Genomic DNA, 54,815 nt, shown 5'->3' with positions numbered 1-54,815 from the left:
GACGGCGGCCTTGCCGTCGAGCGCCAGAAACTCCGGCGTCTCGCAGTCTTCGATGTGCTCCAGCAGCCAATCCTGCATCTGGCGGAACTGAGTCAGGGTACGCGTGATCATGTCCCTCTGTTGCCGAGATCCGAGGACAAACTGTGGCGGGCCCCGCTGCAGGGCGCGGCCGCGGCGCCAAAGCCGCGGCTATCCCCAGCTTTCATGCGGCCGGAGCCGTCTCGTATCCGACCGCTTGCGCTTGCCTCGCCCGGTCGCCCGCCATGGCGGCGATCCGGGGAAATCGCAGTTGCGTTCGCATTCGCTTCGCGCTAACAATTCCGCCGATGAAAAACGCACGCAACATCGCGATCTGGTGGTGGGCCCGCTGAAGCGGCCTCGACCAGTCATGCGCGATTGACAGGACAAGCCGCCCGAAATTCTCGAGGCGGCTTTTTCATTTCGTGCCGCCTGCGGATCGGGCCGAACAGGAGAGCAGTGAATGGTAACCAAGCTTCTGGACGATGGTGCCGAAAGCTACGAGACGCGCGGCGGCATCGTCGTGACGCGGCGACGGCGGCCCGCCGATTATGCCAGCGCCATTTCGGCCTATGTCGACAAGCTCGACGAACGTCGCGGCGCGGTGTTCTCCTCGAACTACGAATATCCCGGCCGCTATACCCGGTGGGATACGGCGATCGTCGATCCGCCGCTCGCCATCACCTCGTTCGGGCGCGATGTCTGGATCGAGGCCCATAACGGCCGTGGCGAGGCGCTGCTGGCCATGATCGCACCGCGGCTCGCGACCGTGCCGGAACTGACGTTCGGCGCCTCCTCCCCGCGCCGGCTCGACCTCAGGGTCAATCAGCCGGACCGCATCTTCACCGAGGAGGAGCGCTCCAAGGCCCCGACCGTCTTTACCGTGCTGCGCGCGGTGACGGATCTGTTCCACTCGCCGGAGGACGCCAACCTCGGCTTCTACGGCGCGTTCGGCTACGATCTTGCCTTCCAGTTCGACGCGATCGACCTCAAGCTTGAGCGGCCGGACGACCAGCGTGACATGGTGCTCTTTCTGCCGGACGAGATCCTCGTCGTCGACCACTATGCCGCCAAGGCCTGGATCGACCGCTATGACTTTGCCATGGACGGGGTCTCGACGGAGGGCCGGGACGAGGCGATCGCAGCGGAGCCGTTCCGCACCAGCGATCTGGTTCCGGCTCACGGCGACCACCGCCCCGGCGAATATGCCGAGCTGGTGGTCAAGGCGAAGGAGAGTTTCCGGCGCGGCGACCTGTTCGAGGTGGTGCCGGGGCAGAAGTTCTACGAGCGCTGCGAGAGCAAGCCGTCACAGATCTCCCGGCGGCTGAAGGCCATCAATCCCTCGCCCTATTCCTTCTTCATCAATCTCGGCAACCAGGAATATCTGGTCGGCGCCTCGCCCGAGATGTTCGTGCGCGTTTCCGGCCGCCGCATCGAGACTTGCCCGATCTCTGGCACGATCAAGCGCGGCGACGACCCGATCGCCGACAGCGAGCAGATCCTGAAGCTGCTGAACTCGAAGAAGGACGAGTCGGAACTGACGATGTGCTCGGACGTCGACCGGAACGACAAGTCACGGGTCTGCGAGCCGGGCTCTGTCAAGGTCATCGGCCGCCGCCAGATCGAGATGTATTCCCGCCTGATCCACACGGTCGACCACATCGAGGGCCGCCTGCGCGACGACATGGACGCGTTCGACGGCTTCCTCAGCCACGCCTGGGCGGTGACGGTGACCGGCGCGCCGAAGCTGTGGGCGATGCGTTTCATCGAGGCGCACGAGAAGAGCCCGCGGGCCTGGTACGGCGGGGCGATCGGCATGGTCGGCTTCAACGGTGACATGAACACCGGGCTGACGCTGCGCACCATCCGCATCAAGGACGGGATCGCCGAGGTGCGGGCAGGGGCCACCTTGCTGAACGATTCCAACCCGCAGGAAGAAGAAGCCGAGACCGAATTGAAGGCATCCGCCATGATCGCAGCCATCCGTGACGCCAAGGCCGGCAACGCGGCCAAGTCCCAGCGCGACGTCGCTTCCGTCGGCGCCGGCGTGAAGATTCTCCTCGTCGATCACGAGGACAGCTTCGTTCATACGCTGGCGAACTACTTCCGACAGACGGGCGCTGACGTGACGACCGTGCGGACGCCGGTGGCCGAGGAACTGTTCGACCGGCTGAAGCCGGACCTGGTCGTGCTGTCGCCGGGCCCCGGCACTCCGAAGGATTTCGACTGCAAGGCCACCATCAAGAAGGCACGCGCCCGCGACCTGCCAATCTTCGGCGTCTGCCTCGGCCTGCAGGCGCTGGCCGAAGCCTATGGCGGCGACCTGCGCCAGCTGGCAATCCCGATGCACGGCAAGCCGTCGCGCATCCGCGTGCTGGAGCCCGGCATTGTCTTCTCCGGCCTCGGCAAGGAGGTGACGGTCGGGCGCTATCATTCGATCTTCGCCGATCCGTCGACATTACCGCCTGACTTCATCATCACGGCGGAGAGCGACGACGGAACCATCATGGGCATCGAGCACGCCAGAGAGCCGGTCGCCGCTGTGCAGTTCCACCCCGAGTCGATCATGACGCTGGGCGGCGACGCGGGGATGCGGATGATCGAGAACGTCGTGGCGCATCTGGTGCGCAAGGCCAAGACCAAGGCCGCCTGACGGCGCTTTGACATCGCGGCCAAACTGGTCGATAGAGTGTCGCAAATCAACCGCCTGCGCGAAACCCGCGCGGGCGGTTTGCGTTGAAGGGCGCGGAACTTGCAATTCATTTGCATCCGCATCGGAGCTGAGTATGGCCCCTGGCAATTCCACGGTGAGGCGACTGGCGGTGATCGGCATTCCGATGGCGTTCTTCGTCATGGGGCTGAAGCTGCTGGCGTGGTGGCTGACCGGCTCGGTGGCGCTCCTGTCGGACGCGCTGGAATCGATCGTCAACGTCATCGCCGCAATCCTGGCCTGGGGGGCGATCCGCTATGCCGCGCGCCCGGCCGACGAGACGCACCCGTTCGGCCACCACAAGGCCGAGTATTTCTCCGCCGTCGTCGAAGGCGTGCTGATCGTGGTCGCCGCACTGCTGATCCTGCAGGAGGCGCTGCCCGAACTGCGAGCGCCAAAGACGCTCGACCAGCCGGGCTTGGGGCTTGCGATCAACCTGCTGGCGGCGCTCGTCAATGGCGGCTGGGCGGCGTTGCTGATCCGCGCCGGCCGGCGCCACCGGTCTCCTGCGCTGACGGCCGACGGGCACCACATCCTTGCCGATGTTGTCACCTCGGCGGGCGTGCTCGTCGGGCTGGTCCTGGCGCTTGCAACCGGTCTTGCCGTTCTCGACCCGATCATGGCGATCCTCGTCGCCCTGCACATCGTCTACCAGGGGTGGAAGATCATTTCCCATTCCGTCAGCGGCCTGATGGACCATGCGGTGGATCCGGACGAGGAGGCGGCGATCAAGAACGCCATCGCTACCCATGCGACGGGATCGCTGGGCGTCCACGATCTGAAGACGCGCCGCGCCGGCCCGGCCACGTTCATCGACTTCCATCTGGTGGTTCCGGCGCGTATGGCAGTGGGCGATGCCCATGAGATCTGCGACCGGCTGGAAGACGCGATCGAGGCGGTGCAGCCCGGCGCGCGGATCGCCATCCATGTGGAGCCGGAGACAGAGAAGGCCCATGGCATCAGGGTGAAGGTGGAAAGGACAAAAAGATGACCAAGACTGACGTTTCAAGCCTGTCGCAACTCGGCCGGAACGTGGAGGCGCCGACAAGTCCGGAAGAAGCGGTGCTGGAGAAGGTGCCGAGCAGCCACCAGGGAAGCGACTTCGTCGTCCGTTTCACCGCACCGGAGTTCACCTCGCTGTGCCCGATGACCGGACAGCCTGATTTCGCCCATATCGTCATCGACTACATCCCCGACGGCTGGCTGGTCGAATCGAAGTCGCTGAAGCTCTATCTGCACTCGTTCCGAAATCACGGGGCCTTCCACGAAGACTGCACGCTCGATATCGCCAAGCGGCTGGTTGACCTGTTGGCGCCGAAATGGCTGCGGATCGGGGCCTACTGGTACCCGCGCGGGGGCATTCCGATCGACGTGTTCTGGCAGACCGGCGCGCCGCCGGAAGGCGTGTGGTTGCCGGACCAGGGCGTTGCCTCCTACCGCGGTCGCGGCTAAGGGGTCGACGCGGCAGTGGCTGGCCGAGGCCTGGACGGGCCTTGGCCGGTGGCACGCGTTTTCCCGTTTTCCGCTTCCCATTTCCCGGCAAGCCGGGTTGGCCGCCTCGAACACAGGGGCTCCGCGGTCAAGCCGCCCTTTGGACGTGCCTCTGACCGCGGCTTCGTCAGTGCGACAAGGTCGCGCTAGGCGTGCGAATGCGGATGGCGATAGTCCCAGACTGCCCAGGCCGACAGCGCGGCCGTGCAGATGCCGAGGATCACGTGGGTCCACATCGCGCCCGCATTGGTCATGAAGCCGAGAAGCCAGGGCGATGCGATCAGCCACAGGCCGACAACCAGGTTCACCCACTCTTCCCATTCCGCGAACATCGAAAGCGTCATGATCGCAAAGGCGCCCAGCACGATGGCGGCGATCCATGCGTTCCAGCTCGGCGTCGCTTCGGCGGCGTAGCCGATCACCCAGGGCGAAACAAACAGACATACCGCCAGGACCAGCGTGACAATGTCCTGACTTCTCCGACCGGACATGAAATTCATCATCGCAACCTCCATGAGGCACCAGGTCGTGCACCTGCACAACCTAATATTAGCTTATACTAATATTTATTTCCTTCAAGATTCATGACGTTAACCGGCATTCACGGGTGCGTGTGCCCGGCTTGCGCGCCGAACCGAAGCGCTCGGGGAGGGCGTCCACGGCCACGTTTACCCTGTCTGGCGGTGGCGTGGCGGCACTCTATCGCCGGGCGGGTGTTTTGTTGCATTGTCTTGGCCAGTGAGTCGCATTATCTGACTGCGGCAAGAACCTTTTGGACAACAGGCGGAGAGTTGCCGATGAACGATGAAGACGACGACAAGAAGACCGAGCTTCCGCTTGGCAAGGAGACCGAAGCGAACCTGTTCAAGTCGCGTTCGATCTTCATCTATGGCGGCATCACGCAGGAACTGGCGCAGAAGGTCTGCTCGCAACTCGTGGCGCTTGCCGCCGCCAGCGACGACGACATCCGCATCTACGTCAATTCGCCGGGCGGCCACGTCGAGTCGGGCGACAGCATCCATGACATGATCAAGTTCATCAAGCCGAAGGTTTGGATGATCGGCACCGGCTGGGTCGCCTCCGCCGGGGCACTGATCTATGTGGCCGCGCCCAAGGAGCGGCGCCTGTGCCTGCCGAACACCCGCTTCCTGCTGCACCAACCGTCTGGCGGCACGCGCGGCATGGCCTCCGACATCGAGATCCAGGCGCGTGAGATCATCAAGATGAACGAACGCCTGAACAAGATCTTCTCCGAAGCCACCGGCCAACCGGTCGAGCGGATCGCCAAGGACACCGACCGGGATTACTGGCTGTCCGCCAAGGACGCCCTCGAATACGGCCTCGTGTCGCGCATCGTTACCTCGCAGGCGGACATCTGATCCGTCCGGCCCGTCAAGGGCCCCCTTTCGCGCGAGAGGGGGCCCTCAGTCGGAGAAGCCAAACCGGGCCGGTCCCACCGGCCGCATCCCTGTCTGCCGCGCATAGACGCAGTAGTCGTAATTGGTGTTGGTTGGTCCGCCGTACCGCGCGAAGCAATAGTTTCGCGCTTCCAGCGTCTTCGGATCGATCGCCGCGGACTGGCAGCCTGCAAGTGCGGCAAGCAGTGCCAGGACAAGATACCTCATGGCCCCATTCCTCCTGCGGCGCGCGGGAGTGCCGCCACCGGCCAAGACTAGCGGCAGAAGGCGTTCCGCACAAATCATCCGGCCGTCGGCTTGCGCGACGAAGCCTTCGCGGCTATAAGCCGGGCCATGTTGAAGATACGAAGCAGCATCGTCGAACGGATTTCGCGCCGCCAGGATACGGCGCGCGAGCGTTCGCGTCGCTTCACCTCGCTCCTTCTGCTCGGCCTTACACGCGGTTGCCGGGTCCTTTGAGGAGCGCCCGGCGGCCGAAAAGCCTGCCGGCGCAAGTGCTCCTCGCATCACCCATATCGTAATTTCGACCCGTGCCCCGAAGGGCAGCTTTCACCGTCGCCAAGCGCGCATCGTTCCGCTATGACGCTGGTTCAGGAAGCCGGGATGACGAAGAGACAGGCAGATGACCGATAGGATCCAAACCCCCAAGCATCAAGGCATGCCGACCGCGTCGGTGAAGTACCAACCCTATCCGCCGATCAACATTTCGGACCGTACCTGGCCGCACAAGACGATCACCGAGGCGCCGACCTGGTGTTCGGTCGACCTGCGCGACGGCAACCAGTCTCTCGTCAACCCGATGGGCCATGACCGCAAGGCCCGGATGTTCCAGCTCTTGCTGGACATGGGCTTCAAGGAGATCGAGATCGGCTTTCCGTCCGCCTCGCAGACGGACTTCGACTTTGCCCGCTGGTGCGTGGAAGAAGGCAACGTCCCCGACGACGTCTCGCTGCAGGTGCTGGTGCAGTGCCGGCCGGAACTGATCACCCGCACCTTCGAGGCCCTGGAGAGCGCCCGGCGCCCCATCATCCACTTCTACAACTCGACCAGCGAACTGCAGCGGCGCGTCGTGTTCGGCAAGGACGTCGCCGGCATCAAGCAGATCGCGACCGATGCGGCCAAGATGATCACCGACATGGCCGCCAAGGCCGGCGGTGAATACCGTTTCGAATATTCGCCGGAAAGCTTCACCGGCACCGAGCTCGAAGTGGCGCTCGAGATCTGCAATGCCGTGACCGAGATCGTGCGCCCGACCGCCGACAACAAGCTGATCCTCAACCTGCCTTCGACCGTCGAGATGGCGACGCCGAATGTCTACGCCGACCAGATCGAGTGGATGTGCCGCAACCTCGACAACCGCGAAAACCTGATCATCTCGTTGCACCCGCACAATGACCGTGGCACCGGGATTGCCGCGACCGAACTGGCGCTGATGGCCGGGGCGGACCGGGTGGAGGGCACCTTGTTCGGCAACGGCGAGCGCACCGGCAATGTCGACGTGGTCACGCTGGCGCTCAACATGTACACCCAAGGCGTCGATCCGCGGCTGGACTGCTCCGACATCGAGCGGATCAAGGCGGTGTACGAGTATTCCAACGAAATGGTCATTCCGGAGCGCCATCCCTATGTCGGCGAACTGGTCTACACCGCCTTCTCCGGCTCGCACCAGGACGCCATCAACAAGGGCATGAGGGCGCTGAAGACCGCCAACAAGCCGCAGTGGGAAGTGCCGTACCTGCCGATCGATCCGCAGGACGTCGGACGCACCTACGAGGCGATCATCCGCATCAACTCGCAGTCCGGGAAGGGCGGCATCGCCTATATCCTGCAGCAGGACCACGGCATCAACCTGCCGCGCAACCTGCAGGTCGAGTTCCGCGAGGAGATCCAGCGCATCACCGACGAGGAAGGGGTCGAGCTGCCCTCGAAGCGTATCTACGAGCATTTCCTGGAGCGCTATGTCACGCAGCCGGACGCTCGGCTGCGCTTTGTCGATCACCAGACCTATCCCGACACCAGCCGCAAGAGCGTGCGCATCGTCGCAGCCGATATCGTCGACGGCGGCGAGGCGAAACGGATCGAGGGTGAGGGCACCGGTCCGATCGACGGGTTCATCCACGCGCTGTCGGTCCATACCGGGATCGAGATGTCGGTGGTCGACTATTCCGAGCATTCGCTGCAGCAGGGCTCGAACGCGCAGGCCATCGCCTATGTCGAGATCGCCTATCCGGGCGGAAAGCTGTTCGGCGTCGGCATGAACGCCAACATCGTGACGGCCTCGCTCGAAGCCATCGTATCTGCGGCCAACCGCGTGCTCGCGCAAGCCGGCCGCTGAGGGCGCCAGGACGGAACCGAAGGGCCGCCCCCGGACGACCGGGGCGGCCCTTTTGCGTTGCAGTTCAGATCGTCTGCGCCACCGTCGTCGCGATCGCCTCGAGCGCCGGGTCGGCGGAGGCGCCGACGACGACATAGTTCGCCGCGCCCTCCCGCCAGGAGATCAGCCCGAGATCGTTGCGGATCGTGTCGGTGAGGTCGGTTCGCTCCGGGATCGGGTCGCTCTTCTGGAAATAGACGGCGAGAACCTCGCCGTCCTCGTTCCTGTAGAGGAGTTGACCGGTCGGGCGACCGCCGGCGACGAGCAGCCGGGCGCCCTCGAAGGTCAGCCTGCTGCCGCCAAGATCGGGCAGCCTGAAGGAGACGCCGACGGCCGAGCTCAGCCATTCGGTGATGTACTGGTCCTCGGCGGCCGGAACCTCGGCGAGGTGGCGCGTCTGCCGCGAGTGGACGCGGTGATAGACGGAAATGTCATCGAGCCAGTTGCGACCCTCGCCCGCCTGCAGCGGAGCCACGACCGGTGCCTGCAGCGCGCCGAGCAGGTACCCGGCGCAACCGCCTGTCACAAGAAGTGCGAGCGCCGCCGCGGCAAACCGTGTCCGCTTGCGGCGAGGTGCGGCTTCGGAAACGGGGGGCACGAGCTTCGGGCGCCTGACGTCGCGCGCCGCGTCGGCCGAGGCCTGCTTGATGCTTCTGACGAGATCGAGCGGAACCGGCTCGTGCAGCATGTCCTCGAACGCCCTGCGCCCGAGGTCGCTGCCAAGCTTCAGCCGATTGAAGAGCGTGCGCGCCTTTTCGTCGCGCGCCAGCATTCTGTCTATCTCCGTGATTTCCGCATGCGGCAGCTGTCCGTCCAGGTAGGCCGACAAGCGTACTTCAAGCGGAAGACCTTGCGTGCTTTCCAAAGCTCAGGTCCTCCTTTCCGTTGGTTCCGAGATCATGGCGGCAAGCCGTATGCGCGCCGTCGAGAGCCTGCTCATGACGGTCCCGATGGGGATCCCGAGAATGTCTGCCGCCTCCCGGTAGCTGTGGCCTTCCACATTGACGAGCAGAAACACGCTCGAAAGGCCTTCCGGCATAGTCATGATCAATTTGTGCAATTGTTTGGCGTAAACCGCCTTGTCGGCCGAAGCCTCGACGTGAAGGTAGTCCTGCTCGGCGAAATCGACCGTTCCCGAACCCGTGCGGACCTTGCGCTTCCTGATCTCGTCCACCCAGAGATTGCGCGTCATGGCGTAGACCCAGCTTTCCAGCCGTCCTTCCCCGTTCCACAGATGACTCCGGGTAATGGCGCGTTCGCAGGCTTCCTGAACGAGATCGTCGGCATCGCTGGCATTTCGGGTCAAGGTCATGGCAAAACGGCGCAGTTTCGGCAACAGCCCTACCAGTTCACGCCGAAATTCGCTCGATTCAGCCGTGGGACGCATTGCACTTCCATGGAACGTTCGAGATCGGGCCAATATTCACGACCATGCAGACCACTGCATTGATATGAAGCATTTGCCGGCCGCTCCGCAAGCGCACCTGTGGTCAGAACCGGACACTTCTTTGTTGTCGGGGAAGCGGGAAGGAGGTCGGCCGCGGTTGCGCGGCCGGCGCGGGCGTGCGGATCAATAGGTGCCGCGCTGGCCGCCGAGCGACTGCAGCAAAGACCTGTAGGCCCAGTTGTCCTCGCCGCCACGATCGCGGATCTCGACCAGTTGCACGCGGGCGCCCTGGACGTCGCCCTGCTCCAGAAGGGCCTGGCCCATGTAGGACCGGGCGAGGACATAGTTCGCGTCGGCCTGCAAAGCCATCCGGTAATACTCCATCGCCCGGTCTACCTTGCCGAGCTTTCGGTAGGTGAACCCGTAATAGGTCAGGATGCGCGGGTCGTGCTGGTTCTCGGCGGTTTTCAGGGCCTTCAGAGCATGGCCGTACTGGCCGGCATAGGCAAATTCGCGGGCGGCCTCATAGAGGATGTCGTCCAGTCTCAGGTCGGACTTCTTCTGCGATCCGTCCTTCTTCTTCGTCGCCCTGATCTCGTCCGGCGTCAGGCACATCTTGCGCTCTGGGCTCCAGATCTTGCCGTTCATGCAGGTTGTCGTCGTGGGGCTCGAATCCGGCGCAGAGCCACCGCCGCTGTCGGCGGCGAGCACGGCGCCAGCCGGCACGAGGCCGATCGTCAGGACGGCCGCGAGGATGGTGCGGGCGGGAGGCTGGCGAGACATCTTTGATCCTTCCACGGGTTGTCACCGCTTGCAGAGGACAGTGCATTGCCGAAGGGGCCGATTGCGGCCGGCGGCGAAAGCATACGGGAGATTAGACGCGGCCGGAAGGTTCTTTATTCCCGGCCTCGAATCGCGTCGTTTCGGCAAGCACCATCTCCTCGCCGCGCTCGTCCACGGCAAAGCGCTCGCGCATGAGATGCCATCGTCCCGGTTCGCCGGAAATCGTGAAGAGATTGTAGGCCGCCGGCGGCTTGTGGCCGCCCGGACCCTGGGAGGCAGAGGCAATGCCGATCACGGGCACGCGGCCCGCGGGACCACGCAGCCAGCTGACCGTGTTTAGGTGGGTGTGGCCGTGCAGCACGAGCTCGGCGCCGCCCGACGAAATGGTCGCGGCAAAGCGCCGGATGCCGATCATGCGCTTGTGAAACGACGTCGCGCCGTGGATCGGCGGATGGTGGATCATCACCACGCGAAAGAGCCCCGCCTCGCCGGCGGCGCGCAGCATCTTGACGGTCGCCCGCGCCTGGCGCTCGTCGAAAAAGCCGCTCGCGGCAAACGGCGGCGTGGCCACCGCGGTCGAACAGCCAATCAGGGCGATGTTGTTGCGCCGGCGCATGTAGGGGAACGTCGGGCAGCCGGACGGCCACTCCACCGGTGCATCATCGCCGCGCATGTAGGGGGACCAGGCCTGCGTCGAACGTTCGATGGCCCCCGGCACATAGGCATCGTGGTTTCCGGGCACCACGGAGATGTTCTCGGGCTTGCCCATCTCTGCCAGCCAGTTGGCAACCGCCTCGATCTCGATGTTCGTGGCCAGGTTGACGAGGTCTCCGGTGATGGCCAGGTGATCGGGATCGCGCCGTTCCAGGTCGTCCATCAGCAGGTCCAGCGTGCCGGGAAAGAGATGGCGGCGGCGATTGCGATGCCAGTTGATGAAGCCGGTGATCCGCTTCGACGCCAGCTCGGCGAACGACAATGCGGGCAGGGGGCCGAGATGGACGTCGGAAATATGGGCCAGACGGAACATGACCTTCCTTAGACCGACTCTGGGGCGGAAGGAAATGGGCCGCCCGCCGGATTTGCCGCCGCGGGCCGGCGTCGGTCGCATTGGCCGTGGACAACCCCGCCGGGCCTTGCGATGCGCCTTGATTCCGCTGATCGCTGGCGCAAAGCCTTAGGCCCTGAGCCGCAAACCAGTCGAGACGAGAGGACGCATGGGCAGCGACGGACCGCGGCAGAGCCGCAGCATCTGGGCTCGCCTGGTGACGCGCGTGGTGCACGGCTACTTCGCCTATGCCCGCGGCATGACGCTCGGCGTGCGGGCCGCGTGCTTCGATGCCGAGGGGCGCGTGTTCTTGGTCAGGCACAGCTATGTGGCCGGCTGGCACCTGCCCGGCGGAGGCGTCGAACGGCGCGAGACGGTGCTGCAGGCGCTGCAAAAGGAGATGCGTGAGGAGGGGAACCTGATTGTCGGCGATCCGCCCCGGCTGTTCCACGTCTATTTCAACCGGCGAACCAGCAAGCGCGACCACGTGCTGTTCTACGTCTGCGGCAACGTGCGCCAGAGCGCGCCGAAACAACGCGACCGGGAAATCCTCGAAGCCGGCTTCTTTCCCCTGGACGCGCTGCCGGAAGGAGTGACGCCGGCCACGTTGCGCCGGCTCGACGAGGTCGCGGGGCGCTCGCCGCCGGCCGACTACTGGTGACGCTCGGCGTCAGGCCGCCAGCAGGCGTTCGCGTCCGTGCGGTTCGGCGAAGTCCAGTTCCGGGCCTGCGGGAACGATGCCGGTCGGGTTGATCGTCCGATGGCTGCGGTAGTAGTGCTCCTTGATGTGGCGCATGTCGACGGTCGCGGCAACGCCCGGCACCTGGTAGAGTTCGCGCAGGTATCCCGACAGGTTCGGATAGTCGGCAATACGGCGGATGTTGCACTTGAAGTGGCCGACATAGACGGCGTCGAACCGGATCAGCGTCGTGAACAACCGCCAGTCCGCCTCGGTGATCGCCCCACCGATAAGATAGCGCTGGCGCGAAAGGCGCGCCTCAAGTTCGTCGAGCGTGGCAAACAGGCGCACGACGCTCTCCTCGTAGGCGGGCTGGGTGGTCGCGAAGCCGGCCTTGTAGACGCCATTGTTGACGGTGTCGTAGATCTTGTCGTTGAGCGCGTCGATCGCGCCGCGCAACTGCGCCGGATAGAAGTCGTCGCCCGAGCCGGTGATGCCGTCGAAAGCCGAATTGAACATGCGAATGATTTCGGACGATTCGTTCGACACCAGCCGGTTCAGCTTCTTGTCCCACAGAACGGGGACGGTGACGCGACCGGTATAGTGCGGATCGGCCTTGAGGTAGAGCTGCCAGAGCGTGTCGACGCCGAACAGGTGGTCGACGGTGCCGCCGTCCTTTCCTTTGAATTCCCAGCCGTTCGACAGCATCAACGGGTCGACGACCGAAACGGAAATCAGGTCCTCCAGCTTCTTCAGCCGGCGGAAGATCAGCGTGCGGTGGGCCCACGGGCAGGCCAGCGAGACATAGAGGTGGTAGCGGCCTTCCTCGGCCTTGAAACCGCCTTCGCCGGTCGGACCGGGCGCGCCATCGGCGGTGATCCAGTTCCGAAACTGCGAGGCTGCCCGCCTGAAGCGTCCTTCGGTGGCCTTGGTGTCGTACCAGACGTCATGCCAGACGCCATCCACAAGCTTTCCCATGCCGGTCTCCTTCGGCTTTCGCAGACTTTCGTTGCGTGACAAATAACTGAACGGACCTTGCCGCATCAGCCCCTAAATAATGAACAGTGCGTTTTTGGCTTTGACGGACCGCGTTTTTCTGCTATCCGCGCTGGTCAGATTTGTCATGCCGTCAGGGCGTGACCGGAAAATCGGATCGAACGATGTTTTTTGCTGGAAACCCGCGACGACGCTGATGCTCACGACGCCTCTTTCGAGGCGAAGCCATCTCTCATTGTCTCGCAAGCGGTTTCTGTATCCATGCACAAGCACGATCTCGTCTACCTGACCGAAGACGCGTCCCACGACGCAGCCATCGAGCACATCAACGAAGAGGCTTTTGGCCCCGGACGGCACGTCCGCGCCGCCGCCCGGATCCGGGAACAGGGGCCGCACGACCTGTCGCTCTCCTTCATCTGCGCCGACGACGGCGAGACGATCGCCTCGGTGCGGATGACGCCGGTCACGGCCGGGTCGGTGAAGGGGCATCTGCTGGGGCCGCTCGCCGTGCGGCCGTCGCACAAGAACCGCGGCATCGGCCGGGAACTGGTGCGGATCGCCGTCGAGGCGGCGAGGCGGAACGGCTCCGAGGCCGTGGTCCTGATCGGCGACCCCCCCTATTACGGACCGCTGGGTTTCGAGCCGGTGGCCTACAACGCGCTGACCTTTCCCGGCCCGGTCGACCCGAGGCGGGTTCTGGTCGTGCCGTTCGCCGCCGACACCCATGCGCGGCTGCCGGGCGCCATCGGCTGGCGGCCGTACGAGGAGGCGGCGGTGGAGAGGCCCGCGCTTGCGGTTGCCAGCTAGCGCCAGACGCTGTGGGCAGCGGGTCTAGCGGCCCTCGCGATACCACATCGCCGAAAGCGCCAGCAGCAGCAGGCCGACGCCGGCGAAGCCGGCAAACAGCGGTACACTGTCGATGCCCTTGAGGACGGTCTCGTTCGTCATGCGCAGCGCGAGCCGCTGCGGATCGGAGCCGCGGACGGCACCGGACACCGGCAGCAGCGAGGGAAGGTCGAGATCGCCGCCGGCATCGGCAATCCGCCGCGAAACGCCCCTGGTCTTGTCCGCAAGCGGCTTCAGCGTCTCAGTCGTCGAGATCGTCGCCTTGAACTCGGGTGCATCGACAGCACCGACATGCGCCAGTGCGGTCAGCCCATCGTTCTCGATGTCGTAGAGGCCGGTTTCGGTCGCCTTGACTTCCGCGCGGTAGAGGCCCGGGCCTTCTTCCTTCAGTTCGACCGCGTTCGTCTCGCCGGAGGGTGTCTTCACCATCGCCACGCCGGGCGCGCCCTTGATGGTCTGGCGGGTGATCTCCAGCGTCCGGCCGAAGGCGCGCGCCGTCAGCGCCTCTTCCTCCAGCGCCGGTTCCTGCATCAGCCAGTGGGCGGTGCGGCGATAGAGCGAGACATGCGGGCCGCCGCCCTCCAGACCGCGCGCCCAGAGCCAGCCGTGATCCGACAGCAGCATGGCGACGCGTCCCTCGCCATGCCGGTTCAGCACCAGCAACGGGTTGCCGTCGGCGCCTTCCATGACGACGTTGCCCTGCGGAGGGGCGACGTCGACGGTGCGGAACCAGCGGCCCCACTGCGGCGGCTCCTCGAGCGCTCCCTCAAGGCCGCGCGTGACCGGGTGCTTCTTGCCCTCTTCCGACAGCCGCGGGTGATAGCCCTTCTCGTTGACCATGCCGGTCGGCGCGGCCGGCAGCACGGAGGCCAGCGGCGTGTAGGCGATGGAGTCGCTGCCGGCGTGCTCGGGGCCGGCGGCAATCAGCAGCGCGCCGCCGTTTTCGACGTACTGGGCGATGTTGTCGTAGTAGAGGATCGGCAGGACGCCGCGGTGCTGGTAGCGGTCGAAGATGATCAGGTCGAACTCGTTGATCTTGTCGACGAACAGTTCGCGAGTCGGGAAGGCGATCAGCGAAAGTTCGTTGATCGGCGTGCCGTCCTGCTTTTCCGGCGGCCGCAGGATGGTGAAATGTACCAGGTCGATTGCCGTGTCCGACTTCAGGAGATTGCGCCAGGCGCGCTCGCCGGCGTGCGGTTCGCCGGAAACAAGCAGCACGCGCAGGTTCTCGCGTATGCCGTCGATGATATGGACGGCGCGGTTGTTGGCGGTCGTGATCTCGCCGGGAACCGGCTCGACGGAGAATTCCAGGACGTTGTTGCCGCCGCGCGGCACGGTGAAGCGGAACGGCGTCTCGGTGCCGGGCGCAGCCATTTCCGTGGCGATCTCGTTGCCGTTCAGGCGGACCGTCACCCGCGCCGTCGTGCCGGGGCTCTGGCCGTCGTCGGAGACCCGGAATTTCAGCTCCTGTGGTTCGCCGACGATGCCGAAGCGCGGGGCGTTGAGCACCTCGATGCGGCGGTCGAACTCGTCCTCGCTGCCGGTGATCAGGCCGTGGACCGGCGCATCGAAGCTGGTGAACGCCTCGGGGGGCGGGATGTCGTGCACCTGTCCGTCGGTGAGCAGGATGGCGCCGCCGACCCGCGACGGCGGCACGTCGGCAAGGGCGGCCGCAAGAGCGTCGAACAGCCGGGTGGAGGGCGTATCGGAATCGGGATCGTCACCCGCTTCGACGATGCGCGGCTCGATGCGGGGATAGCGGGCGAGCCGCGCCTGCAGTTCCGCCAGCGCCTCGTCGGTCATCGCGGTGCGGTCGGCGTTCTGCTGGCTCTGGCTGCGGTCGACCACGACGGCGACCACGGTTGGCAGCGCCTCGCGCTCCTCGTTCATGATCACCGGGTTGGCGAGCGCCAGCAGCAGCAGCGCCAGCGCGGCGGCGCGCAGCGGCGCCCCGCGGACGCCTCGCCAGAGGCCGAGGCCCGCCAGCAGCGCGGCAGCGGCGGCCAGAACGGCGATCAGGGGCCAGGCAACGAGCGGGGAGAAGGCGATGCTCATGTCACTGCCCCAGCCGCTCGAGCAGGGCAGGCACATGCACCTGATCCGCCTTGTAGTTGCCGGTGAGCATGTACATCATGATGTTGACGCCGGCGCGGAAGGCATGCTCGCGCTGCACCTCGTCGGGCGGGACCGTCGGCAGCAGCGGCAGGCCGTTGTTGTCGATCGCCCAGGCGCCGGCGAGGTCGTTGCCGGTGATCATGATCGGCGTCACGCCGTCGCCGGCGCGCGCGGGCCGGCTCGGATCTTCCCGGGCGTCGAGCTCGGCCTGGACCCACAACGGGCTTCCGGCATAGCGGCCCGGGAAGTTCGACAGCAGGTAGAAGGCCTTTGTCAGCACATGGTCGGCCGGCACCGGCTCCAGCGGCGGGATGTCCAGATTGGCGAGGATGGCGCGCAGCCTCTGCGTGTTCTGGCTCGTCTGGCTGTTGCCCTCGATCGAGGAAAACTCGTCGCGCGTGTCGAACAGGACGGTGCCGCCGTTGCGCATGTAGGCATCGATGCGGCTGATCGCCGCCGTCGTCGGCATCTCCGCCGTTGCGCTGACCGGCCAGTAGAGCAGGGGATAGACCGCCAGTTCGTCTGTCGCGATGTCGACCCCGACCGGATCGCCGGGCTCGAGCGTGGTCCGGTAGGTCAGGAACTCGGTGAGCCCGGCCAGCCCTCGCTCGGAAACACGGTCGATCTCGCTCTCGCCGGTGACGACATAGGCCAGGTGGGTGGTGTCCAGCCGGGCGAGCAGGTCGTCGTCGCCGGGGGCGGCATCGTCGGCCAGCGCCGTGCCGGATGAAATGGCCAGCCATCCCATCGACAGGGCAAGCGCCAGTGCCACGGCCGCCGCCGCGCGCACCTGTGCCCGCCGCGTCCACGCCGCGAAGGCGCCGTTCATCCACAAAACGATCAGGCAGTCGGCGAGGAGCAGCAGCGCAGCGACCAGAAACAGCGCGGGCTTGAGCGACTGGGCGACATTGCCGATCAGGCTTTCGCGCGCGACCGCCAGGTCGGCGGTCACGGTGAGCGGCGCCAGTGCCTGGCCGGCAGGGAACAGGTTGTGGGCGACGAAACCGTCCTGGGAGCCATAGGTTCCCGGCGGATGGTCCGCGGTCGCCACGACCCGTCCGGCGTCGGCCGGGTCGAGCGGCTTTGCCTCGCCGGTATCGGTAGTGAGCGTGCCGACGGCCGTCAGCAGGCGGAACGGCGGCAGCCGCTGGCCCCGCGCCTCTCCCGTCGCGGCCACGCCGCCGCCGCGCGAGAGCTGCACGCTGCGGCGCAGCATCTCGACGAAATCGCCGGAGAGGGGCAGGTTGGACCAGCCCGTCTCGGCGCTGACGTGGAACAGGACGATGCGTCCCGCGCCGACCCTGCCGGTCGTCACGAGCGGCGTGCCGTCGGCGAGGCTGGCCCAGGTCCGCTCGGGCAGGTCCGGCGTCGGCTCCGCCAGTACCTGGCGCTTGACGAGAACGTCGTCGGCCCTTGGCATGCCGGCGAACGGGCTTGTCGGCGGATAGTCGGCAAGCGGCTGCGGCTCGGACCAGGACAGCGCGCCGTCGAGCGCGCGTTCGCCCTTGCGCAGCATCACTGGCACAAGCGGGTCGTCGGCCGGCGCCGCGGCGAGGCGCGGCCCGGCGAAGCGGATCAGCATGCCGCCGGCCTCCAGCCATTCCTGCATCGGCGCATAGGTTTCCTCCGGCAGTCGGCCGATGTCGGCCATGATCAGGACGGAGGGACGCTGTTCCAGAAGCTCCGGGATGGCGGTGGCGAGATCGGCGACGCCGGGGCGCACCAGGTCGGAATAGGGTGCCAGCGCCTTTTCGATATAGTGCAGCGGCGACAGCAGCGGCTGGCTCGGATTGTTCGTCTCGCCGCTCAGCAGGGCCACGCGTCGGCGACGGAAACCGTCATCGAGGAGATAGGTGCCGCCGGCTGTCGCAACGCCGTCGATGGAGATCTGGGCGAAATCGTTGCGCAGCTCGAAGGGGGCGGCGATGTTGCCGGTGGCGGTGGACTCGCCGGCCCGGAAGGTGAGCGATCCGCCGCCGATCGGCCGTCCGCGGGCGTCGTGCGCGGCCAGCGACAAGGTCCGCGCCGGGCCGGCGGAAAGGCGGGTCGCGGTTACCGACATCGCTTCAGCGTCATTTTTCGCATCGATCAGGGCAACCGCACCCCGCCCGTCACCTTCGACGAGCCGAAGGTCGGCAGGCTGCAATGCCGCCAGCGTGGCAAGCGTTCCATCGTCCTCGTCGGCGGCGATCCCGTCCGACAGGAAGGCGAGGGTGCCCGGGGAGGTGCCGGAAAGCGCGGTCTTGAGGGCTGCAAGGGCTGTGCTGCGGCTGGCGGGCAGGGGACGTGCCTGGGCGGCGGCCAGTTTGGTGCGCGCAGTCGCCGCATCCGTGGGCACAGCGTCATGCAGGCGGTCGCCGGTGAAGACGAGCGAGACAGGGACATTGCGCGCCTCGGCGTCGTCGATGAGCGCGCTCGCCGTCTCGACGCGCCGTGCCCAGTCGGCGGCCGTGGCCCAGCTGTTGTCGATCACCAGCGCCAACGGACCGGAGGCGGCCACCGTGTTTTCCCGCGGATTGAGCACCGGTTCGGCAATGGCAAGGATGACCGCCGCCGCCATCAGCATGCGCAGCAGCGTCAGCCACCAGGGGCTGCGCGCTGGTGTTTCCTCGCGCTTCAGGATCGAGGCGAGGATGCGGAACGGCGGGAAGGCCTCGACCACCGGCTTGGGCGGGGTCAGCCGCAGCAGCCACCAGATCGCCGGCAGTAAGACGAGGGCGGCCAGCACGGCTGGATAGGCGAAGGCGAAGGCGCTCATCGGCGCTCTCCTGCCGCCCGCATCGCCGGCAGGCCGGAGAGATACATGTGCGCGGCGACCAGCGCCTCCGAGGCCAGTCGGTCGGTGCGATGGCTGATGAAGCTCCAGCCGAGATGGCGCAGGTTGTCGGAAAGCGCGGCCCGGCGGGCCCCGTAGGCGCCGGCATAGTCGTCCCTCAGCGTCTCGGCCCGGCCGGCCGTCAGCTTTTCTCCGGATTCGGGGTCGGTGAACTCGGTACGGCCGGCATAGGGAAAGAGTTCTTCTGCCGGGTCGGCGATCTCGATCACGTGGCCGCGCAGGCCGCGCCGCGCCAGCGGTCCGAGCCGCTCCATCACCGCCTCCGGGGCGTCGAGGAAGTCGCCAACCAGCACGAGGTCGCTCGATCCGCGGATCATGTCGGTCGGCGGCAGGCCATCGGCCAGGGCGCTGTGCGACAGCGCCGTTGCCAGCCGTTCGGCGGCGTTGCGGGCGGCGATCGGCTCCATGACGCCGGGGCAGCCGATCCGCTCGCCCGACCGAGCGAGCAGTTCGGCCAACGCCAGCATGATCACCAGCGCTCGACTTTCCTTCGACACGGTGCCGAGACTGGACTTGAACATCATCGACGGCGACAGGTCTGCCCACAGCCAGATCGTGTGCGCGGCCTCCCACTCCCGGTCGCGCACATAGGTATGGTCGTCACGGGCCGAGCGCCGCCAGTCGATGCGGGAGAGGCTTTCGCCGCCCACATAGGGCCGGAACTGCCAGAAATCCTCGCCGATGCCGCGCTTGCGCCGGCCGTGCCAGCCGGCAATCACGGTATTGGCCAGCCGGCGGGCCTCCACCAGGCAGTCGGGCAGCAATGCCGCGCGCGCCTGCGCCCGCGACAGGACCTCGGCGGTCGGGGTGGGGCGGACGATTTGGCCAATTGCGGGCATGGCAGGCTCCCGGTCAGCCTCGGGCCTGCTTGACGAGCGACGCGATGACGTCCCGCACCGATATGCCTTCGGCACGGGCGGCGAAAGTCAGCGCCATCCGGTGCTGCAGCACCGGCTCGGCGAGCGCCAGGACATCGTCGACGGACGGCGCGAGGCGGCCCTCGTAGAGGGCGCGGGCGCGGGCGCAGAGCATCAGCGCCTGGCCGGCGCGGGGGCCGGGACCCCAGGCAACCTGCTTGTCGGTCTCGGCGTTGCCGTGGCCGGGGCGGGCGGAGCGGACGAGGTCGAGGATGGCGTCGAGCACGGTTTCGCCGATCGGCATCTGGCGGATCAGTGTCTGGATTTCCAGCAGGCGCGAACCGGCGATCGCCTGGCTGGCCTGCGCTTCGGCAATACCGGTCGTCTCGAGCAGAATGCGCCGCTCGGCGGCGATGTCGGGGTAGTGCACGTCGACCTGCAGCAGGAAGCGGTCGAGCTGCGCCTCGGGAAGCGGGTAGGTGCCTTCCTGTTCCAGCGGGTTCTGCGTCGCCAGCACGTGGAAGGGGCGCGGCAGGTCGTTGGCACGGCCGGCAATGGTGACGTGATATTCCTGCATCGCCTGCAGCAGGGCCGACTGCGTGCGCGGCGAGGCGCGGTTGATCTCGTCGGCCATCAGCAGCTGGGTGAAGATCGGGCCGGGCACGAAGCGGAACGAGCGCTTGCCGTTTTCGTCCTGGTCCATCACTTCCGAGCCGAGAATATCGGACGGCATCAGGTCCGGCGTGAACTGGATGCGGCTGGAGGCGAGGCCGAGCACGGTGCCGAGCGTCGCCACGAGCTTGGTCTTGGCCAACCCCGGAACGCCGACAAGCAGGGCGTGGCCGCCGGAGAGGATGGCGAGCATGGTCTGCTCGACCACGCTTTCCTGTCCGAAGATGACCTTGCCGACTTCCTCGCGCACCCGCGCGATGTCGACGAGCGCCCGCTCGGCGGCGGCGACCACGGCCTTTTCGTCAAGGCCAGTTTCGGGGGATGTCGCAACGCCCATGATCGTCTCCAGATGTTCGCCACGCTTGCCATCGAATCGAGGCCGGCCGACCTGCCGTGGGCCGAATATTGAGCTTATCGGCTCGCCTGCTGCTGACAAGCCGTCACGAAATGACTATCTCGTGACATACGAATGAGATAGGGGCCAACCGGGACGGAACAATGGCGAATGGCGAAATTCGGGGGACGGGCGACGCGGCCGGGCTCGCGGCGCTGATCGCACGGGCCGCCGCCGACAAGGGCGACCAGACTCGGGGCCTGCCGCCGGTGGAGAGGTGGAACCCGCCCGATTGCGGCGATATCGACATGGAAATCCGGGCCGACGGCACTTGGTTCTACCTCGGCACGCCGATCGGCCGGGCGCCGCTCGTGCGGCTGTTCTCCACGGTTTTGCGACGGGACGAGGACGGCAAGACCTATCTCGTCACACCTGTGGAAAAGGTCGGCATCCGGGTGGTCGACGCCCCGTTCGTCGCCGTCGAGATGGACGCCCGCGGCACGGGCGAGGCGCAGACATTGACCTTCCGCACCAATGTCGGCGACGTGGTCGAGGCGGGGCCGGAGCATCCCCTGCGTTTCGTCATCCATGGCGGCAACCATGAGCTGAAGCCCTACCTGCACGTGCGCGGACGGCTGGAGGCGCTGGTGGCGCGGGCGGTGATGTACGACATCGTCGCTCTCGGCGAGACGGTCGAGATCGAGGGCAGGGCGATGTTTTGCGTCCGCTCCGGCGGCGCTGTCTTTCCGATCATGCCGAAGGCGGAACTGGACGCGCTGTCACGATGAGTTCCGCCCTCTACAGCGCCGACGAGTTCCGCCGCCGCGCAATGGCGCAGGCGCTGACGGTGCATCCCGAAAGCTGGCGCGAGAACGGGGACGCCAAGCTCAATCCGGCGACGATCGCGCATGTCGAGGGCATGTCGCTGAAGGACGCCGCGGTGCTGGTCGCCGCGATCGACGAGGGCGAGGACGCGCGCCTCATCTTCACCCGGCGCACGGCGGCGATGCGCAAGCATTCGGGGCAGATCGCCTTTCCGGGCGGGGCGGTGGACGCGACCGACCGCGACATCGAGGAAGCTGCCGCGCGGGAGGCGGAAGAGGAGATCGGGCTCGATCGCCGTCTCGTCGAACCGGTCGGCCGGCTGCCGGACTACATGGCGCTGTCGGGTTTCCGCATCACGCCGGTGCTGGCGGTGGTGCGCCCGGGCTTCACGCTCACGCTCAATCCCGACGAGGTGGACGACGTGTTCGACGTGCCGCTGTCCTTTCTGATGGATCCCGCCAACCACGAGATGGGAAGCGGGGTCTGGCTCGGCCAGGAGCGGCACTACTATCGGATGCCGTACGAGGGACGGAACATCTGGGGCATCACCGCCGGCATCGTCCGGGTGATCTATGAAAGGCTCTACGCATGACATCGGTGATGGACCAGGGCTGGTTCAGGGATCCGGCGCTGCAGCGCGTGCTGGCGCTGCTGAACAGCGAAGGCGGCGAGGCGAGGGTTGCCGGCGGCGCGGTCCGCAACAGCCTGATGGGCATGCCGGCGGGCGACGTCGACATCGCCACGACGCTGGTTCCGACCGAGGTGATCGCCCGGGCCGAAGCGGCGGGGATCAAGGCGGTGCCGACCGGTATCGACCACGGCACCGTGACACTGGTGATCGATCACGTCCCGTTCGAGGTGACCACGCTTCGCCGTGACGTTGCCACCGACGGCCGTCGCGCCCGGGTCGCCTTCGGCAACGACTGGCAGGAAGACGCCGAGCGGCGGGACCTCACCATCAACGCGCTCTATGCGACCGCCGACGGCGAGGTGATCGACCTTGTCGGCGGCCTTGCCGACATCGGCACGCACACCGTGCGCTTCATCGGCGATGCCGGCCAGCGGATCGCCGAGGATCACCTGCGCATCCTGCGCTTCTTCCGCTTCTTCGCCTGGTACGGCGGCGGTCGTCCGGACGCCGACGGCCTTCGCGCCTGCGCCCGCGCCAAGGACAAGCTCGCGACGCTCTCGGCCGAGCGCGTCTGGTCGGAAACAAGGAAGCTGCTCTCGGCGCCCGATCCGGTCCGGGCGTTGCTGTGGATGCGGCAATCGGGCGTGCTGGGGCAAATCCTGCCGGAGACGGAGAAATGGGGCATCGACGCCATCCCGGCGCTGATTGCCGCCGAGCGCGCCTTCGACTGGAAGCCAGACCCGCTGCTGCGGCTGGCGGCGATGGTGCCGCCGGATGCGGAACGGCTGTCGACGCTGGCCGGCCGGCTGCGGCTGTCGCGCAGCGAGAGCGCCTTCCTGACGCAGTGGGCGGCGGCGCCCGAAATCCCGCCAACGCTGGCGGACACCGCCTTTGAGCGGATGCTCTACCGCAACGGGCCCGAAGGGCTCGCTGCCCGGCTCAGGCTGGCGCTGTCGGCGGCGCGGGCGCGGTCGGAAGGGGAGCCGCAGGCAATGGCCTACAGCGGCCTCTGCCAGCGGTTGCTGCACCGTGCCGAAGGCTGGACGAAACCGGCGTTTCCGTTGACCGGCGCCGACGTGCTGGCCGCCGGCGTGGCTGCAGGGCCGCGGGTCGGAGAGATCATGGCCACTCTGGAATCCGAGTGGGTGGAGGGCAATTTCAATCTCGGCCGGGACGAACTGCTCTCCCGGCTCGCCGCTCTTGCCGGATAGCGGCTCTCGCTGATCCGAAAATAAAGGCTTTCCGGAGCGCCGTGCGCCGGCGCCCCGCTTCGGTGATGCTGGCCTGAGCCGCGATCAGCCGCTCGTCACCTTCGGCTCGTCGACGATCCGGGCCTTGATGTTCTCGATCATGTTTTCCCGGATCACGGTCTCGCCATGGGCTTCGCGCATGTGCTCGACCACGCGGCGCACGACTTCGGCGTCGTTGTCGGCGCGCGTGTGCCAGTCGCAGCCGGGGACGAGGGTGCCGCATTCAAATAGTCTCATGGTTGCTCTCCCTTGGTTTTAGGCCTTGGATAGTCCCTGAGGCGTTGATGTGCCATTGTGGCAGATCACCCGAAGTGATCAATACCAAACCTCGGTTGCGCGCCGAAGGTTCCACGCCTCGGCGGCGTGCGGGGCCGCGTCAGCCCATCTTGTTCATTTCGGGCTTCGCCCAAGCGTCGAAACAGGCCGACGACCAGTACTTTTCGTCCTTGGTCGGGTGCGGCAATTCACGCGAGAGCTGGCTGCGGGCCTCCTGCAGAAAATAGTCGCGGGGCAGGTCGGTGCCGCTTTCAGCACGCATTTTCTCGGCGATGCGGTTGATACGGTCGGTGAGGTCGAGGCTACTGTCTGCGTCCTTCGGCATGCCGGCAGTCGCATTCGTCATGATAACACTCCTCCAATGGAACCATGCGGGGCGATCGTATCATGAATGACCTTAGGAGGGTACGCGAACGGGGTTGTTGATCTGGCGCAAATTCCACTTACGGCCAGCGAACGACGGGGGGCAGGGAGGACAGGATCGACTCGACGTTGCCACCGGTCTTGAGGCCGAAAATCGTGCCGCGGTCATACAGCAGGTTGAACTCCACGTAGCGGCCGCGCCGGATGAGCTGCTCGTCGCGGTCCTCCTCGGTCCAGCCGTTGTTGAAGTTGGCGCGCACGATCTTCGGATAGACGAGCCCGAACGCCCGGCCGACGTCCTGGGTGAAGGCGAAATCCGCCTCCCAGCCGCCGGTGTCGGCGGGCGAATGCAGCCAGTCGTAGAAGATGCCGCCGATGCCGCGCGGTTCGTTGCGGTGCTTGAGGAAGAAATACTCGTCGCACCAGGCCCTGAACTTCGGGTAGTCGGCGACCGCATGCCGGGTGCAGGTAATTTCCATGGCGCGATGGAAGAGCGCCGCATCGGCATCGGTCTGGACGCGGCGGCGGCCGAGCATCGGCGTCAGGTCGGCGCCGCCGCCGAACCAGTGGCTGGTGGTGACCACCATGCGCGTGTTCATATGCACCGTCGGCACGTTCGGATTGACCGGATGGGCAATCAGCGAGATGCCGGAGGCCCAGAAGCGTGGATCCTCGCTCGCCCCCGGAATCTGGCCGCGGAACTCGGGCGAGAACTCGCCGTGGACGGTGGAGGTGTGGATGCCGACCTTCTCGAACACCCGCCCGCTCATCATCGACATGCGCCCGCCGCCGCCTTCGCCGCCGTCGCGCTGCCAGTTGCTTGGTACGAAACGGCCCGGCTCGCGGTCGCGCAGCGGTCCTTCGAGCTCGTCCTCGAGTGTCTCGAAGATCGCGCACAACTGGTCGCGCAGCGCCTCGAACCAGGCCCGCGCGCGCGCCTTCTTGTGTTCGATGTCGTCCGGCAGGCCCTGCGGCAGGTCCGGTCTTTCCATGGGGCAGGTTCCGTTCTGTTGCCGCATCTTACGGCCGATTCGCAATTTCGTCACACTTCCCATTTTTCGCCGGCCCTTGGCAACCGGGCGTGGCGCCGGGTTTCCCCGCGCAGGACTCGCCAAAGCCGCCGTGACATCCTATGTTCAAGACATGAATGTGCTGCCGGAGGAATCCTGAATGGCGCGTATTCCAGGCCCTCCGCCGCTCGACGGACTGAGACGGCGGATCGAACAGGGCAGGCGCGAGCGGCCCGCGCGACAGGGCGGGCTTTTCATCCGCGAGACGTTTCGCCTCGATCGGGGCGCCGCGCGCCAGAAGGCGCGGGAGTGGTTCGAGACTTGGCCGAAGGCGGCCTACTGGACCGAAGTGGAGAGCTGGCGGCCGCTCGAGGGCGACCAGATCGAGTTCACCATGCGCCGGCTGCCGAGCGCCGATTGACGCGGAAAGGGACCTCCAACCGGCCGCGGCGCAGCCTCTGTCAGATTTCGACCATAGGTCGATCCGAGCAGCATTGACCGAGGGGCTTGCGGTCCCTAGTTTGCAGCCAACTGAAACAGCAGAAAGGTGCCGGTTCGATAAATGCGTCCGGCGAACACCGCTTGTTCGAACTTGCGATTGCATTTGTCCTCATTCTCATCAACGGCCTCTTCGCCCTTTCCGAACTCTCCATCGTCTCCTCGCGAAAAGTTCGCCTGAAGACGCTCGCTGCGCAGGGAAAACGTGGCGCCGAAGCCGCCCTCCGCCTTGCCGACAATCCCGGCCGGTTCCTCTCCACGGTGCAGATCGGCATCACTCTCGTCGGCATCCTTGCCGGTGCCGTGTCGGGCGCCGCGCTCGGCGTCCGCCTCGGAGATATCCTGCTGGAAGCCGGTGTCGCCGGCTGGCTGTCGGGGCCGCTCGGCTACGGCATCGTGATCACGCTCATCACCTACCTCTCCGTCGTGATCGGCGAGCTCGTGCCCAAGCAGATCGCCTTGCGCAACCCGGAGCGGTTCGCCTGCTCCGTCGCCCAGGGCATGACGCTGCTGTCCAAGATCGGGGGACCGTTCGTGTGGGTGCTGGACGGGTCGACACGGCTGATCTTCCGTCTCTTCGGTCTGCACCAGACCCCGGAAAGCGTGGTCACGGACGAGGAGATCAAGGCGGTCATGGCGGAAGCCGAGGCGGCCGGCGTGATCGAAAGCGGCGAGCAGAGCATGATTGCCGGAGTGATGCGCTTTTCCGACCGCGAAGCGCGCGGCCTGATGACGCCGCGCAAGGACGTCGACTGGATCGACTTGAACGACGATCCGGCCGAAATCCGCCAGCAGATCCTCGTGAGCCCGTATTCGCGCGTACCGGTCGGCGAGGGCGGCATCGAAACGATCGTCGGCATCCTGCAGGTCAAGGATCTGGTGATGGCGGTCTCGTCTGGGGCGCCCTTCGACATCCGCGCCCACATCCGCCAGGCGCCCGTCATCCCCGACAGCATGGATGCGATGCGCGTGCTCGAGGCGCTGCGGTCCTCCGACGTGCCGATGCTGCTCGTGCACGACGAATACGGCCATTTCGAAGGGGTGCTGACGCCGGCCGACGTGCTGGAGGCCATCGCCGGGGTTTTCCGCTCCGATATCGCCGAGGGCGAGGAGGACGACTATGCCGTCCAGCGCGCCGACGGCTCCTGGCTCATCTCGGGCTCGATGCCGATCGATGAACTCGCCGACCGCTTCGGCCTGGCACTGCCGGAAAGCCGTAGCTACCAGACCGCCGCCGGCCTGATCCTCGACCTGCTGCAGCACCTGCCGACCACCGGCGAGGTCGCGCAGACCCAGGGCTGGCAGTTCGAGGTCGTCGACATGGACGGCCGGCGGATCGACAAGTTGCTGGCCAGCCGCTCCCCATGAACCGGGCTGCGCCGAGCTTCCCTGCCGTGCTCGCGTTGGCGCGTTCGGTCTGATCAGGTCTCGACCAGCCGTGCGCCCGTGCCGTCTCTGCCGAGCCTATCACAGGGGTTGCGCAGCGGGCAGTCCTCCATCGACAGGCAGCCGCAGCCGATGCAGCCCTCCAACTGGTCGCGTAGCGCCGTCAGGCGGGCGATGCGGGCGTCGAGCCCCTCCCGCCAGCGGCGCGAGAGCGCGCGCCAGTCGTCCGCCGTCACCGGGCGGTCGTGCGGCAGGGCGGCGAGCGCATCGGCGATCTCAGCAAGCGGGATTCCGGTTTTCTGCGCGATCTTGATGACGGCGACGCGGCGCAGGATGGCGCGCGGATAGCGGCGCTGGTTGCCGCGGTTGCGGTTGCTGCGGATCAACCCCTTGGCCTCGTAGAAATGCAGCGTGGAAACCGCCACCCCGCTGCGCTCGGCGACCTCGCCGACGCTCAGTTCCCGGCTGATCTGACCGGCCCGATTTTTCTTCATGCCTGCCGTTGACCTCAATATTGCTTGAGGTTTTATAGCATTGGCTCCAGGCAAGATGAATAGTGGAGCCCCACAGCATGAAAGAGAACGTCCGGCTCGTCGTGATCTATGGCAGCGCCCGCGACGGCCGCTTCTGCGATACCGTCGCCACATGGTTCCTGTCGGAACTGGAAGGGATGGCCGGCATCGACGTCGCCCTGCTCGACCCGAAGACCCTGACACTTTCGGCCGCCGGGCCGGACGCGCGGTCCGTCGACATCATCGAGGAGCGGCTCGAGGCTGCCGACGCCTTCGTGATCGTGGTTCCCGAATACAATCACGGTTACCCGGCGGCCCTGAAGGCCATGATCGACAGCACCTACCACCCCTGGCATGCAAAGCCCGTTGCCTTCGTGTCCTACGGCGGCATCTCGGGCGGCCTGCGCGCGGTCGAACAACTGCGGCAGGTCTTTTCCGAGCTGCACGCCGTGCCGATCCGCGACGGCGTCAGCCTGGCCCATGTCTGGTCGCAGTTCGATTCGCAGGGGAACCCGTTCCGTCCGGGGCAGATGAGGGGCCCGGTGGTGGCGATGATGCGCCGGCTGCTGTGGTGGGCGCGGGCGCTGAAGGCCGCGCGCGGCGAAACACGGTACGACGAGGCGGCATGAGCGGAGCCGTTCCCGATTGCGCGACCTCAGGCAAAGCCGGTCTGCCGCAGCGCCTCGCCGGCGATCATCGCCGCCGACATGGCGACATTGATGGAGCGCTGGCCCTCGACCATCGGAATCAGCACCCGGGCCTCGGCCCGGTCATGGACGTGGCTCGGGACGCCGGCGCTCTCGCGGCCGAACAGCAGCACGTCGTCCGGTCGAAAGGAGTGATCGACATAGGGAAGCGCCGCCTTGGTCGAGGCGAGCACCAGCCGGCGGCCGGTTCCGGCGCGCCATGCCTCGAAGCGATCCCACGTCACGTGGCGCGTCAGTGCGACGGTGGCGAGATAGTCCAGCCCGGCCCGCTTGAGGTTGCGATCGGAGATATCGAAGCCGGCCGGCTCGATGATGTCGACGCCGAGGCCGAGGCAGGCGGCCAGCCGGAGGATGGTTCCGGTGTTGCCGGCGATGTCGGGTTGATAGAGAGCGATGCGCAGGTCGGACATGGGTCCGGCATAGCGCAAAACGCGCGGGAAGCCAAAGTCGACGGATGTGGATCGGGGTGAGGTCCGAAGAACGAGAATGCGGGGAGGCGCGAAACGCACGGGTTGTGCCAATCGGGCAACAGGCCGGCCGGATCGACGCTTTTTCGGACGGTGCCTCTGGCGAAGGGCGGCAATTCAGGGTAACAACCGTCATCTTCAAACGCGTGACCAGGGAGGCATCCGGATGGATACAGCATATCGACCACGCCTCCTCGACGGCATCGCTCCCCGGCTGGCCTAGGCGTCCGGCTCTTTTTCCTAACTGGTTTTCACTGACCGCGCGCGGCCCTGATCGTCGTCCTGCGGTTTATCGGGTATCGTGACGGGCCCCCGCACTTGGCGCGGCGGCTTACGCCCGTGGCTCCCGAGCATTTTCGGAGAGACGACCACCATGTTCGGCTGGTTTGAAAGCAGATTGAATCCCTACCCTTCCGAGGAGCCGACGCTTCCGCCGAAGGGACTTTTTGCCTTTTGCTGGCACTATACGCGAGCGGCCGCGCCGTGGTTGTTGATGATGTCGATCCTGACCGCGCTCATCGCCGTCGGCGAGGTGATGCTGTTCCAGTTCCTCGGCAACATCGTCGACTGGCTGTCGAGCGCCGACCGCGCCACCTTCCTCGAAAGGGAAGGGGGGCGGCTGTTCTGGATGGGGGCGATCGTGCTCATCGGCCTGCCGCTCGTCGTCGCGCTCGATTCGCTGATCATGCACCAGGTGCTGCTCGGCAACTATCCGATGGTCGCCCGCTGGCAGATGCACCGCTACCTGATCCGCCAGAGCATGAACTTCTTCGCCAACGAGTTCGCCGGCCGCGTCGCCACCAAGGTGATGCAGACGGCGCTGGCCGTGCGCGAGACGGTGATGAAGATCCTCGACGTGTTCGTCTACGTCGTCACCTACTTCGTCACCATGATCGCGGTGGTCGCGACCGCCGACATGCGGCTGGTGGCGCCGCTCGTCGTCTGGCTCGTCATCTATGTCGCGATCGTCTGGTACTACGTGCCGAAGCTGCGGCGCATTTCGTCCGAGCAGGCCGATGCCCGCTCGATGATGACCGGCCGGATCGTCGACAGCTACACCAATATCGCCACGGTGAAGCTGTTCTCGCATGCCGGCCGCGAGGAGCAGTACGCGCGCAGCGGCATGGACGAGTTCCTGCAGACCGTCCACAAGCAGATGCGCAAGGTGACGATGTTCCATGTCCTCGTCTACCTGAACAACTGCGTGGCGCTCTTTGCGATCTCGACGCTGTCGATCTGGTTCTGGCTGCACGGGGTGATCTCGATCGGCGCGATCGCGATCGCCATGGGCCTTGCCATGCGCATCAACGGCATGTCGCAGTGGATCATGTGGGAGGTCTCGGCGCTGTTCGAGAACATCGGCACCGTCTATGACGGCATGGGCATGATGACGAAGGCGCATGACATCACCGACCATCCCGCGGCCAGCGCGCTGCAGGCGGACAGGGGGGCGATCGCCTTCGAGAACGTCGGCTTCCACTACGGCAAGGACAAGGGCGTCATCGAGGACCTGTCGCTGTCGATCAGGGCGGGCGAAAAGATCGGCCTCGTCGGCCGCTCTGGCGCCGGCAAGACGACGATGATGAACGTGCTCCTGCGCTTCTACGATCTGGAGCGCGGGCGCATCACCATTGACGGTCAGGACATCGCGGAGGTCAAGCAGGACAGCCTGCGCGGTAAGATCGGCGTCGTTACCCAGGATACGTCGCTGCTGCACCGCTCGATCCGCGACAACATCGCGTACGGCCGGCCCGAGGCGAACGACGCTGACATCATCGAGGCGGCCAAGCGGGCCAACGCCTGGAGCTTCATCGAGGATCTCGTCGACCAGCAGGGCCGGCGGGGGTTGGACGCGCAGGTCGGCGAACGCGGCGTCAAGCTGTCCGGCGGCCAGCGCCAGCGGATCGCGATCGCCCGCGTCTTCCTCAAGGACGCGCCGATCCTGATTCTCGACGAAGCGACCTCGGCGCTCGATTCCGAGGTCGAGGCGGCGATCCAGGAGAACCTGTTCGCGCTGATGCAGGGCAAGACGGTGATCGCCATTGCCCACCGGCTGTCGACGCTGACGGAAATGGACCGGCTCGTCGTGCTCGACCGCGGCCGCATCCACGAGATGGGCACCCATGCCGAGCTGGTCGCTGGCGGCGGGATCTATGCCGACCTCTGGAGCCGGCAGTCCGGCGGCTTCATCGCTGACGACGAGACGGCCGAGGCGGCGGCGGAGTAGGGCTCAGGCCGGGACAGCGACTAGACAAAATGAGCCGGCGCGCCTCGTGGAGGCGCGCCGGCTCGGTTTCTGTCGGGGTAACTCTCAGGCCGCGCGGCGTGCGGAAGCCTGGGCCGCAACAGTCCTGCCGAGGCGGAACTGGGCGAGCAGGGCGGTCAGCTCGGCGGCTTCGGAGGCGAGCGAATGGCTCGCCGCCGTCTGCTCCTCGACCATCGCCGCGTTCTGCTGCGTTCCCTGATCCATTGTGTTGACGGCCGTGTTGATCTCCTGCAAGCCGTTGGACTGCTCGTGCGAGGCCGTGACGATGGCGCGGATGTTCTCGTTGATGTCGCGAACCTGGCGGGCGATCTCCTGCAGCGCAGTGCCGGTCTCGTTGACCAGCGACACGCCGTCGCGCACCTGGTTGCCCGAGGCGGTGATCAGGTTCTTGATCTCCTTGGCCGCATTGGCCGAGCGCTGTGCGAGTTCACGGACCTCCTGGGCGACGACGGCAAAGCCCTTGCCGGCCTCGCCGGCGCGGGCGGCCTCGACGCCGGCATTGAGCGCCAGCAGGTTGGTCTGGAAGGCGATGTCGTCGATTACGCCGATGATGTTGGCGATCTCGTTGGAGGACCGCTCGATCGCCTGCATGGCGGCAACCGCGCGCTCGACCACCTCGCCGGACTTCTCAGCACCGCTGCGGGCGGTGGAGACGAGCGAGCCGACCTCCTCGGCCCGGCGAACGGAGTCGCGTACTGTCGAGGTGATTTCCTCGAGCGCCGCTGCGGTCTCCTCGACGGATGCCGCCTGCTGCTCGGTGCGGCGGGCGAGGTCGTCGGCGGCGCCGCGGATCTCGGCCGCGCCGGCATCGATTGCACGGGCGTTGCGGCCGACGGTGGCGAGCGCGTCGTGGAGCCGCCCGACGGAGCTGTTGAAATCGACGCGCAGCCGGTCGAGGTCGCCCTCGAAGCGGGTTTCGATGCGGTGGATCAGGTCGCCGTTGGCGAGGTGGCCGAGGCCGTCGGCCAGCGCGTTGACGGCGACGGCCAATTGCTCAGCCTCGCGCGCCTTGCGCTCTTCCTGGTCGCGGCGTTCGCGCTCGCTGAGCGCACGCGTCTCGTCGGCCTCGCGGCTGAGGCGGCCACGCTCGACGATGTTGTCGCGGAAGACGGCGACGGCAGCCGCCATCTGGCCGATCTCGTCGGAACGCTCGGTCCCGGGGATCGCGGCCGACACGTCACCGCCGGCAAGCTTGCCCATGACGCCGGTCATGTCGACGACGGGGCGCACGACGAAACGCAGAAGCACCATGGCGAGCACGCCGATCATCGCGAACACGCCGATGATGGTGGCGATCGTGGCGGCGAGGCGGAACTGGCCGATCGCCGCGTAGGCGAGGTCGCGGTCCATCGTCAGGCCGAGATACCAGCCCTCGATGGGCAGCCCCTTAACCGGGACGAAGCTGACCAGCACGGACTTGCCGGAGAAGGTGGTGTCCGTCAGTTCGCTGCCGATCTTCGGGGTCGCCTGCGGAAAGACGTCAGCGAGCGTCTTCGTCACCAGATCGGTCTGCGGATGGACGAGGATCGTGCCGGCCTGGTTGACCAGGAAGGCCGAGCCCTTGCCGCCCAGATCGACGGATCCGATCATGGCGACGAGCGAGTCGAGTGCAAAGTCGCTGGCGGCGACACCGAACAGCCTGCCGTCACGCTTGACCGGCATGGCCGCGCTGATGATCAGGCCGCCGGTCGAGGCATCGGCATAGGGCTCGGTCAGTACCAGCTTGTCGGCCTTGACGGCGTCCTGGTACCACGGCCGCTTGCGGGGGTCGTAGTCCGCTGGCAGCGGCTGGTCCGGAACGCTGGTGAACGTGCCCTGCTCGTCACCGACATAGGTGGACATGAACTCGCGGATCAGCACCGGGTTGTCGAAGGCCGAGAGGATGCCGTCGCGGCCGTCCGCCTTGGCGGCGGCATTGCCGGCCAGTTCGGTCAGCATGACGCGGGCGTTCAGCCAGTTGGCGATGCTCTGTGCGGCCTGCTGGCCGGAGGAGGCGATCTCCTGGCCGACCGCGTCGCCGATGACGCGCCGCTGCAGGCTGTCGATATACAGCGAGAAACCGGAGAGGGCGGCCACGACGACGAGGGACGCGGCCAAGAGGATCTTGGACATCAAATTCAAGCGCTGACGCACGAAAGGGCTCCTGCGATAGGTTGGTCGATCCCGCGGGCGCCATGCCTGCGGGTCGGGACGGCCATGTTTTCGATGGCTGCACAGGGGCGCCCTCATGGCGCCGCGACTGAACTCAGCACTAGGCGCTCCGCGTTAAAAGCCAATTAAGGAGAAACTGAACTAATGGTAATGCGCTCGCCCGGGTTCCGCATGGCGTCCGCCCGGCTGATCGATTGCCGAGGTGCGGTTTGCCGCTCTCAGGAATCGGCCTATATCTTGGCCATGGTCCTGCGCACGATCTTTTCGTATTTCGAGAACTGGATAAGGCCGTTCGCGCGGAACGAGGACTTGCGTCCGCCCGCCGGACTGGTCGGCTTTGTCTGGTTTTACGTGCGCCAGGCGCCCGGACCGTTCGTCGCCATGCTGATCCTCGGCGGACTGACCGCGGCGATCGAGGCGGCAACCTTCTGGTTCGTCGGCCGACTTGTCGACATCCTCGGCACGGTCAGGCCGGCCGACGGATGGTCGGGCCTGATCGACGCACACGGCTACGAGCTTCTCGGTTTTCTGCTTCTGATCGGTATCGTCCGTTTCAGCGTGACGTTCCTGACCGCGCTGTTCGACCAGCAGGTCATCACGCCCGGCTTCTACAACATGGTGCGATGGCAGTCCTACGCCCATGTCGCGCGGCAGTCGCTCTCCTTCTTCCAGAACGACTTCTCCGGCCGCATCGTCACCAAGGTCTGGACGGCCGGGCAGGCGACGGGCGACGTCATCACCTCCTTCATGGAGAGCGTCTGGTTCGTGACGATCTACGCGGCCTCGACGCTGGTGCTGATCGGACGCCTCGACCTGCGGCTCGCCGCCGTCATCTGCGTCTGGATCGGGGTCTTCGCGCTGCTGGCGCGCTTCTTCGTGCCGCGCATACGCTTCCATTCGAAGGAATCGGCGGAGGCCGCCTCCATGCTGAACGGTCGCATGGTCGATGCCTATTCCAACGTCCAGACCCTGAAGCTGTTCGGCCGCGACGACGTCAACGACGGCTACATGCGGCATGGTTTCGAGATCTACCAGGCGACGATCCTGCGCTTCACCCGCTTTCTCACCGGGGTACGGGCGTCGATGGCGCTGCTCTCCGGCATCATGATCGCCACGATGGGCGTGCTCTGCCTGCATCTCTGGCTTGGCTCGATCATCAGCTCGGGCGCCGTCGCCTTCACCATGGCGCTGGTGCTGCGACTGAACTTCCTGCTGAACCGCCTGATGACGCAGTTGAACAACATCATGCGCAACATCGGCACGATCCAGAACTCGGCGGAGCTGATCTCGCAACCGATCGGCCTGGTGGACCGGCCCGACGCCAAGCCGCTGGTGCTGGCGACGCCCGAGATCCGCTTCGAGCACATCCGTTTCCACTACGGCCGGCGGTCGGGGGTGATCGAAGACCTGTCGCTGACGATCCGGCCGGGCGAAAAGGTCGGCATCGTCGGCCGGTCGGGGGCGGGCAAGTCGACGCTCGTCAACCTGCTCCTGCGCTTCTACGACCTGGAAGGCGGCCGTATCCTCGTCGGTGGAACCGATATCGCCACGGTGACGCAGGAATCGCTGCGCGCCAGCATCGGCATGGTCAGCCAGGACACCGCCCTGCTGCACCGCTCGGTCCGCGACAACATCCTGTTCGGCCGGGAGGACGCGACCCAGGCGGATGTGACCGCCGCCGCCGCCCGGGCGGAGGCAAGCGAGTTCATCGGCGCGCTCGAGGATCAGCGCGGCCGCAGGGGCTACGACGCCCATGTCGGCGAGCGCGGGGTGAAGCTCTCCGGCGGGCAGCGCCAGCGGATCGCCATTGCCCGCGTCATGCTGAAGGACGCGCCGATCCTGGTGCTCGACGAGGCCACCTCGGCGCTCGATTCCGAAGTCGAGGCCGTGATCCAGTCGAACCTCGAGGCGCTGATGCAGGGCAAGACCGTGCTCGCAATCGCCCATAGGCTCTCCACCATCGCCGCGCTCGACCGCCTCGTCGTCATGGACCGGGGCCGGATCGTCGAGCAGGGAACCCATGCCGAGCTCGTGGCACGGGGCGGGCTCTATGCCGAGTTGTGGGCCCGCCAGTCCGGCGGCTTTCTCGCCCGCGACGAGGCGGCCGAATAGCGCACGTCGGAACGCCCCGGCCGGGGAACGGCACGCAGCGTGCCGGGGCCGGCTTTGGCAACGAAATCACAGCTCTGGCTTTTCCCGCGACATTGTGCCCACCTGAGCCTGCCAAGACTGGACATAGCCTGCTTTCAAGCTTAGAACGCGCCCGATTGGCGGGGAATCTAAGGCCGCATTGTGTCCGGATTCCCGGTTTCAGAGGGTCAATGCGGTTTCCGCAGACTTTGCGTGAGAGGATGGTCAGGCCGTGAGCGAACACGACACAACAAGCGGGACCGCGGGCGAGCCCACGCGCCGCGATTTTCTTTACATTACGACGGGCATGGCCGCCGCTGTCGGCGCGGCAGCGGTGGCTTGGCCGTTCATCGACCAGATGCGTCCGGACGCCTCGACGCTCGCGCTCGCCTCGATCGAGGTCGACGTCTCCAGCCTCGAGCCGGGCATGTCGCTGACGGCCAAGTGGCGCGGCAAGCCGGTCTTCATCCGCAACCGCACCGAGACGGAAGTCGAAGAGGCCAAGTCCGTGCCGATGGCCGAGCTGAAGGACACGAACGCGCGCAACGCGAACGTGCCGGCGGACGCGCAGGCGACCGACATCGATCGCTCGGCCGGCGAGGGCAAGGAAAACTGGATCGTGATGATCGGCTCCTGCACCCATCTCGGCTGCGTCCCGCTTGGCCAGGCCGGTGACTTCGGTGGCTGGTTCTGTCCCTGCCACGGTTCGCACTACGATACGGCCGGCCGTATCCGCAAAGGTCCGGCGCCGGAGAACCTCCACGTGCCGACCTTCTCGTTCGTTTCTGACACAGTCATCAAGATCGGTTGAGGGGAAGACTGATTATGAGTGCTGAACATTCCACCTACCAGCCGACGACCGGCATCGAGAAGTGGGTCGACTCGCGCCTGCCGCTGCCGCGCATGGTTCATGACAGCTTCGTCTCCTACCCGGTGCCGCGCAACCTGAACTATGCCTATACCTTCGGCGCCATGCTGTCGGTGATGCTGCTGTCGCAGATCCTGACCGGCGTCGTGCTTGCGATGCACTACGTTGCCAGCACCGGCGAGGCCTTCACCTCGGTCGAGAAGATCATGCGCGACGTCAACAACGGTTGGTTGCTCCGCTACATGCACGCCAACGGCGCCTCGTTCTTCTTTATCGCCGTCTACCTCCACATTGCCCGCGGCCTGTACTACGGCTCGTACAAGGCACCGCGCGAGATCCTCTGGATCCTCGGCGTGGTCATCTACCTCTTGATGATGGCAACCGGCTTTATGGGCTACGTCCTGCCCTGGGGGCAGATGTCCTTCTGGGGTGCGACCGTGATCACCGGCTTCTTCTCGGCCTTCCCGCTGGTCGGCGAGTGGATCCAGCAGTTCCTGCTCGGTGGCTTCGCCGTCGATCAGCCGACACTGAACCGCTTCTTCTCGCTGCACTACCTGCTGCCCTTCATGATCGCCGGCGTTGTCGTCCTGCACATCTGGGCGCTGCACGTGGTCGGCCAGACCAACCCGACCGGCGTCGAGGTCAAGTCGAAGACCGACACCGTCGCCTTCACGCCCTATGCGACGATGAAGGACGCACTCGGAGTTTCGATCTTCCTGATCGTCTTCGCCTGGTTCATCTTCTACATGCCGAACTACCTCGGCCACCCGGACAACTACATTCCGGCCAACCCGCTGAAGACCCCGGCCCACATCGTTCCGGAATGGTACTACCTGCCGTTCTACGCGATGCTGCGCGCGATCACCTTCAACGTCGGCCCGATCGACTCCAAGCTCGGCGGCGTCCTGGTGATGTTCGGCTCGATCATCATCCTGTTCTTCCTGCCCTGGCTCGACACCTCGAAGGTGCGCTCGGCCGTCTACCGGCCTTGGTACAAGCTGTTCTTCTGGCTGTTCGTCGCCAACGCCATCATGCTCGGATGGCTGGGCGCCCAGCCGGCGGAAGGCGTCTACGTCATCCTGTCGCAGCTCGGCACGCTGTACTACTTCGGTTTCTTCCTCGTCATCATGCCGGTCCTCGGCCTGATCGAGACCCCGAAGCGCATTCCGAACTCCATTACGGAAGCGGTTCTGGAAAAGAAGACCGCAACGGCGAAGCTGGCCACGGCCTGAGAGCGCGCGAGACAAGGAACCGATGAAAATGAAAAAGCTTCTTGCAAGCCTTCTGTCGCTCGCAGTCGTCGCCGGGCTCGGCGTATCGATCGCCACGGCCCAGGACGACCACGCTGAAGGCGAGGCCGCCGCCGAGCACGGCACCCCGCACTATCCGATCAACAAGCCGCGCGAGCAGGACTGGTCCTTCGCCGGACCGTTCGGCAAATACGACCCGGCCCAGCTGCAGCGCGGCCTGAAGGTCTACGCCGAGGTCTGCGCCGCCTGTCATTCGATGGAACTGGTCGCCTTCCGCACGCTGGAAGACCTCGGCTACAACGAGGCGCAGGTCAAGGCGTTCGCCGCCAACTACGAGGTCGAGGACGGGCCGAACGCCGACGGCGAGATGTTCAACCGCACGGCAATCCCGTCGGACTCCTTCCCGTCGCCGTTCCCGAACGAGGAGGCTGCCGCTGCCGCCAACAATGGCGCGGCTCCGCCGGACTTCTCGCTGATCGCGAAGGCGCGCGGCGTCACCCGCGGCTTCCCGCAGTTCGTATTCGACATCTTCACGCAGTACCAGGAGGGCGGTCCGGACTACATCTACTCGCTGCTCACCGGCTACGAGGAGGCACCGGCCGGTGCCGAGGTCGCTGAAGGCACGCACTACAACCCGTATTTCGCCAACGGGCCGGCGCTGGCCATGGCCAAGCCGCTGTCCGACGACCAGGTCACCTACGACGACGGCGCACCGCAGACGGTCGACCAGTACTCGCACGACGTGTCGGCCTTCCTGATGTGGGCGGCGGAACCGCACCTTGAAGCGCGAAAGCGCACCGGCTTCATGGTCATGGTGTTCCTGCTGATCTTCACCGGCCTGATCTACCTGACGAAGAAGTCGATCTACTCGAAGCTGGAACACTGATCGGCTTCGCATGGACCCGAAGAAGGCGGCCCTCGGCCGCCTTTTTTGATGGGCAGGAAAAATGTCGCTTGCAATCGGCGACGGCTGCCCATTTCCTTGCCCGACGCGCCAACGGAAGCTGCCAATGCCGACCACCCTCCAGGAAGAACTGATCGCCGCCATCCGCAACATTCCGGACTACCCGAAGCCCGGGATCGTCTTTCGCGACATCACGACGCTGCTCGGCAGTCCGCGGGCGTTCCGACGGGCGGTCGACGAGCTGGTGCATCCCTATGCCGGCACCGGAATTGCGCAGGTGGTGGGGATCGAGGCGCGCGGCTTCATCCTCGGCGGCGCCATGGCCCACCAGCTCTCCTGCGGCTTCATCCCGATCCGCAAGAAGGGGAAGCTGCCACGCGAGACGGTGAGCATCGCCTACAGCCTGGAATATGGCGTGGACGAGATGGAGGTGCACAAGGACGCATTGGCGCCAGGGGAAAAGGTGATCCTCGTCGACGACCTGATCGCCACCGGCGGAACGGCCGTGGCCGCCGTGCAGCTGCTGCGCCAGCTCGGCGCCGATATCGTCGCCGCCTGCTTCGTGATCGACCTGCCGGAACTCGGCGGTCGCAGGAAGCTCGAGGCGCTCGGTGTCGAAGTGCGCACGCTGGTCGAATACGAAGGCCACTGACGCTCACAGGACGTGGCGCACGCCGCCTCCACCTCGCAAGGGCCGTGACGGAAGGGCCCGCCAGCCCGTCCCGGCCTTGATCCAGGCGCCAGAACGTAAACCCTGGTCCGACGCCATCGCCTCAGACGAATTCGAGCACCGTGCTTTCGAAGCGGACCACCGGCTGGCCGTGCTGGTTCTCGCCCTCGCACAGGATCGTGTCGATCAGCCGGCCCGGGCGCGACGCCACGGCGCGCGAGGCCAGGAGCGTCACGGAATAGGTGACGGTGTCGCCGGCGAAGACCGGCCTGATCCAACGCAGGTCGCGAAAGCCGTGTGATGGACCGAGCTCCGGCGGCACCTGGCCTGCGCGCTTCAGGCGGAGATATTCGCCGGTCCAGAAGGCGACGAAGGTCTTCATCCAGCCCGCGCAGGTATGCCAGCCGGAGGCACAGAGGCCGCCGAACAGGGAGTCCTTTGCTGCCTGCGCGTCGACATGGAAGGGCTGCGGGTCGAACTGCCGGGCGAAGCGGACAATGTCGTCGGCGCTGAAATGACAGGAGCCGAGCTCAACCTTCCTGTCGAGCGGATAAAGGTCAGCCATGCGCATCGCTTGGGTCCTCTCCGGCGTCGACGCGGATCATGTTGGCGTAGTCGCATCGGGCGACCAGCTCGCCGCGCTGGTTCTCCACTTCCGCGACGAAGCGGACGATGCCGATCTCCGGCCGGGAGCGCGACGGGCGCGCCTCCGTGACGGTCACGTGCCCGGACAGCGTGTCCCCGGCCAGCACCGGCCTTTTCCACTCCATGCTGTCGACGCCGGGGGAGCCCTCGGCCGCAGTGCGGTCGATGTAGCTGTCGCACAGCATGCGCATCATCAACGCGCTGGTGTGCCAGCCCGACGCGGCAAGCCCGCCGAGAATGCTTGCCTGTCCGGCCGCCTCGTCGACGTGCATCGGCTGCGGGTCGAACTCGCGGGCGAAGGCGACGATGTCGGCGGCGCTGACGGTGCGGCTCGGGAAATCGAACCGCCTGCCGACCGGAAAATCGGCGAACACGAGCTGAACCATGCACTCTCCCCTTTGGGTCGCAGCCTTACGTGTTGAAGCGGAAGTGGATGACGTCGCCGTCCTGGACAACGTATTCCTTGCCCTCGTCGCGGCCCTTGCCGGCTTCCTTGGCACCAACTTCGCCCTTGAAGGCAATGTAGTCGTCGTAGCCGATGGTGAAGGCGCGGATGAAGCCGCGCTCGAAATCGGTATGGATGACGCCGGCCGCCTGCGGCGCCTTGGTGCCGCGCACGATGGTCCAGGCGCGGGTTTCCTTCGGGCCGACGGTGAAATAGGTGATCAGGTCGAGCAGGTGGTAGCCGGCGCGGATCAGCCGGTCGAGCCCCGCTTCCTCAAGGCCGAGGGCCGAGAGGAATTCGGTCGCTTCTTCTTCCGGCAACTGGGCAACCTCGGACTCGATCGCAGCGGAGATGATGACGCATTCCGCACCCTGGGCCAGCGCCATTTCGGCGACGGCCTTGGTGTGGGCATTGCCGTCGACTGCGTCGCCTTCCGCGACGTTGCACACATAAAGCACCGGATGCGATGTCAGGAGGTTCAGCCCCTTCAGGACTTCGATCTCGTCGCTGGCAAGCGTCTTCAGAAGGATGCGGGCCGGCTTGCCCTCGTTCAGGAGCTTGATGACGGCTTCCATGACCGGCAGCTGGGCGAGCGCCTCCTTGTCCTTGGAGGCGGCGCGCTTGCGGGCCTGCTCGACGCGGCGCTCGAGGCTCTCGAGGTCGGCGAGCATCAGCTCGGTTTCGATCGTGTCGGCATCGCCGACCGGATCGATCTTGCCCTCGACATGGGTGATGTCGTCATCCTCGAAGCAGCGCAGCACATGCACGACGGCATCGACTTCGCGGATATTGGCGAGGAACTTGTTGCCGAGGCCTTCACCCTTCGAGGCGCCGCGCACGAGGCCGGCGATGTCGACGAAGGAGATGCGCGTCGGGATGATTTCCTTCGATCCGGCGATGCCGGCGAGCGCCTTCATGCGCGGATCGGGCACCGCCACTTCGCCGGTGTTCGGCTCGATCGTGCAGAAGGGATAGTTGGCGGCCTGCGCCGCGGCCGTCTTGGTCAGCGCGTTGAACAGGGTGGACTTGCCGACATTCGGCAACCCGACGATACCGCATTTGAAACCCATGGAACCTGGTCCGTCCGTGTCTGGAAAAAGTTGCCCTCGCTATGGGGGAAGGGCGGGGGCTGGTCAAGGGCCCGGCGCAATTCGCGGCAATTCGGGCACGGCACTTGATGGGGGCGGCCTTGCATTGCAAAATGCTCCGGCCGGCCGCGTTCGGCCGATCATCAGGGGAGGTCTCTCCGATGAGCAACAAGGATGTGGCGCTCACGCCGAAGACGGCCACGAAGCCGAAATTGCAACGCCCTCGGCTTTACAAGGTCATGCTGGTCAACGACGACTATACGCCGCGCGAGTTCGTGATCCTCGTGCTGCGTGCGGTGTTCCGCATGTCGGAGGAGACCGGCTATCGCGTCATGATGACAGCGCACAAGATGGGGAGCTGCGTGGTTGTCGTCTGCGCGCGCGATCTCGCCGAGACCAAGGCCACGGAGGCGACCGAACTCGCCAAGGAGGCAGGGTTTCCGCTGCTGTTCACCACGGAGCCGGAAGAATAGCGGTTCGCTCGCCCCGGTCTGCCGGATCGCTTGGAGGGTCGAAGGACCTGAACCGCCAGGTCCGGCGCTACTCCGGCTTGCCGAGAAGCTTCTTCAGCATCTCCGCCATCGGTCCGGTGGCCGGCAGTGGCTTGGGCTGGGCGTGGTTGCGGGCCTGCCGGATGTGCGACTGGCCGCCGGGCTTCGGCTGGTTCTTCGGCTTTTCCTCCGCCGTGCCGCCGACCGCCAGGGCCAGCTTGTTCATCAACTGCGAATCCTCGCCGCGCACCAGCATGCCGGCATTGATGGCAAGCTCGTCGAGCAGCGGGTCGAGCCAGGCACGGTCCGCCTTGGCGAAGTCGCCGAGCACGTGGTTGGTGACCAGCTCCTTGACGCCAGGATGGCCGATACCGAGGCGCAGGCGCCGGTAGTCCTTGCCGCAATGGGCGTCGAGCGACTTGATGCCGTTGTGGCCGCCATGACCGCCGCCGGTCTTGATCCGTGCCTTGCCGGGATCGAGGTCGAGTTCGTCGTAGATGGCGACGATGTCCTTCGGCGCAAGCTTGAAGAAGCGCATGGCTTCGCCGGCGCTTTCGCCGGAAAGGTTCATGAAGGTCTGCGGCTTGATCAGCAGCACCTTCTGGCCAGCAAGCTCACCCTCGGAGATCTCGCCCTTGAACTTCTTGTACCAAGGCGAGAACGGGTGCTTGCGGTGGATGGCATCCACGGCCATGAACCCGATGTTGTGGCGGTTGGCGGCATATTTCGGGCCGGGGTTGCCGAGGCCGGCGATGATCATCATGGGACGCGCTCGCGAATGGCTCTTGAGTCTCTCAGTGTCTCCCACAGCCAATCGCGCTCAATGTCAACCCTCTTTGCCCGACGGGCGGGTCAGCGCGCCGCCGTGCGCGTGTTCGGGGGCAGGCCGTAGGCGGCGAAGATCTCGTCCTGACCGCCGGAGGTGATGAGCTCGTTCAGCGCCTGCTGCAACGCCGTGACCGTCGCTTCGGGCAGATCAAGGTTGCAGGCAATGCCGTAGATCTGGCCGTCCAGGACCATGGCCCGTTCGACCGGCTCGCCGCTCTGGATCAGCTTCTCGAAGGTCTTGACGGATGTCGGCATCAGGTCGATGCGACCGGTCTTGAGCTTGCCGAGCGTCAGGGCCAGGTCGGCCGCGAGGTCGATCTCGGTGAAGCCGCGCGCCTTCAGCGCCTCCACCGCGAAATCGCCGCGCTGCGCGCCGACCCGCAAGCCGCGCGCCTGCTCGAGTGTCGTGACAGCGAGATCGTCACCCTTGCGCTTCACCAAGATCATCTGATCCTTCAGCAGTGGCTCAACCCAATGGAACTTGTGGTGGCGTTCCTGGTTGTGACCGGTTGTGAAGACGCAGTGACCGGATTGGTGCTCGGCCAGCGCGATAGCGCGCGCCCAGGGCATGATCTGGATCGTGTGGTCGAGCCCAGCCGCGCTGGCGATCTGTCGGACCTGTTCGACGGCGATACCCTTGATCTCGCCGTTCTCGGAATAGTTGAAAGGTGCATATTCCTCGGTGACGAAGGTGATGTCGGCAGCGCGCACTGGCTGCATCAAGAGCGCGGCAACCGCGAACGCGCCGGCACACAACTTCATCCTCGTCATTCCCATTTCATTTCCCCCACTGGCGTTCCGCAGTTGTCGGCTGTGTCCGGTCGGCAAGGCCGTCCAGTCCCTGGACCAGGACCGCAAACGGCAGCGGTTCGCTGAACAGGAAGCCCTGACCCAGATCGACGCCCATGTCGCCGAGCGCCCGGCGCTGGACGTCGGTCTCGATTCCCTCGGCGACCACGACGCAACCCATCTGATGCGCGATCATCCTGATGCCCTCGACCAGCGTCCGGCTCTTGCTGCAGACGTCGGGCTGGTCGCTTCCAAGCGAGCGGACGAAGGACTGGTCGATCTTGATGATGTCGACCGGGAAACGGTTGAGATAGCTCAAGGACGAGTACCCGGTCCCAAAATCGTCAAGGGCGATGCGGCATCCCAGTTCGCTGAGTGCGTCGAGCACCTCGCGGATCACCGGGTTGTCCAGCATCAGAACCGCCTCGGTGATCTCCACGACGATGCGAGAGGGGCTGACGCCGGTCTCCAGCAGCAGGGCCGCAAGCTTGCTCGGCAAGGCGGCGTTGAACTGCAGCGGCGAGAAGTTGACGGCCAGATAGCTTTCCGAAAGCCCGTCCGCCGTGGAGATGGCGGCAAGGTTGCGGACCGATTTTTCCAGAATGACGTCGCCGATCCTGCCGATCGCACCATTCTCCTCGGCGACGCTGATGATGTCGGCCGGCGCAATCACGCCCTTCTGCGGATGGCAGAGGCGCATCAACGCCTCGAAGCCTGCGACCTGGCCATCGCCCAGCCTGACGATCGGCTGGAGATAGGCGTCGAACCATCCCTTGCGCAGGCCCTGCTCGATGGACCGTTCGATGTCGAGGCGGTTGCGGGCAATGTCGACGATGTTCTCGTGGAACAACTGCGTGCCGTTCTTGCCGCTGCGCTTGCGCTCGTACATGGCCATGTCGGACTTCTGCAGCAGATCGGCGGCGTTCGCGGCATGGTCCGGATAGACGGCTACCCCGATGCTGGCGCTGATGTTCAGGCGGCTGCCGTTGATGATGATCGGTTCCTTCAGCGCCGCGCACAGGCGGTCGCTCACGTCCATCGCCAGTTGCTTCGCGTCGGGGGAGATGAGGAGGATGGCAAACTCGTCGCCGCCGAGCCTTGCCACCATGTCGTTGAAGCGCAACTGAGCGCGCAGCCGGGACGCGACCTGGCACAGCACCTCGTCGCCGACGGCATGGCCGAGATTGTCGTTGATCCACTTGAAGCGGTCGAGGTCGAGAAACAGGCAGGCGAGCCTCTGGCTCTCCGACTCGGCCTTTCGGATGAGTTCGCTGAGCACCGACTCGAAGCCCTGGCGATTTAGGAGCCCGGTCAGGTGGTCGGTGATGGCCTGGCGGAGGTTCCGGTTCTCGGCTTCCTTCAGATCGGTCACGTCCGTCATCACGGACAATGTCGATTCGCATCCGGCCGCGCCGGCGGCAAGGCTGGTTTCGAGCACGAGCACATCCATGATCGTCCCATCGGCGCGGTGGAAGCGGACGGTCACCTCGCAGATGCCGGAACCGTTCGCCCCGGCCAGGCGCCGGTCGCGGTAGATCAGGTGATCGGCGGCGTCGACGAATTCGGTGAAGCTCTGGCCGATCACCGCATCCCGGCTGTAGCCGGTGGCCTCCAGCCAATAGTCGCTGACCGCCGTGATGCAGTTTTCGTGGTCGATCGAAAAGAGCATGGCCGGCGTCTTGTTGTAGATCTCGGTCGTGCGCGCATGCGCCAGCTTCAGTTCGTTTTCCTCTTCCTCCAGCCGCGTCTGCATCTCGTTGAAGTTCTGTGCGAGATGGCCCATCTCGTCGTCCGAGACCCAGTCGACGTGGTGGCGCGAACCGAGGCGGCGGGTCGCCTCGATCGCGGCGGTCAGGCGCATCAGCGGGCGCATGACGGTGATGCGGTTGCCGATGACCGCGGCGGTGAAGAGCGTCCCGACGGCGAAGAGGAAGATCGCGAAGATCGCCAGTTCGTCCTTGGAGAACCGCGAGAACGGCCCTTCCTTGGCAATCGAGATCTCCGCGGTGCCGACCTTGCGGATGCCTTCGCCCGAGCGATGAAGAATGTCGGTGGTCACGACAGACTGCACGTCGCCGGGATCGGGCCTCGCCTCCGGCTCGTGAATGTCGATCAGTCCCGAACTGTCGCGAACGTGGACGTAGTTGATGTTGGCGCTGGCCTTCAGCGTCTCGACGATCTGGTCGATGCTCTCGCGGTCGAAGTCCCAGATCGGCTTGCCGAGCGCCTGGGCGTTGGCCTGCACCAGCACTTCGGTGTGCTGCAGTCGCTCGCGTGCCACGCGATCGGAGGACAGGACAAGGAACAGGAGAAACAGCGGCGCCACGAACACCAGCAGCGCGCCACAGACGATCGCGATGAACCGGTTTTCGACCGAGTGCATCCTCATGCCGCGTTCCCCGCAGTCTGCCCCTTGACTTCCGGCATGTGCCTTCGTTTCCGCCCGCCTAATCGCGACGGCCAGCGTTTCACCAATTTCTTAAATGTTGTTGAAGTGGGGCGCGAGGGCGCAAAAAACCCGCCTCCGTTGCCGGGGGCGGGTTCAACGAGGTAAACAATTTCCGAAGCGTTATTCGGAGGCTTCCTCTGCGGCCTGCTCTTCGGCCTCTTCCTGCTTGCCGCCCGTACCGACAATCGTCGCGACGGTAAAGTCGCGGTCGGCGATGACCGGGCTGGTGCCCTTCGGCAGCTTGATGTGCGAGATGTGGATGCTGTCGCCGATCTTCAGGCCTTCGAGGTCGACCGTGATGGCTTCCGGAATGTCGCTGGCCGGGCAGTACAGTTCGACGTCGTGGCGCACGATGTTCAGCATGCCGCCCATCTTGATGCCCGGAGCCTTCTCGTCGTTGATGAAGTGAACCGGAACCTGGACGGTGACGCGGGTGTTGCCCGACACGCGCAGGAAGTCGACATGCATGGTGAAGTCGCGGACGGGATCCAGCTGGTAGTCCTTCGGCAGGACGCGGATCTTCTCGCCGTTGACGTCGATCGTGGCGATCGTGGTCATGAAGCCGCCAGCGTGGATGCGCTGGGTGACTTCCTTCGTCGACAGGGCGATCGAAATCGGTTCCTTCTTGTCACCGTATATGACAGCCGGGATAAGACCGTTGCGGCGAAGTTCACGGGAGGACCCCTTACCAACCCGTTCGCGCGTCTCGGCCTTGAGCTCGTAAGTTGCGTGGCTCATAGCATTGACCTTTCAAGTGTTACTGGAGAGTTCCGCCGGCGGCGGCATTGGCCCCGACCGTACGAAACTTGAGATTTGTGGAAACCTCATCCACGTTGCCTCCAAGGGTGTCTACGCGGACGCCGGTCGCATAGCCGAGAATGCTTGCAAATGCAAGGGCGGGCAGGCATTTCTGCCGCCAGCTGCAGCTACCTCGCCTTGCGGTCGGCGAGGGCGCGGCCCAGCCCCATCATCAGGCCGCCGGCCACCAGTCCCCAGAAGGCCCCGGAGATGCCGCCGAAGCTGACGCCGGAGGCGGTGGTCAGGAAGGTCAGCGCCGCGGCCTCGCGCGTCCCCGGCTCCTTGAACGCGCTCATGGCCGAACCTGCGAAGGCGCTGATCAGCGCAAGGCCGGCGACGGCCTGGATAAGGATCGGCGGCGCGAGGCTGACGAAGGCGGTGACCACACCGGCCAGAAGACCGAAGATCACGTAGAAGATGCCGGCATTGACTGCGGCCCAATAGCGCCGCTTCGGGTCGGGATGGGCGTCCGCGCCGGCGCACATCGCCGCGGTGATGGCGGCGAGATTGACCGCGTGCCCGCCGAAGGGGGCGCTCAGCAGCGAGAACAGGCCGGTGACGGCGAACAGCGGGCCGGGCGCCGGCTCATAGTCGTTGACCTTCAGGACCGCGATGCCGGGGATGTTCTGCGAGGCCATGGTGACGACGAACAGCGGCAGAGCGATGCTGACGAAGCCGGCGAGGTTGACGACCGGGACGATCAGTTCCAGCCGCGGCAGCAGGTCGTCGGCGACCGTTGCGATCGCGCCGTCGGGCATGTCGATGCCGAAGAAGAGCACCAGCACGAAGGCGACCAGGGCCGCCGGGACCGCAAACAGCCGGCTGATCGCGCCGCCGACGACCCAGGCGGCCATGATCGGCAGGCCGAACAGGGGATTGAAGGCGATCGCCTTCACCGGCGCGAAGCAAAGGCCGATCAGCACGCCGGCCAGCATCGCGTTGGCAAGCGTCGCCGGAATGGCCGCGACCAACCGGCCGAGCGGCTTCCACAGGCCCGCAATGACGATCAGTGCGGCGCAGACCAGAAAGCTGCCGACCGCGGCATTGAAGCCGCCCTCCACGCTGCCGGAACTGGCAAGCAGGGCGGCGCCGGGCGTCGACCAGGCGATCGACACGGGCAACCGCGTCCAGACGCTGAGCACGATCGCGCACAGCCCCATCGAGACCGACAGCGCCATCAAGCCGGAGGCGGCCTGCGCTTCGGTGGCCCCCACGCCCGTCAGGCCCTGCAGTACAACCGCGAAGGAACTTGCGAAGCCGACGAAAGCGGTAAGCAGGCCCATGAAGAGCGCTTGGGCGGAGAAGTCGCGAAGCATGTCGGAACGGGATCCCTGAATGGAAAGCCGCTCTAGCACAGGTGGAACCAAGGCAAAAGGCGACCGGCCTTCGCCCGGGTCTATCGCCGGCATTCTCCGGGGGCAACGACGCGGAAGCGTGCTGTGCGGGCCTCGCAGGCGTTGGGGAAGGTCCGCATCGTGCTGCCGCGTCTGGCGCAGACCGGCGCGTATTCCATCGTGCAGAGTCGATCCGGTTCGGGATCGCGCCGACATTCGCCGCGCCCGACGACGCGGAAGCCGTCGCGATCGGCCTCGCAAGCGTTGGCGAAGGTCTGCAGCCGGCCGCGGCGCTCGCCGCAGACGGGGGCGTATTCGCGGGTGCAGGCGCGCACCGGCGGCGGTGGCGGCGGTGCGCGCCGGCATTCGCCGCGATCGACGACACGGTAGCCGCGGGTGCGCGCCTCGCAGGCGTTCGGGAAGGTCTGCCGCGCACCGCCGCGCTCGGCGCAGACAGGGGCATACTCCATCGTGCACATCTGCGGCCGCGGCGGCAGCGGGCGCCCGCCGTCCCCGTAACCGGGAGAGGTTTCGACAGTACAGGCCGCGATCACCGGAAGGAGCAGGAGGACGGCGCCGTATCGCGCCCGGCGGACGAATGACAAAAGCCCTGCTGCCAGACCTGGAATGTACTGCCTCATTGCCCTCGTTCTTTCCTTCGAACTGTTGCGGTGTCGCCTGGTTCGCGCCCGGGAACCGGCAGGCGATGGCTGCGCGTTCGCGGTTGGCCGCGCTCGCGCCAGGATCAACGTCGTTGACGGTTATCGGTTCCCACGTTCCTCGCCGTTCAGGACGGACAGGGGAGGGCCCGTCCTCGACCGTGCGCGGCGAACGTTCAGTCGAACAGGCTGGAGACGGATTCTTCGGCGGCGGTCCGGTTGATGGCCTCGCCGAGCAGGCTCGCCGTCGTGATGACGCGGATGTTGTGCGCCGACTGGACCGCCGTCGTCGGCTGGATCGAGTCGGTGATCACCAGCTCCTTCAGCTTCGAGGAGGTCACACGTGCGACGGCGCCGCCGGAGAGCACGCCGTGGGTGATGTAGGCGGTGACGCTGGTGGCGCCGTGCTTCAGCAGGGCCTCGGCGGCGTTGCAGAGCGTGCCGCCGGAATCGACGATGTCGTCGATCAGCAGGCAGTCCTTGCCGGCGACGTCGCCGATGACGTTCATGACTTCGGATTCACCCGGACGGTCGCGGCGCTTGTCGACAATGGCCAGCAGACAGTCGAGCCGCTTGGCGAGCGCGCGGGCACGTACGACGCCGCCGACGTCGGGGGAGACGACCATGACGTTCTTCAGGTCGTAGTTCTCCTTCACGTCGCGCGCCAGGATCGGTACGGCGTAAAGGTTGTCGGTCGGGATGTCGAAGAAGCCTTGGATCTGGCCGGCGTGCAGATCGAGGGTGAGAACCCGGTCCGCGCCGGCCTCGGTGATCAGGTTGGCGACGAGCTTGGCGGAGATCGGCGTGCGCGGGCCCGGCTTGCGGTCCTGGCGGGCATAGCCGAAATAGGGGATCACGGCGGTGATGCGCTTGGCGGAGGAGCGCCGCATCGCATCGGTCATGATCAGCAGTTCCATCAGGTGGTCGTTGGTCGGGAACGAGGTCGACTGGACCACGAATACGTCCTCGCCGCGCACGTTCTCCTGAATTTCGACGAAGATTTCCTGGTCTGCGAAGCGGCGCACGCTTGCCCGACCGAGGGGAACATTGAGATAGTTGCAGATCGCTTCGGCCAGCAGCCGGTTCGAGTTGCCCGCGAAAACCTTCATCTATGGTCCGCCTGTCTGATGGCCTACGAGATTGCTGATGCGCTGCCTTTTAGCGTTCCTCGGCGTGAATGCAAGACCAGTGCCGCACGGTTTTCCAATCTTTCGCCGCCGCAATGCGCAGCAGGGTTGGGTGCGGCCGCCGCGAACCACCGCAGGTTTCGGGCGACGCCTAGCCGCCCGCCTGCTTGCGCCAGTTGACATATTCCCGGATCGTGCGCTGGGCGATCGCTTCCATGGTGCCGGCCGGCACGGCGGCCCAGGGGTCCTGTGCCGTTGCATTGACGCTGTCCTGCCCCTGGATGCGATGAAGCCGCGCGCCGGAGCCGTCCAGGACGTCCCACACATAGATTACGGTCGTCTTGCCGCTGTCCTGCATGGCGGAAAAGTAGCCCTTCAGGATGTAGCGGCTGGTGTTGTCCGACGAACTCTTGATGGTCAGGCCGCTGGCCCGCGCCTGGGCGCCGAGCTGCCGCGACAGCGGGGTCACCGCCTCGACCGGGGCGCCGATGATCGGCAGGAAGCGGATGCTCTCGCCGTCGGTGGCGGGCGTCAGTGCCGCCGTCTGCTGTTGCCCCGGGGCCGCCGGCGGCGGCGCCGTGGATGCGGACGGCGCGGGGGCCGGATCGTCCACCACCAGGCCGCCGGGGCCGCTGGCGACCGGATTGGTCCGGCTGCGGGACAGTGCGCTGGCCTGGGCGTCCAGCGTCCCGGCCGATCCCGCCCGTGCGGACATGGCCTGCGCCTGCGCGCTGCCAACGGGCTGGTCGTAGGCCGCGACCTGATCGAGATCGCGCTGGGTGACCGGCGAGGACTGCTGCGTGCCGCCGCCGACATCCATCGGCGGGGTCAGCGCATCGGTGCTGCTGCAGCCTGCGAGCGCGAGGAAAAGGCCGATGAGTGCCAGCCTTGGCGTCAGCTGATGCATCCGTTTCCGTCCGCAGTGCGGGAGGTTGTGGTGTCCCTCGATTGCCCCGGTAAAGTTATGCTGCGCGGCGACCGCGCCTGTCAATTGCGGGATTTGTCGGCTCCCCAAGGATACTCCTCACAGGTTGATGAAATCGAGGCCATGGCGTGAAAGGGCGCGCGGCGCGTCGGTCGTCGTCACGTAGGTCTGGCCGAGCGTCATCGCGGTGTTGGTGTCGGAGTCCATGATGATCATGTGGACGAACAGCGACATGTCCGGCAGGATTTCCTGCGGATTGCCGAGATGGAACATCTGGTGCTCCATCCAGGACGGCGAGAACCGGGCGCCGAGCGAGTAGCCGCAGGCGTTGAGGCGATGCCGGGTGAGGCCGCGTTCGTCCATGATGCGGGCGTGGCTATCGAACACCGTGCCGAAGGTGTTGCCCGGGCGCAGGACCGCCTCGATCGCCTGGATCGTATCGCGGCAGGCGCCGTAGAGCTCGCGATGCCGGTCGCTCGCCGTGCCGATGACGACGGTACGCATCATCGCGGCGTGATAGTGGGCACTGACGCCGGCCCATTCGAGCGTCAGCTGGTCGTTTGCGTCGAGCCGGCGGCGACCCGACTTGTAGCGGCACAGCAGCGCGTCGGGACCGGAGCCGATGATGAACTCGTTGGCCGGATAGTCGCCGCCGCCGGCAAGGACCGCTCCCTGCATGGCCGCGAGAATCGCCGCCTCGTCCCCGCCGGGCCCGATCAGCGGCAGGGCGGCGTCCAGCGCGTCATCGGCCAGCCCGCCGGCCCGTTCCACATGGGCCAGTTCGGCCGGGCTCTTGATGAGCCTCAGGCGGCTGACCAGCAAGGAGGCGTCGATGAGTTCGCCGAAGCTCTGCAACTGGTTGTCGAGCAGGCGCGCGTTCCTGCCGGTCAGTCCGTGCGTGTCGTATTCGACGCCGAGCCGGCAGCCGAGCAGGTCCATGTCCGACAGCAGGTTCTTCAGGTCGAGCGCCGGGTCGGCATTGGCCCGGTCGACCCAGATCTCGATCTTGTCTATGGTCGAGGTGTGGCGCGCCTGCCGCAGGTCGGCGGAGCGGGTGAGCAGCACCATGTCGCCGTCCGCCTTGACCACCAACGTCTGGAAGAAGCAGTAGCCGAAGGTGTCATAGCCGGTCAGCCAGTACATGCTCTCCTGGGCGAAGAGCAGCATGGCGTCGAGCTTTTCGTCCCGCATCCGCGCGGTCAGGCGCTGCAGCCGGTTGGCATACTCCTCGGTGTCGAATTGTAGCGCCATGCTTCACTCCTGTCTGTCGTCTGTCATTGCCGCAGCATGATCGCGGAGATCTGCCGGCCGTAATCGGGCTCGTTGCGATGCACCGTGCGGCGATAGGAAAAATAGTCCGCTTCGGCCGGATAGGTGCAGATGTCGAGGTTCTCGGCGTCGATGCCGGCCTCGGCGAGCCGTTTCAGCGTCAGCCCCGGCAGGTCGAACATGGCGTGGCCCGGCCGGACAGACGGAGAGAAGAATTCCGCATAGGCGGGGTTCGTTCCCAGGAACCTGTCGACGAATTCGGGGCCGACCTCGTAGTTGCGACGACTGATGGAGGGGCCAAGGCAGGCTACGATGCTCTGCCGGGAGGCGCCGAGCGCTTCCATCGCCGCGATGGTGTTCTCCAGAACGCCGCTCAGCGCGCCCTTCCAGCCGGCGTGCGCCGCGCCGATGACGCCGGCCTGCCGATCGGCGAACAGTGCCGGGCCACAGTCGGCCGTCAGGACGCCGATGACGAGTCCCGGGATTGCGGTGACGAGCGCATCGGCTGTCGGACGATCGCCGGCGAAGGTTCCGTCGACGATGGCGACGTCCGGGGAGTGCACCTGGTGGACGGTGGCGAGCCGCTCGGGCGAGGCGCCGAACCAGTCCACCACGAGACGGCGATTCTGGAGCACCCGCTCACGATCATCGCCCGAACCGAGGCCGACATTCAGGCCGGCATAGATCCCGTCCGAGGTCCCGCCGTGCCGGGTGAAAAAGCCGTGACGCACGGCTTCCCCGGCAGCGCGGGCGATGAGCGGGCTCTGGACGGGAGCTAGCAAGGCATTATCCTTCATCGCTTCGAAAGGACCCGGAACGTTGACGGGTCTCGACGGGCTTGCGGACAATGCGGGTGTCCGATTCATTTCGCGCCGATGTTGACCGGCGCGAACTTGGCTGTCAATCCGCCCGGCGGAAGGGCGCCAGCGCCACGTCCGCGCTCGTGACGGCGAGGACCTTGAACAGATCGCCCATGTTTCCTTCGCCCGACCCGGCCAGTCGCTCGACGTCGGCGACGATCTGGCGCTGCAGGCTTTCGTCGCGCCCTCGGCCGAGGGCTGAGGCCCTGTCGGCCAGCCCCAGGCCCATCAGAAAATCGCCCTGGTGCTGCGGTCCGTGGACGGCAAGGCCGGCCTGGCGCGCGACGGCGGCGAGCCGCCCGAAGTCGACGTGGCTGGTCAGGTCCGCCTCGCCGGGGTGGGCGAGCGGCGGATCGAAGACGTGGCGCAGCACCGCCTGCAAGGTGTCGCCGAAGCCGCTGGCGAGGTGGCCGTAGTCGATGACCAGCGCCGTGCCGCCATGGCCGCGCAGCCGCTCGCAGACCGCCTGCATCACCGCCTCCCGGGCCGGGGCGGCTTCGAAGATCGCGCCGATCGGCTGGGCGCCGTGGCCGGCCGGCAGCAGGGCCGGATCGATGCCGGCGACGCCTGCGGCGAACGTCAGTTGGCCTTCCGCGTCGAGGCCGACCATGCGCTCGCGAAAACCGTTCTGCGTGCGGACGAACTGGCGGATGGGGATGGCGTCGAAAAGTTCGTTGGCCGCCAGAAGCAGGAAGCCACCGGGCAGCTGGTCGAAGCTCTCGTGCCAACTGATGCGTCCGGCCCGTTCGCCGAGCGTCGCTTTCTGCACGTCACGCAGCCGCGGGCTCGTCTCGACCATGTGGAAGCTGGCGCTGTCGTAAAGCTGGGGCGCCAGACGTTCGATCACGCGCAGCATGTCGGCCATCATCGTGCCGCGGCCCGGGCCGATCTCGGCGAAGCGCACGTGCTGCGGCGTGCCGTGCTTCTGCCAGGCATGCACCATGAAGACGCCGAGCATCTCGCCGAACAGCTGGCTGATCTCGGGGGCGGTGACGAAATCGCCCTCGCTGCCGAACGGCGGGCGGGTGCGGTAGTAGCCGTGCTCCGGGTCGGCCAGGCAGAGCGAGAAATAGTCGGTCACGCTGATCGGGCCGTTGGTACGGATCAAAGCCTTGATCTTCTGCGCAAGCGGCGTCGTCATCGGCGGGACCTCCGGCTTCAGGCGGCTACCCGCCGGGCGCGCAGCATCGCCCACAGCCCGACCGCCAGCATCGGCAGCGACAGCAGCATCCCCATGGTCAGCCATCCGCCGGCAAGATAGCCGATCTGCGCATCGGGCTCCCGGAAAAACTCCACAAAGATCCGCGAGACGGCATACCCGGCCACGAACAGCCCTGTGACGAAGCCCGGATGCCTCGACGCCCTGAAGCGGTAGATGGCGACGGCCAGCACGCACAAGAGCACGATTCCCTCGAGCCCGGCCTCGTAGAGCTGGCTCGGGTGACGGGCAAAGGGACCGGCGTTCGGAAAAACGAAGGCCCAGGGCGCGTCGGAGAGCCGGCCCCACAGCTCGCCGTTGACGAAGTTGGCGATGCGGCCGAAGAACAGCCCGATCGGCGCGACGGCGGCGACGATGTCGAACAGGCTCCAGATCGCCACGCCGTTCTTGCGCGCAAACAGGATCATCGCGACGGTCGTTCCAATGAGGCCACCGTGAAACGACATGCCGCCGTTCCAGATCTCGACGGCGCGCAGCGGATTTTCCGCCACCGCCGCGAAATCGTAGAACAGGATATAGCCGATGCGCCCGCCGAGCACGATGCCGAGCGCCGCCCACACCAGGAAGTCGTCGATCTGGCCGATCGTCATCGGGGCTTTATCCCTTGGCCACAGATCGGCGCGGGTGACCAGCCGGCGCGCGTAGTGCCAGCCCAGCAGGATGCCGGCGACATAGGCCAATCCGTACCAGTGGACGGCGATCGAACCGATCGAGAAGGCGACCGGATCGATGTTCGGGAAGGTCATGACGGCGAGGAGTTCGGCGGCGGGGATCAATGGACGCTCGGGTCTGGTTGTCGTGGCGCGGAAGATGGCGTCCGGGCCGGGGATGGTCAAGCGGTTTTGCTGAACCGGTCCCCGCTGCGCGCGCCGGCGCTGCCGGCCGGTGTGATTCTGCTTGCATCGCCGGGACTCAACGCCTACCTCAGAAACAGGATGCGGCGGCTGCCGCGGGAATGTGTCCAAGCCGAGGAGGATGGGCGATGACGAACGGAACCAACCGAATTCTCGATGACTTCGCCAAGTTGATGACGGACGCCGCCGGCGCCGCCCAGGGCGTGCGCAAGGAAATGGAAACGGTGTTCCGCTCCCAGGCCGAACGGTTCCTGAATGGCATGGACCTGGTCAAGCGCGAGGAATTCGAGGCCGTTCGGGAGATGGCGGT

Annotated in this window: 55 protein-coding genes (2 of these 55 only partly in view); 21 read left to right on the top strand and 34 right to left on the bottom strand. The window is 66.1% G+C overall.

The window, feature by feature from the left end:
* Window positions 1-111, bottom strand: the beginning of a protein-coding gene (locus tag ACXAGF_RS13905) for a hypothetical protein (protein WP_475017941.1). The gene continues 204 nt to the left of window position 1, outside the view; only the first 111 of its 315 coding nucleotides appear in the window; its start codon is at window positions 109-111; its stop codon lies beyond the left edge, outside the window.
* A gap of 370 nt (window positions 112-481) precedes the next feature.
* Between ACXAGF_RS13905 and ACXAGF_RS13900 the strand changes: the two genes are divergently transcribed.
* From ACXAGF_RS13900 to queF, 3 genes are all read left to right on the top strand, one after another.
* Window positions 482-2,671 (top strand): anthranilate synthase, encoded by a 2,190-nt coding sequence (locus ACXAGF_RS13900; protein WP_475017939.1) that lies wholly within the window; start codon window positions 482-484, stop codon window positions 2,669-2,671.
* Between the two features lie 133 nt (window positions 2,672-2,804).
* Entirely contained in the window at window positions 2,805-3,719 is a 915-nt protein-coding gene (locus tag ACXAGF_RS13895) for a cation diffusion facilitator family transporter (RefSeq protein WP_475017937.1), read from the top strand.
* A complete protein-coding gene (gene queF, locus ACXAGF_RS13890) occupies window positions 3,716-4,180 on the top strand; it encodes a preQ(1) synthase (protein WP_475017935.1) in 465 nt (154 codons plus the stop codon). The genes ACXAGF_RS13895 and queF overlap by 4 nt, the downstream gene beginning before the upstream one ends.
* A 185-nt stretch (window positions 4,181-4,365) precedes the next feature.
* On the opposite strand, the gene ACXAGF_RS13885 is transcribed toward queF, so the two are convergent.
* Window positions 4,366-4,722 carry an SPW repeat protein gene (locus ACXAGF_RS13885; protein ID WP_475017933.1) on the bottom strand — a complete coding sequence of 119 codons (357 nt, stop codon included), beginning with the start codon at window positions 4,720-4,722 and terminating at the stop codon, window positions 4,366-4,368.
* Between the two features lie 294 nt (window positions 4,723-5,016).
* On the opposite strand from ACXAGF_RS13885, the gene ACXAGF_RS13880 reads away from it, so the two are divergent.
* On the top strand, window positions 5,017-5,598 hold the full coding sequence (locus ACXAGF_RS13880) for an ATP-dependent Clp protease proteolytic subunit (RefSeq protein WP_475017931.1): 582 nt from the start codon (window positions 5,017-5,019) through the stop codon (window positions 5,596-5,598).
* A gap of 45 nt (window positions 5,599-5,643) precedes the next feature.
* Here the strand turns inward: ACXAGF_RS13880 and ACXAGF_RS13875 are convergent, their stop codons facing one another.
* Window positions 5,644-5,844, bottom strand: coding sequence for a hypothetical protein (locus tag ACXAGF_RS13875; RefSeq protein WP_475017929.1), 201 nt, complete (start codon window positions 5,842-5,844; stop codon window positions 5,644-5,646).
* A 415-nt stretch (window positions 5,845-6,259) separates the two neighbouring features.
* Between ACXAGF_RS13875 and leuA the strand changes: the two genes are divergently transcribed.
* Window positions 6,260-7,972, top strand: a complete 1,713-nt coding sequence (gene leuA / locus ACXAGF_RS13870) for a 2-isopropylmalate synthase (protein ID WP_475017927.1) — start codon at window positions 6,260-6,262, stop codon at window positions 7,970-7,972.
* A gap of 64 nt (window positions 7,973-8,036) precedes the next feature.
* On the opposite strand, the gene ACXAGF_RS13865 is transcribed toward leuA, so the two are convergent.
* The 4 genes from ACXAGF_RS13865 to ACXAGF_RS13850 form a co-directional block, all read right to left on the bottom strand.
* Window positions 8,037-8,783 (bottom strand): anti-sigma factor, encoded by a 747-nt coding sequence (locus tag ACXAGF_RS13865; RefSeq protein ID WP_475017925.1) that lies wholly within the window; start codon window positions 8,781-8,783, stop codon window positions 8,037-8,039.
* 96 nt (window positions 8,784-8,879) lie between these two features.
* Window positions 8,880-9,398, bottom strand: coding sequence for an RNA polymerase sigma factor (locus tag ACXAGF_RS13860; protein WP_475017923.1), 519 nt, complete (start codon window positions 9,396-9,398; stop codon window positions 8,880-8,882).
* Between the two features lie 183 nt (window positions 9,399-9,581).
* Window positions 9,582-10,181 (bottom strand): tetratricopeptide repeat protein, encoded by a 600-nt coding sequence (locus ACXAGF_RS13855; RefSeq protein ID WP_475017921.1) that lies wholly within the window; start codon window positions 10,179-10,181, stop codon window positions 9,582-9,584.
* Window positions 10,182-10,272: 91 nt separating this feature from the next.
* Window positions 10,273-11,208 carry a metallophosphoesterase family protein gene (locus tag ACXAGF_RS13850; protein WP_475017919.1) on the bottom strand — a complete coding sequence of 312 codons (936 nt, stop codon included), beginning with the start codon at window positions 11,206-11,208 and terminating at the stop codon, window positions 10,273-10,275.
* A gap of 187 nt (window positions 11,209-11,395) precedes the next feature.
* Here ACXAGF_RS13850 and ACXAGF_RS13845 point away from each other — a divergent pair, with 187 nt between their 5' ends.
* Complete coding sequence (locus tag ACXAGF_RS13845) at window positions 11,396-11,887, top strand: NUDIX domain-containing protein (RefSeq protein WP_475017917.1); 492 nt, start codon at window positions 11,396-11,398, stop codon at window positions 11,885-11,887.
* A gap of 9 nt (window positions 11,888-11,896) precedes the next feature.
* Here the strand turns inward: ACXAGF_RS13845 and ACXAGF_RS13840 are convergent, their stop codons facing one another.
* Together ACXAGF_RS13840 and ACXAGF_RS13835 are read right to left on the bottom strand one after the other, a co-directional pair.
* Window positions 11,897-12,883, bottom strand: coding sequence for a glutathione S-transferase family protein (locus ACXAGF_RS13840; RefSeq protein ID WP_475017915.1), 987 nt, complete (start codon window positions 12,881-12,883; stop codon window positions 11,897-11,899).
* A 72-nt stretch (window positions 12,884-12,955) separates the two neighbouring features.
* Window positions 12,956-13,105, bottom strand: coding sequence for a hypothetical protein (locus ACXAGF_RS13835; protein WP_475017913.1), 150 nt, complete (start codon window positions 13,103-13,105; stop codon window positions 12,956-12,958).
* 57 nt (window positions 13,106-13,162) lie between these two features.
* Between ACXAGF_RS13835 and ACXAGF_RS13830 the strand changes: the two genes are divergently transcribed.
* Window positions 13,163-13,708 (top strand): GNAT family N-acetyltransferase, encoded by a 546-nt coding sequence (locus ACXAGF_RS13830; RefSeq protein WP_475017910.1) that lies wholly within the window; start codon window positions 13,163-13,165, stop codon window positions 13,706-13,708.
* Between the two features lie 24 nt (window positions 13,709-13,732).
* Here the strand turns inward: ACXAGF_RS13830 and ACXAGF_RS13825 are convergent, their stop codons facing one another.
* Genes ACXAGF_RS13825 through ACXAGF_RS13810 form a run of 4 tightly spaced genes read right to left on the bottom strand, consistent with a single transcriptional unit; the run spans window position 13,733 to window position 20,564 of the window.
* Window positions 13,733-15,802 carry a hypothetical protein gene (locus ACXAGF_RS13825; protein WP_475017908.1) on the bottom strand — a complete coding sequence of 690 codons (2,070 nt, stop codon included), beginning with the start codon at window positions 15,800-15,802 and terminating at the stop codon, window positions 13,733-13,735.
* Between the two features lies 1 nt (window position 15,803).
* The gene (locus ACXAGF_RS13820; RefSeq protein WP_475017905.1) at window positions 15,804-18,620 is read right to left on the bottom strand and encodes a DUF4159 domain-containing protein; all 2,817 of its coding nucleotides are present in this window, start codon (window positions 18,618-18,620) and stop codon (window positions 15,804-15,806) included.
* Window positions 18,617-19,537: a DUF58 domain-containing protein gene (locus tag ACXAGF_RS13815; RefSeq protein ID WP_475017903.1), complete on the bottom strand. Its 921-nt coding sequence runs from the start codon at window positions 19,535-19,537 to the stop codon at window positions 18,617-18,619. The genes ACXAGF_RS13820 and ACXAGF_RS13815 overlap by 4 nt, the downstream gene beginning before the upstream one ends.
* A gap of 13 nt (window positions 19,538-19,550) precedes the next feature.
* On the bottom strand, window positions 19,551-20,564 hold the full coding sequence (locus ACXAGF_RS13810) for an AAA family ATPase (RefSeq protein ID WP_475017901.1): 1,014 nt from the start codon (window positions 20,562-20,564) through the stop codon (window positions 19,551-19,553).
* Between the two features lie 161 nt (window positions 20,565-20,725).
* Here ACXAGF_RS13810 and ACXAGF_RS13805 point away from each other — a divergent pair, with 161 nt between their 5' ends.
* From ACXAGF_RS13805 to ACXAGF_RS13795, 3 genes are read left to right on the top strand one after another with little or no spacing between them, the layout of a single operon-like run.
* A complete protein-coding gene (locus ACXAGF_RS13805; protein WP_475017899.1) occupies window positions 20,726-21,349 on the top strand; it encodes a DUF1285 domain-containing protein in 624 nt (207 codons plus the stop codon).
* Window positions 21,346-21,978, top strand: a complete 633-nt coding sequence (locus ACXAGF_RS13800; RefSeq protein ID WP_475017897.1) for an NUDIX hydrolase — start codon at window positions 21,346-21,348, stop codon at window positions 21,976-21,978. Before ACXAGF_RS13805 ends, ACXAGF_RS13800 begins: the two co-directional genes overlap by 4 nt.
* Entirely contained in the window at window positions 21,975-23,228 is a 1,254-nt protein-coding gene (locus tag ACXAGF_RS13795) for a CCA tRNA nucleotidyltransferase (protein ID WP_475017895.1), read from the top strand. Before ACXAGF_RS13800 ends, ACXAGF_RS13795 begins: the two co-directional genes overlap by 4 nt.
* 84 nt (window positions 23,229-23,312) lie before the next feature.
* Here the strand turns inward: ACXAGF_RS13795 and ACXAGF_RS13790 are convergent, their stop codons facing one another.
* The 3 genes from ACXAGF_RS13790 to hemF all read right to left on the bottom strand — a co-directional run bounded on the left by ACXAGF_RS13790 (window position 23,313) and on the right by hemF (window position 24,898).
* Window positions 23,313-23,504 (bottom strand): DUF1059 domain-containing protein, encoded by a 192-nt coding sequence (locus ACXAGF_RS13790; RefSeq protein ID WP_475017893.1) that lies wholly within the window; start codon window positions 23,502-23,504, stop codon window positions 23,313-23,315.
* Between the two features lie 139 nt (window positions 23,505-23,643).
* On the bottom strand, window positions 23,644-23,889 hold the full coding sequence (locus ACXAGF_RS13785; protein ID WP_475017892.1) for a hypothetical protein: 246 nt from the start codon (window positions 23,887-23,889) through the stop codon (window positions 23,644-23,646).
* A 97-nt stretch (window positions 23,890-23,986) separates the two neighbouring features.
* Entirely contained in the window at window positions 23,987-24,898 is a 912-nt protein-coding gene (gene hemF / locus ACXAGF_RS13780; protein ID WP_475017890.1) for an oxygen-dependent coproporphyrinogen oxidase, read from the bottom strand.
* A gap of 178 nt (window positions 24,899-25,076) precedes the next feature.
* Between hemF and ACXAGF_RS13775 the strand changes: the two genes are divergently transcribed.
* Window positions 25,077-25,337 (top strand): hypothetical protein, encoded by a 261-nt coding sequence (locus ACXAGF_RS13775; RefSeq protein ID WP_475017888.1) that lies wholly within the window; start codon window positions 25,077-25,079, stop codon window positions 25,335-25,337.
* A 161-nt stretch (window positions 25,338-25,498) separates the two neighbouring features.
* A complete protein-coding gene (locus tag ACXAGF_RS13770) occupies window positions 25,499-26,782 on the top strand; it encodes a hemolysin family protein (protein ID WP_475017886.1) in 1,284 nt (427 codons plus the stop codon).
* 53 nt (window positions 26,783-26,835) lie between these two features.
* Here the strand turns inward: ACXAGF_RS13770 and soxR are convergent, their stop codons facing one another.
* Window positions 26,836-27,294 carry a redox-sensitive transcriptional activator SoxR gene (soxR, locus tag ACXAGF_RS13765; RefSeq protein ID WP_475017884.1) on the bottom strand — a complete coding sequence of 153 codons (459 nt, stop codon included), beginning with the start codon at window positions 27,292-27,294 and terminating at the stop codon, window positions 26,836-26,838.
* A 77-nt stretch (window positions 27,295-27,371) separates the two neighbouring features.
* On the opposite strand from soxR, the gene ACXAGF_RS13760 reads away from it, so the two are divergent.
* Window positions 27,372-27,941: an NADPH-dependent FMN reductase gene (locus ACXAGF_RS13760; protein ID WP_475017882.1), complete on the top strand. Its 570-nt coding sequence runs from the start codon at window positions 27,372-27,374 to the stop codon at window positions 27,939-27,941.
* 26 nt (window positions 27,942-27,967) lie between these two features.
* On the opposite strand, the gene ACXAGF_RS13755 is transcribed toward ACXAGF_RS13760, so the two are convergent.
* Entirely contained in the window at window positions 27,968-28,429 is a 462-nt protein-coding gene (locus tag ACXAGF_RS13755; protein WP_475017880.1) for a tRNA (cytidine(34)-2'-O)-methyltransferase, read from the bottom strand.
* 430 nt (window positions 28,430-28,859) lie between these two features.
* Between ACXAGF_RS13755 and ACXAGF_RS13750 the strand changes: the two genes are divergently transcribed.
* Entirely contained in the window at window positions 28,860-30,713 is a 1,854-nt protein-coding gene (locus ACXAGF_RS13750; protein WP_475017878.1) for an ABC transporter ATP-binding protein, read from the top strand.
* A gap of 84 nt (window positions 30,714-30,797) precedes the next feature.
* On the opposite strand, the gene mcpU is transcribed toward ACXAGF_RS13750, so the two are convergent.
* Entirely contained in the window at window positions 30,798-32,885 is a 2,088-nt protein-coding gene (gene mcpU / locus ACXAGF_RS13745; RefSeq protein ID WP_475017877.1) for a methyl-accepting chemotaxis protein McpU, read from the bottom strand.
* 261 nt (window positions 32,886-33,146) lie between these two features.
* Here mcpU and ACXAGF_RS13740 point away from each other — a divergent pair, with 261 nt between their 5' ends.
* The 5 genes from ACXAGF_RS13740 (at window position 33,147) to ACXAGF_RS13720 (ending at window position 38,707) form a co-directional block, all read left to right on the top strand.
* The gene (locus ACXAGF_RS13740; protein WP_475019296.1) at window positions 33,147-35,015 is read left to right on the top strand and encodes an ABC transporter ATP-binding protein; all 1,869 of its coding nucleotides are present in this window, start codon (window positions 33,147-33,149) and stop codon (window positions 35,013-35,015) included.
* 250 nt (window positions 35,016-35,265) lie between these two features.
* Window positions 35,266-35,844 carry a ubiquinol-cytochrome c reductase iron-sulfur subunit gene (gene petA / locus ACXAGF_RS13735; protein ID WP_475017875.1) on the top strand — a complete coding sequence of 193 codons (579 nt, stop codon included), beginning with the start codon at window positions 35,266-35,268 and terminating at the stop codon, window positions 35,842-35,844.
* Between the two features lie 14 nt (window positions 35,845-35,858).
* Complete coding sequence (locus ACXAGF_RS13730; protein ID WP_475017873.1) at window positions 35,859-37,133, top strand: cytochrome b; 1,275 nt, start codon at window positions 35,859-35,861, stop codon at window positions 37,131-37,133.
* A gap of 28 nt (window positions 37,134-37,161) precedes the next feature.
* Window positions 37,162-38,037: a cytochrome c1 gene (locus ACXAGF_RS13725; protein WP_475017871.1), complete on the top strand. Its 876-nt coding sequence runs from the start codon at window positions 37,162-37,164 to the stop codon at window positions 38,035-38,037.
* A 124-nt stretch (window positions 38,038-38,161) separates the two neighbouring features.
* Entirely contained in the window at window positions 38,162-38,707 is a 546-nt protein-coding gene (locus ACXAGF_RS13720; RefSeq protein ID WP_475017870.1) for an adenine phosphoribosyltransferase, read from the top strand.
* 121 nt (window positions 38,708-38,828) lie between these two features.
* On the opposite strand, the gene ACXAGF_RS13715 is transcribed toward ACXAGF_RS13720, so the two are convergent.
* From ACXAGF_RS13715 to ychF, 3 genes are read right to left on the bottom strand one after another with little or no spacing between them, the layout of a single operon-like run.
* The gene (locus tag ACXAGF_RS13715) at window positions 38,829-39,296 is read right to left on the bottom strand and encodes a MaoC family dehydratase (protein ID WP_475017868.1); all 468 of its coding nucleotides are present in this window, start codon (window positions 39,294-39,296) and stop codon (window positions 38,829-38,831) included.
* A complete protein-coding gene (locus ACXAGF_RS13710) occupies window positions 39,283-39,756 on the bottom strand; it encodes a MaoC family dehydratase (protein ID WP_475017866.1) in 474 nt (157 codons plus the stop codon). The genes ACXAGF_RS13715 and ACXAGF_RS13710 overlap by 14 nt, the downstream gene beginning before the upstream one ends.
* Before the next feature lie 25 nt (window positions 39,757-39,781).
* Window positions 39,782-40,885: a redox-regulated ATPase YchF gene (ychF, locus tag ACXAGF_RS13705; RefSeq protein ID WP_475017864.1), complete on the bottom strand. Its 1,104-nt coding sequence runs from the start codon at window positions 40,883-40,885 to the stop codon at window positions 39,782-39,784.
* Between the two features lie 179 nt (window positions 40,886-41,064).
* Between ychF and clpS the strand changes: the two genes are divergently transcribed.
* A complete protein-coding gene (clpS, locus tag ACXAGF_RS13700; protein WP_475017863.1) occupies window positions 41,065-41,376 on the top strand; it encodes an ATP-dependent Clp protease adapter ClpS in 312 nt (103 codons plus the stop codon).
* 67 nt (window positions 41,377-41,443) lie between these two features.
* Here clpS and pth read toward each other — a convergent pair whose 3' ends face one another.
* From pth to lgt, 12 genes are all read right to left on the bottom strand, one after another.
* The gene (gene pth, locus ACXAGF_RS13695; protein WP_475017862.1) at window positions 41,444-42,157 is read right to left on the bottom strand and encodes an aminoacyl-tRNA hydrolase; all 714 of its coding nucleotides are present in this window, start codon (window positions 42,155-42,157) and stop codon (window positions 41,444-41,446) included.
* A gap of 89 nt (window positions 42,158-42,246) precedes the next feature.
* On the bottom strand, window positions 42,247-42,993 hold the full coding sequence (locus ACXAGF_RS13690; RefSeq protein WP_475017860.1) for a substrate-binding periplasmic protein: 747 nt from the start codon (window positions 42,991-42,993) through the stop codon (window positions 42,247-42,249).
* 7 nt (window positions 42,994-43,000) lie between these two features.
* A complete protein-coding gene (locus ACXAGF_RS13685; protein WP_475019295.1) occupies window positions 43,001-45,394 on the bottom strand; it encodes a putative bifunctional diguanylate cyclase/phosphodiesterase in 2,394 nt (797 codons plus the stop codon).
* Window positions 45,395-45,580: 186 nt separating this feature from the next.
* Window positions 45,581-46,198 (bottom strand): 50S ribosomal protein L25/general stress protein Ctc, encoded by a 618-nt coding sequence (locus tag ACXAGF_RS13680; protein ID WP_475017858.1) that lies wholly within the window; start codon window positions 46,196-46,198, stop codon window positions 45,581-45,583.
* Window positions 46,199-46,386: 188 nt separating this feature from the next.
* Window positions 46,387-47,574, bottom strand: coding sequence for a benzoate/H(+) symporter BenE family transporter (locus ACXAGF_RS13675; RefSeq protein ID WP_475017856.1), 1,188 nt, complete (start codon window positions 47,572-47,574; stop codon window positions 46,387-46,389).
* An 80-nt stretch (window positions 47,575-47,654) separates the two neighbouring features.
* On the bottom strand, window positions 47,655-48,233 hold the full coding sequence (locus ACXAGF_RS13670; protein WP_475017854.1) for a Kazal-type serine protease inhibitor domain-containing protein: 579 nt from the start codon (window positions 48,231-48,233) through the stop codon (window positions 47,655-47,657).
* Window positions 48,234-48,427: 194 nt separating this feature from the next.
* The gene (locus ACXAGF_RS13665; protein WP_475017852.1) at window positions 48,428-49,360 is read right to left on the bottom strand and encodes a ribose-phosphate pyrophosphokinase; all 933 of its coding nucleotides are present in this window, start codon (window positions 49,358-49,360) and stop codon (window positions 48,428-48,430) included.
* Window positions 49,361-49,529: 169 nt separating this feature from the next.
* Window positions 49,530-50,285 (bottom strand): hypothetical protein, encoded by a 756-nt coding sequence (locus tag ACXAGF_RS13660; RefSeq protein WP_475017851.1) that lies wholly within the window; start codon window positions 50,283-50,285, stop codon window positions 49,530-49,532.
* Window positions 50,286-50,402: 117 nt separating this feature from the next.
* Window positions 50,403-51,554, bottom strand: a complete 1,152-nt coding sequence (locus ACXAGF_RS13655) for a M24 family metallopeptidase (protein ID WP_475017850.1) — start codon at window positions 51,552-51,554, stop codon at window positions 50,403-50,405.
* Between the two features lie 23 nt (window positions 51,555-51,577).
* On the bottom strand, window positions 51,578-52,369 hold the full coding sequence (pgeF, locus tag ACXAGF_RS13650) for a peptidoglycan editing factor PgeF (RefSeq protein WP_475017848.1): 792 nt from the start codon (window positions 52,367-52,369) through the stop codon (window positions 51,578-51,580).
* 103 nt (window positions 52,370-52,472) lie between these two features.
* Window positions 52,473-53,573, bottom strand: a complete 1,101-nt coding sequence (locus tag ACXAGF_RS13645) for a class I SAM-dependent methyltransferase (protein WP_475017846.1) — start codon at window positions 53,571-53,573, stop codon at window positions 52,473-52,475.
* A 17-nt stretch (window positions 53,574-53,590) separates the two neighbouring features.
* Window positions 53,591-54,427: a prolipoprotein diacylglyceryl transferase gene (lgt, locus tag ACXAGF_RS13640; protein ID WP_475019294.1), complete on the bottom strand. Its 837-nt coding sequence runs from the start codon at window positions 54,425-54,427 to the stop codon at window positions 53,591-53,593.
* A gap of 206 nt (window positions 54,428-54,633) precedes the next feature.
* Between lgt and ACXAGF_RS13635 the strand changes: the two genes are divergently transcribed.
* On the top strand, window positions 54,634-54,815 hold the 5' portion of the coding sequence (locus tag ACXAGF_RS13635; protein WP_475017844.1) for an accessory factor UbiK family protein. The gene runs 79 nt beyond the window's last position; 182 of the gene's 261 nt are visible here — the first part of the coding sequence; the start codon lies at window positions 54,634-54,636; its stop codon lies beyond the right edge, outside the window.

It is taken from the genome of Mycoplana sp. ABR4_002, assembly GCF_056159645.1.
This window is presented reverse-complemented; position numbering and strand designations above follow the sequence as displayed.

Coding starts and splice junctions, on each gene's coding strand:
- ychF (WP_475017864.1), bottom strand. CDS start 40,885: ATGGGTTTCAAATGCGGTATCGTCGGGTTGCCGAATGTCGGCAAGTCC.
- ACXAGF_RS13755 (WP_475017880.1), bottom strand. CDS start 28,429: ATGTCCGACCTGCGCATCGCTCTCTATCAACCCGACATCGCCGGCAAC.
- ACXAGF_RS13845 (WP_475017917.1), top strand. CDS start 11,396: ATGGGCAGCGACGGACCGCGGCAGAGCCGCAGCATCTGGGCTCGCCTG.
- ACXAGF_RS13775 (WP_475017888.1), top strand. CDS start 25,077: ATGGCGCGTATTCCAGGCCCTCCGCCGCTCGACGGACTGAGACGGCGG.
- ACXAGF_RS13690 (WP_475017860.1), bottom strand. CDS start 42,993: ATGACGAGGATGAAGTTGTGTGCCGGCGCGTTCGCGGTTGCCGCGCTC.
- ACXAGF_RS13730 (WP_475017873.1), top strand. CDS start 35,859: ATGAGTGCTGAACATTCCACCTACCAGCCGACGACCGGCATCGAGAAG.
- ACXAGF_RS13795 (WP_475017895.1), top strand. CDS start 21,975: ATGACATCGGTGATGGACCAGGGCTGGTTCAGGGATCCGGCGCTGCAG.
- ACXAGF_RS13815 (WP_475017903.1), bottom strand. CDS start 19,537: ATGCCCGCAATTGGCCAAATCGTCCGCCCCACCCCGACCGCCGAGGTC.
- ACXAGF_RS13900 (WP_475017939.1), top strand. CDS start 482: ATGGTAACCAAGCTTCTGGACGATGGTGCCGAAAGCTACGAGACGCGC.
- ACXAGF_RS13880 (WP_475017931.1), top strand. CDS start 5,017: ATGAACGATGAAGACGACGACAAGAAGACCGAGCTTCCGCTTGGCAAG.
- ACXAGF_RS13680 (WP_475017858.1), bottom strand. CDS start 46,198: ATGAGCCACGCAACTTACGAGCTCAAGGCCGAGACGCGCGAACGGGTT.
- ACXAGF_RS13875 (WP_475017929.1), bottom strand. CDS start 5,844: ATGAGGTATCTTGTCCTGGCACTGCTTGCCGCACTTGCAGGCTGCCAG.
- ACXAGF_RS13675 (WP_475017856.1), bottom strand. CDS start 47,574: ATGCTTCGCGACTTCTCCGCCCAAGCGCTCTTCATGGGCCTGCTTACC.
- ACXAGF_RS13885 (WP_475017933.1), bottom strand. CDS start 4,722: ATGATGAATTTCATGTCCGGTCGGAGAAGTCAGGACATTGTCACGCTG.
- ACXAGF_RS13805 (WP_475017899.1), top strand. CDS start 20,726: ATGGCGAATGGCGAAATTCGGGGGACGGGCGACGCGGCCGGGCTCGCG.
- ACXAGF_RS13670 (WP_475017854.1), bottom strand. CDS start 48,233: ATGAGGCAGTACATTCCAGGTCTGGCAGCAGGGCTTTTGTCATTCGTC.
- ACXAGF_RS13720 (WP_475017870.1), top strand. CDS start 38,162: ATGCCGACCACCCTCCAGGAAGAACTGATCGCCGCCATCCGCAACATT.
- ACXAGF_RS13740 (WP_475019296.1), top strand. CDS start 33,147: ATGGTCCTGCGCACGATCTTTTCGTATTTCGAGAACTGGATAAGGCCG.
- ACXAGF_RS13840 (WP_475017915.1), bottom strand. CDS start 12,883: ATGGGAAAGCTTGTGGATGGCGTCTGGCATGACGTCTGGTACGACACC.
- leuA (WP_475017927.1), top strand. CDS start 6,260: ATGACCGATAGGATCCAAACCCCCAAGCATCAAGGCATGCCGACCGCG.
- ACXAGF_RS13895 (WP_475017937.1), top strand. CDS start 2,805: ATGGCCCCTGGCAATTCCACGGTGAGGCGACTGGCGGTGATCGGCATT.
- ACXAGF_RS13685 (WP_475019295.1), bottom strand. CDS start 45,394: ATGCACTCGGTCGAAAACCGGTTCATCGCGATCGTCTGTGGCGCGCTG.
- ACXAGF_RS13800 (WP_475017897.1), top strand. CDS start 21,346: ATGAGTTCCGCCCTCTACAGCGCCGACGAGTTCCGCCGCCGCGCAATG.
- ACXAGF_RS13865 (WP_475017925.1), bottom strand. CDS start 8,783: ATGCTGGCGCGCGACGAAAAGGCGCGCACGCTCTTCAATCGGCTGAAG.
- ACXAGF_RS13860 (WP_475017923.1), bottom strand. CDS start 9,398: ATGCGTCCCACGGCTGAATCGAGCGAATTTCGGCGTGAACTGGTAGGG.
- pth (WP_475017862.1), bottom strand. CDS start 42,157: ATGATGATCATCGCCGGCCTCGGCAACCCCGGCCCGAAATATGCCGCC.
- ACXAGF_RS13645 (WP_475017846.1), bottom strand. CDS start 53,573: ATGACGACGCCGCTTGCGCAGAAGATCAAGGCTTTGATCCGTACCAAC.
- ACXAGF_RS13855 (WP_475017921.1), bottom strand. CDS start 10,181: ATGTCTCGCCAGCCTCCCGCCCGCACCATCCTCGCGGCCGTCCTGACG.
- ACXAGF_RS13790 (WP_475017893.1), bottom strand. CDS start 23,504: ATGAGACTATTTGAATGCGGCACCCTCGTCCCCGGCTGCGACTGGCAC.
- ACXAGF_RS13830 (WP_475017910.1), top strand. CDS start 13,163: ATGCACAAGCACGATCTCGTCTACCTGACCGAAGACGCGTCCCACGAC.
- ACXAGF_RS13785 (WP_475017892.1), bottom strand. CDS start 23,889: ATGACGAATGCGACTGCCGGCATGCCGAAGGACGCAGACAGTAGCCTC.
- ACXAGF_RS13665 (WP_475017852.1), bottom strand. CDS start 49,360: ATGAAGGTTTTCGCGGGCAACTCGAACCGGCTGCTGGCCGAAGCGATC.
- pgeF (WP_475017848.1), bottom strand. CDS start 52,369: ATGAAGGATAATGCCTTGCTAGCTCCCGTCCAGAGCCCGCTCATCGCC.
- ACXAGF_RS13655 (WP_475017850.1), bottom strand. CDS start 51,554: ATGGCGCTACAATTCGACACCGAGGAGTATGCCAACCGGCTGCAGCGC.
- ACXAGF_RS13825 (WP_475017908.1), bottom strand. CDS start 15,802: ATGAGCATCGCCTTCTCCCCGCTCGTTGCCTGGCCCCTGATCGCCGTT.
- queF (WP_475017935.1), top strand. CDS start 3,716: ATGACCAAGACTGACGTTTCAAGCCTGTCGCAACTCGGCCGGAACGTG.
- hemF (WP_475017890.1), bottom strand. CDS start 24,898: ATGGAAAGACCGGACCTGCCGCAGGGCCTGCCGGACGACATCGAACAC.
- ACXAGF_RS13760 (WP_475017882.1), top strand. CDS start 27,372: ATGAAAGAGAACGTCCGGCTCGTCGTGATCTATGGCAGCGCCCGCGAC.
- ACXAGF_RS13725 (WP_475017871.1), top strand. CDS start 37,162: ATGAAAAAGCTTCTTGCAAGCCTTCTGTCGCTCGCAGTCGTCGCCGGG.
- ACXAGF_RS13750 (WP_475017878.1), top strand. CDS start 28,860: ATGTTCGGCTGGTTTGAAAGCAGATTGAATCCCTACCCTTCCGAGGAG.
- ACXAGF_RS13660 (WP_475017851.1), bottom strand. CDS start 50,285: ATGCATCAGCTGACGCCAAGGCTGGCACTCATCGGCCTTTTCCTCGCG.
- ACXAGF_RS13810 (WP_475017901.1), bottom strand. CDS start 20,564: ATGGGCGTTGCGACATCCCCCGAAACTGGCCTTGACGAAAAGGCCGTG.
- ACXAGF_RS13710 (WP_475017866.1), bottom strand. CDS start 39,756: ATGGTTCAGCTCGTGTTCGCCGATTTTCCGGTCGGCAGGCGGTTCGAT.
- clpS (WP_475017863.1), top strand. CDS start 41,065: ATGAGCAACAAGGATGTGGCGCTCACGCCGAAGACGGCCACGAAGCCG.
- ACXAGF_RS13850 (WP_475017919.1), bottom strand. CDS start 11,208: ATGTTCCGTCTGGCCCATATTTCCGACGTCCATCTCGGCCCCCTGCCC.
- ACXAGF_RS13715 (WP_475017868.1), bottom strand. CDS start 39,296: ATGCGCATGGCTGACCTTTATCCGCTCGACAGGAAGGTTGAGCTCGGC.
- ACXAGF_RS13820 (WP_475017905.1), bottom strand. CDS start 18,620: ATGAGCGCCTTCGCCTTCGCCTATCCAGCCGTGCTGGCCGCCCTCGTC.
- soxR (WP_475017884.1), bottom strand. CDS start 27,294: ATGAAGAAAAATCGGGCCGGTCAGATCAGCCGGGAACTGAGCGTCGGC.